The 57420-nt window shown below is 71.1% G+C and carries 45 protein-coding genes and 1 pseudogene (2 of these 46 cut by a window edge); 19 read left to right on the top strand and 27 right to left on the bottom strand.

The window, feature by feature from the left end; genetic code table 11:
* The 5 genes from WME95_RS24580 to WME95_RS24560 form a co-directional block, all read right to left on the bottom strand.
* Positions 1-52, bottom strand: the start of a protein-coding gene (locus tag WME95_RS24580; protein WP_437910837.1) for a Gldg family protein. Its footprint begins 1943 nt before the window's first position; 52 of the gene's 1995 nt are visible here — the first part of the coding sequence; its start codon is at positions 50-52; its stop codon lies off the left edge, out of view.
* On the bottom strand, positions 49-774 hold the full coding sequence (locus tag WME95_RS24575; protein WP_012237054.1) for an ABC transporter permease: 726 nt from the start codon (positions 772-774) through the stop codon (positions 49-51). The genes WME95_RS24580 and WME95_RS24575 overlap by 4 nt, the downstream gene beginning before the upstream one ends.
* Entirely contained in the window at positions 771-1835 is a 1065-nt protein-coding gene (locus WME95_RS24570) for an ABC transporter ATP-binding protein (protein ID WP_437910836.1), read from the bottom strand. The genes WME95_RS24575 and WME95_RS24570 overlap by 4 nt, the downstream gene beginning before the upstream one ends.
* Positions 1836-2113: 278 nt before the next feature.
* Positions 2114-3004: a hypothetical protein gene (locus WME95_RS24565; RefSeq protein WP_437910835.1), complete on the bottom strand. Its 891-nt coding sequence runs from the start codon at positions 3002-3004 to the stop codon at positions 2114-2116.
* Positions 3005-3181: 177 nt separating this feature from the next.
* Positions 3182-3493 (bottom strand): cupin domain-containing protein, encoded by a 312-nt coding sequence (locus WME95_RS24560; protein WP_231865009.1) that lies wholly within the window; start codon positions 3491-3493, stop codon positions 3182-3184.
* Positions 3494-3674: 181 nt separating this feature from the next.
* Between WME95_RS24560 and WME95_RS24555 the strand changes: the two genes are divergently transcribed.
* Complete coding sequence (locus WME95_RS24555) at positions 3675-4871, top strand: BMP family ABC transporter substrate-binding protein (protein ID WP_437910834.1); 1197 nt, start codon at positions 3675-3677, stop codon at positions 4869-4871.
* Positions 4872-5110: 239 nt separating this feature from the next.
* Here the strand turns inward: WME95_RS24555 and WME95_RS24550 are convergent, their stop codons facing one another.
* The 5 genes from WME95_RS24550 to WME95_RS24530 all read right to left on the bottom strand — a co-directional run bounded on the left by WME95_RS24550 (position 5111) and on the right by WME95_RS24530 (position 10235).
* On the bottom strand, positions 5111-5785 hold the full coding sequence (locus tag WME95_RS24550; protein WP_437910833.1) for a cysteine hydrolase family protein: 675 nt from the start codon (positions 5783-5785) through the stop codon (positions 5111-5113).
* A complete protein-coding gene (locus WME95_RS24545) occupies positions 5782-7371 on the bottom strand; it encodes an ABC transporter ATP-binding protein (protein ID WP_437911020.1) in 1590 nt (529 codons plus the stop codon). The genes WME95_RS24550 and WME95_RS24545 overlap by 4 nt, the downstream gene beginning before the upstream one ends.
* 2 nt (positions 7372-7373) lie before the next feature.
* Complete coding sequence (gene biuH / locus WME95_RS24540) at positions 7374-8069, bottom strand: biuret amidohydrolase (protein ID WP_437301443.1); 696 nt, start codon at positions 8067-8069, stop codon at positions 7374-7376.
* Positions 8070-8205: 136 nt separating this feature from the next.
* Positions 8206-9135, bottom strand: coding sequence for an ABC transporter permease (locus tag WME95_RS24535; RefSeq protein ID WP_437911019.1), 930 nt, complete (start codon positions 9133-9135; stop codon positions 8206-8208).
* On the bottom strand, positions 9135-10235 hold the full coding sequence (locus WME95_RS24530) for an ABC transporter permease (RefSeq protein WP_437910832.1): 1101 nt from the start codon (positions 10233-10235) through the stop codon (positions 9135-9137). Before WME95_RS24530 ends, WME95_RS24535 begins: the two co-directional genes overlap by 1 nt.
* A gap of 547 nt (positions 10236-10782) precedes the next feature.
* Between WME95_RS24530 and WME95_RS24525 the strand changes: the two genes are divergently transcribed.
* Positions 10783-11718 (top strand): hypothetical protein, encoded by a 936-nt coding sequence (locus WME95_RS24525; RefSeq protein WP_437910831.1) that lies wholly within the window; start codon positions 10783-10785, stop codon positions 11716-11718.
* A gap of 418 nt (positions 11719-12136) precedes the next feature.
* Here WME95_RS24525 and WME95_RS24520 read toward each other — a convergent pair whose 3' ends face one another.
* A complete protein-coding gene (locus WME95_RS24520) occupies positions 12137-12259 on the bottom strand; it encodes a hypothetical protein (protein ID WP_437911141.1) in 123 nt (40 codons plus the stop codon).
* Between WME95_RS24520 and WME95_RS24515 the strand changes: the two are divergent.
* From WME95_RS24515 to pbpC, 7 genes and pseudogenes are all read left to right on the top strand, one after another.
* Positions 12234-12561, top strand: a pseudogene (locus WME95_RS24515) (GH116 family glycosyl hydrolase); the annotation flags it as partial. The gene WME95_RS24520 and the pseudogene WME95_RS24515 sit on opposite strands and share 26 nt — an antisense overlap.
* A 27-nt stretch (positions 12562-12588) precedes the next feature.
* Complete coding sequence (locus WME95_RS24510) at positions 12589-12873, top strand: GH116 family glycosyl hydrolase (RefSeq protein ID WP_437911018.1); 285 nt, start codon at positions 12589-12591, stop codon at positions 12871-12873.
* A gap of 298 nt (positions 12874-13171) precedes the next feature.
* Positions 13172-14452 (top strand): sensor histidine kinase, encoded by a 1281-nt coding sequence (locus WME95_RS24505; RefSeq protein ID WP_437910830.1) that lies wholly within the window; start codon positions 13172-13174, stop codon positions 14450-14452.
* On the top strand, positions 14449-14943 hold the full coding sequence (locus WME95_RS24500) for a response regulator (protein ID WP_437719276.1): 495 nt from the start codon (positions 14449-14451) through the stop codon (positions 14941-14943). Before WME95_RS24505 ends, WME95_RS24500 begins: the two co-directional genes overlap by 4 nt.
* Positions 14909-16147: an ATP-binding protein gene (locus WME95_RS24495; RefSeq protein ID WP_437910829.1), complete on the top strand. Its 1239-nt coding sequence runs from the start codon at positions 14909-14911 to the stop codon at positions 16145-16147. Before WME95_RS24500 ends, WME95_RS24495 begins: the two co-directional genes overlap by 35 nt.
* A 141-nt stretch (positions 16148-16288) precedes the next feature.
* Positions 16289-22045 carry an MG2 domain-containing protein gene (locus WME95_RS24490; protein ID WP_437910828.1) on the top strand — a complete coding sequence of 1919 codons (5757 nt, stop codon included), beginning with the start codon at positions 16289-16291 and terminating at the stop codon, positions 22043-22045.
* Positions 22046-22048: 3 nt separating this feature from the next.
* The gene (gene pbpC, locus WME95_RS24485) at positions 22049-24652 is read left to right on the top strand and encodes a penicillin-binding protein 1C (RefSeq protein WP_437910827.1); all 2604 of its coding nucleotides are present in this window, start codon (positions 22049-22051) and stop codon (positions 24650-24652) included.
* A 109-nt stretch (positions 24653-24761) separates the two neighbouring features.
* On the opposite strand, the gene WME95_RS24480 is transcribed toward pbpC, so the two are convergent.
* Both WME95_RS24480 and WME95_RS24475 read right to left on the bottom strand, forming a co-directional pair.
* Positions 24762-26036, bottom strand: coding sequence for a DUF1501 domain-containing protein (locus tag WME95_RS24480; protein ID WP_437910826.1), 1275 nt, complete (start codon positions 26034-26036; stop codon positions 24762-24764).
* 8 nt (positions 26037-26044) lie between these two features.
* A complete protein-coding gene (locus tag WME95_RS24475) occupies positions 26045-28387 on the bottom strand; it encodes a DUF1588 domain-containing protein (protein WP_437910825.1) in 2343 nt (780 codons plus the stop codon).
* Positions 28388-28814: 427 nt separating this feature from the next.
* Here WME95_RS24475 and WME95_RS24470 point away from each other — a divergent pair, with 427 nt between their 5' ends.
* Positions 28815-30116 (top strand): sigma 54-interacting transcriptional regulator, encoded by a 1302-nt coding sequence (locus WME95_RS24470; protein WP_012237037.1) that lies wholly within the window; start codon positions 28815-28817, stop codon positions 30114-30116.
* Positions 30117-30164: 48 nt separating this feature from the next.
* Here WME95_RS24470 and WME95_RS24465 read toward each other — a convergent pair whose 3' ends face one another.
* The 3 genes from WME95_RS24465 to WME95_RS24455 all read right to left on the bottom strand — a co-directional run bounded on the left by WME95_RS24465 (position 30165) and on the right by WME95_RS24455 (position 33191).
* Positions 30165-30848, bottom strand: coding sequence for a hypothetical protein (locus tag WME95_RS24465; protein ID WP_437910824.1), 684 nt, complete (start codon positions 30846-30848; stop codon positions 30165-30167).
* Positions 30849-30916: 68 nt separating this feature from the next.
* A complete protein-coding gene (locus tag WME95_RS24460; protein WP_437555100.1) occupies positions 30917-32065 on the bottom strand; it encodes a GNAT family N-acetyltransferase in 1149 nt (382 codons plus the stop codon).
* Positions 32055-33191: a quinone-dependent dihydroorotate dehydrogenase gene (locus WME95_RS24455; protein ID WP_437910823.1), complete on the bottom strand. Its 1137-nt coding sequence runs from the start codon at positions 33189-33191 to the stop codon at positions 32055-32057. The genes WME95_RS24460 and WME95_RS24455 overlap by 11 nt, the downstream gene beginning before the upstream one ends.
* Positions 33192-33478: 287 nt before the next feature.
* On the opposite strand from WME95_RS24455, the gene WME95_RS24450 reads away from it, so the two are divergent.
* On the top strand, positions 33479-34771 hold the full coding sequence (locus WME95_RS24450) for a M18 family aminopeptidase (protein ID WP_437911017.1): 1293 nt from the start codon (positions 33479-33481) through the stop codon (positions 34769-34771).
* A 194-nt stretch (positions 34772-34965) separates the two neighbouring features.
* Here the strand turns inward: WME95_RS24450 and WME95_RS24445 are convergent, their stop codons facing one another.
* Entirely contained in the window at positions 34966-36018 is a 1053-nt protein-coding gene (locus tag WME95_RS24445) for an agmatinase family protein (RefSeq protein ID WP_437766913.1), read from the bottom strand.
* 479 nt (positions 36019-36497) lie between these two features.
* Between WME95_RS24445 and WME95_RS24440 the strand changes: the two genes are divergently transcribed.
* Positions 36498-37442, top strand: a complete 945-nt coding sequence (locus WME95_RS24440; RefSeq protein ID WP_437910822.1) for a fatty acid desaturase family protein — start codon at positions 36498-36500, stop codon at positions 37440-37442.
* Between the two features lie 238 nt (positions 37443-37680).
* Here the strand turns inward: WME95_RS24440 and WME95_RS24435 are convergent, their stop codons facing one another.
* Both WME95_RS24435 and serC read right to left on the bottom strand, forming a co-directional pair.
* A complete protein-coding gene (locus WME95_RS24435) occupies positions 37681-38001 on the bottom strand; it encodes a KGG domain-containing protein (protein ID WP_044965509.1) in 321 nt (106 codons plus the stop codon).
* A gap of 620 nt (positions 38002-38621) precedes the next feature.
* Complete coding sequence (serC, locus tag WME95_RS24430) at positions 38622-39707, bottom strand: 3-phosphoserine/phosphohydroxythreonine transaminase (RefSeq protein ID WP_437910821.1); 1086 nt, start codon at positions 39705-39707, stop codon at positions 38622-38624.
* A 193-nt stretch (positions 39708-39900) separates the two neighbouring features.
* Between serC and WME95_RS24425 the strand changes: the two genes are divergently transcribed.
* Together WME95_RS24425 and WME95_RS24420 are read left to right on the top strand one after the other, a co-directional pair.
* Entirely contained in the window at positions 39901-40875 is a 975-nt protein-coding gene (locus tag WME95_RS24425) for a ferritin-like domain-containing protein (protein WP_437910820.1), read from the top strand.
* A gap of 14 nt (positions 40876-40889) precedes the next feature.
* A complete protein-coding gene (locus WME95_RS24420; protein WP_437910819.1) occupies positions 40890-42065 on the top strand; it encodes a 1-aminocyclopropane-1-carboxylate deaminase/D-cysteine desulfhydrase in 1176 nt (391 codons plus the stop codon).
* A gap of 36 nt (positions 42066-42101) precedes the next feature.
* On the opposite strand, the gene WME95_RS24415 is transcribed toward WME95_RS24420, so the two are convergent.
* Positions 42102-42731, bottom strand: coding sequence for a hypothetical protein (locus tag WME95_RS24415; protein WP_437910818.1), 630 nt, complete (start codon positions 42729-42731; stop codon positions 42102-42104).
* A 158-nt stretch (positions 42732-42889) separates the two neighbouring features.
* Between WME95_RS24415 and WME95_RS24410 the strand changes: the two genes are divergently transcribed.
* Positions 42890-44101, top strand: coding sequence for a hypothetical protein (locus WME95_RS24410; RefSeq protein ID WP_437910817.1), 1212 nt, complete (start codon positions 42890-42892; stop codon positions 44099-44101).
* Between the two features lie 60 nt (positions 44102-44161).
* Here the strand turns inward: WME95_RS24410 and WME95_RS24405 are convergent, their stop codons facing one another.
* Positions 44162-45214, bottom strand: coding sequence for a rhomboid family intramembrane serine protease (locus WME95_RS24405; RefSeq protein ID WP_437910816.1), 1053 nt, complete (start codon positions 45212-45214; stop codon positions 44162-44164).
* 256 nt (positions 45215-45470) lie between these two features.
* Here WME95_RS24405 and apaG point away from each other — a divergent pair, with 256 nt between their 5' ends.
* Positions 45471-45854 (top strand): Co2+/Mg2+ efflux protein ApaG, encoded by a 384-nt coding sequence (gene apaG / locus WME95_RS24400; RefSeq protein ID WP_044965505.1) that lies wholly within the window; start codon positions 45471-45473, stop codon positions 45852-45854.
* A 232-nt stretch (positions 45855-46086) separates the two neighbouring features.
* On the opposite strand, the gene clpA is transcribed toward apaG, so the two are convergent.
* From clpA to WME95_RS24370, 6 genes are all read right to left on the bottom strand, one after another.
* A complete protein-coding gene (gene clpA / locus WME95_RS24395) occupies positions 46087-48402 on the bottom strand; it encodes an ATP-dependent Clp protease ATP-binding subunit ClpA (protein ID WP_437910815.1) in 2316 nt (771 codons plus the stop codon).
* A complete protein-coding gene (clpS, locus tag WME95_RS24390) occupies positions 48399-48722 on the bottom strand; it encodes an ATP-dependent Clp protease adapter ClpS (RefSeq protein ID WP_272093285.1) in 324 nt (107 codons plus the stop codon). Before clpS ends, clpA begins: the two co-directional genes overlap by 4 nt.
* Before the next feature lie 272 nt (positions 48723-48994).
* Complete coding sequence (locus WME95_RS24385; protein WP_437910814.1) at positions 48995-51571, bottom strand: glycogen/starch/alpha-glucan phosphorylase; 2577 nt, start codon at positions 51569-51571, stop codon at positions 48995-48997.
* A gap of 321 nt (positions 51572-51892) precedes the next feature.
* Complete coding sequence (locus tag WME95_RS24380) at positions 51893-52207, bottom strand: hypothetical protein (RefSeq protein ID WP_437555088.1); 315 nt, start codon at positions 52205-52207, stop codon at positions 51893-51895.
* Positions 52208-52323: 116 nt separating this feature from the next.
* Positions 52324-53106 (bottom strand): DUF899 domain-containing protein, encoded by a 783-nt coding sequence (locus WME95_RS24375; RefSeq protein WP_437910813.1) that lies wholly within the window; start codon positions 53104-53106, stop codon positions 52324-52326.
* Positions 53103-53255: a hypothetical protein gene (locus tag WME95_RS24370; RefSeq protein WP_437910812.1), complete on the bottom strand. Its 153-nt coding sequence runs from the start codon at positions 53253-53255 to the stop codon at positions 53103-53105. The genes WME95_RS24375 and WME95_RS24370 overlap by 4 nt, the downstream gene beginning before the upstream one ends.
* Positions 53256-53354: 99 nt before the next feature.
* Between WME95_RS24370 and WME95_RS24365 the strand changes: the two genes are divergently transcribed.
* The 3 genes from WME95_RS24365 to WME95_RS24355 form a co-directional block, all read left to right on the top strand.
* A complete protein-coding gene (locus WME95_RS24365; protein ID WP_437910811.1) occupies positions 53355-54668 on the top strand; it encodes a helix-turn-helix domain-containing protein in 1314 nt (437 codons plus the stop codon).
* A gap of 27 nt (positions 54669-54695) precedes the next feature.
* Positions 54696-55349 carry a Vgb family protein gene (locus WME95_RS24360; RefSeq protein ID WP_437910810.1) on the top strand — a complete coding sequence of 218 codons (654 nt, stop codon included), beginning with the start codon at positions 54696-54698 and terminating at the stop codon, positions 55347-55349.
* A 453-nt stretch (positions 55350-55802) separates the two neighbouring features.
* Positions 55803-57420 carry the 5' portion of a DUF1588 domain-containing protein gene (locus WME95_RS24355; RefSeq protein ID WP_437910809.1) on the top strand. It continues 65 nt past the right edge of the window, so the window shows 1618 of its 1683 coding nt (coding positions 1-1618); its start codon is at positions 55803-55805; its stop codon lies beyond the right edge, outside the window.

Here is a 57420-nt window from a genome sequence, read left to right as displayed (position 1 = left end):
CTCCCTCGCCGCGGATCTCGGCCTCGTCGGCCTGAGCTTGCTTGTCCTTCACCGCCACCTCCGCGCCTTCAGGGTGTGGGTCGCGGCGAGCAGGAAGAAGTACGCGACCGCGACGTAGTACACGACGTTCTCCAGCCGGAGCACGCCGTTCAGGAACGGCTTCTGGTTGAGCGGGTAGAGGTTCAGCGCGCTCACGAAGTCGTTGAGCGGCGGCTCCGTCACGCGGGCGACGAGGAACAGGAAGCCGAGCGTCCCGATGATCGCCGCCCCGAGGATGACCGCGATGACCTGGCTCGCCGCGAGCGTCGAGGCGAAGAGCCCGATCGCGAGCGACGCGGCGCCGAGCAGCAGCACCCCGGAGTAGCCGACAAGGATGTGCCCGACGGACACCTTGCCGTTCACGAAGATGAGCAGCGGCATGTAGATCGTGATCGCCGTCATCAACGAGACCAGCGCGAGCGCGGCGAGGAACTTGCCGACGATGATCTCGCCGTCGCGCACGGGCGCGGTCTTGAGCAGGATGAGCGTCCCGCTCTCGCGCTCGCCGGCGATGAGCCGCATCGAGAGGATGAGCGCCGCGACCATCGTGATGAACGCCGTGCCGTCGAAGAACTTGAGCAGCACCTCCGCCGACAGCCGCGCGCCCGAGCCGAGCGCCGCGACCTGGAAGTAGATGCCGTCGATGAGCAGCGCAGCGGCAGCGACGACGTACCCGAGCGGTGATCTCAGGTACGCGGACAGCTCCCGCCGCGCGACGAGCAATGTCCCTCTCATGTCTCGCCCTCGCCTTCCTCCGCCTGCTCCTCCGCAGGGGCCTTCCTTGCGTCGCCGCCGGCCCTCGCCCTGCCGGCCGCGGCGGACCTGTCCTTCGCCCCGGGCGCCCCACGCGAGGCGAGCCGCAGGAACACCGACTCGAGCTCGCGCTCGCTCCGCTTCACCTCGAGGATGCCGATGCCCGCCTGCACGAGCTCGGCGCACAGCGCCGCGCGCACGTCGCGGTCGGCCTCGACCGCGAAGCTCACGACGTCGCCCCCCGGCTCGGTCGTGGTGAGCTGCTCGACGGACGTGACGCCCTCCACCGCGCGCGCGAGTTCGAGCGCGCGCGCCGCCTCGCCGCGGTCCGCGCCCTCGGGGCCGCGCACCGTGAGCTCGACCCGGACGCCGTGGAGCAGCTTGGCCGAGAGCTCCTGCTCGGTCCCCTGCGCGCCGATCTCGCCGTCCCGGATCACGAGGATGCGATCGCACGTCTCGCTGATCTCGGAGAGGATGTGGCTGGAGAGCACGATGGTGTGCTTGCCGCGCAGGCTCCGGAGCAGGGCGCGCATCTCGACGATCTGCACGGGATCCAGCCCGCTGATCGGCTCGTCCAGGACGAGCAGCCGCGGCTTGTGCACGATCGCCTGCGCGATGCCGACGCGCTGCTTGAAGCCGTGGGACAGCGAGCTGATGGGATCCGCGGCCACGTCGTCGAGCTGCGTCACCGCGAGCGCCTCGGCCACCCGCGCGTCGGCCGCGCCGGCGTCGACGCCGCGCAGGCGCGCGGCGAAGTGGAGGAAGGCGCGCACGCTCATCTCGTCGTAGAGCGGCGGCCTGTCGGGGAGGTATCCGATGCGGGACCGCACCTCGTGGGGGTGGTCGACGACATCCAGTCCGTCCACGAGCACACGGCCCGCGGACGGGAGCAGATCGCAGGCGAGGATCCTGAGCGTCGTCGTCTTGCCCGCGCCGTTCAGGCCGAGCAGACCGACGATCTCTCCCGCCTCGATCGAGAACGACAGGGGCCCGATGGCCTTCCGGTCGCCGTAGTACTTGTATAGGTCGCTGATTTCGATCACGGCCGTGCACCCCTCCGCGAAGGGAAGAAGCTCTCCGCGCCGGCGATTCGGACGCCGCAGAGCGCGGCGGCCCAGGCGCCAGCGGCCCCTTACAACAGCGGGAGGCGGAAATCATTCCCGACGCGGCGCGCGCGGGGGCTTGCTCCGGCGGGGGTCTCTCTCCCTCCAGACGAATCGAGCGGGACACGCGGTAAAGCGGTGAGCGAAGCGACCAGGACGTGATGGATCTCAGCCTGCAGCGCGGCGGGGTCGGTGATCCGGCAGCGCTCGTCCCGCCGTCAGCAGTGCTCGGCGATGATCGCCCAGCAGGCGTCCGCGAACTCGCGGTACGTCGATCGGTCGAGCGTCGCCTGCGTCACGGGCATCACGTCCTGGTGCTCGGCGAGCATCGGGCGCAGCGCGCCCTCGATGTCCGCGCTCGTCTCGATCCACAGGAACTCTTCGATGCCGTCGGTGATCTGGCCGCGGATGAGCTTCGGCACCTCGCTCAAGCGGACCTTCTTCGGGCTCCGCCGCGCGATCGACGAGGCGATCTGCTCGGCGTGCGCCGGCCACCGCTTGAGCGCGTTGTGGAACGTGGAGCCGACGAGCCGGAGGATCTGCTGCGCGAGCATCGCCACGCGCGGGCGCTGCACGCGCTCCTCGTTCTCCGCCACCATCGCCAGGTAGTCGTCGCTCAGGAGCTTGCGCAGGTCGCACGAGAGGATCTGCTGCGACTCCGGCGTCATCCGCAGATCCGCGACGTGCGCGAGGAAGATGTCCCGCAGCATGGTCAGCCGCGCCGTCACCGAGCCGGTCGGCGTCGTGTCGAGGATCTCGGCGAGCGGGTCGATCAGCCGGCGCCCGAAGGTGGTGAGGATGTGATCGAGGATCCGCTTCTGGTGCTGCTTGTGGCCGAGCACGGACAGCGCGCGCGCGATGTGCGCCTTGCTCGGCGCGTCGACGAGGATCTCCAGCGGCTGGTCCTGCGGCTTCCCCTCGTACATGCGCAGCGACGCGAACATCTCGCGGAACGCGTCCGCCGCGGCCGCCCCCTCGCCCGGCTCGCCGTAGACCCGGATGACGAGCCCCGAGTCGGGACCGGCGTCGAACAGCCGCCGGAGCTCTTCCCGGATGTCCTCGTCCGTGACGAGCGGCCCCGGAGGGAGCGATTTCCCGCGTGAATCCATGAGCGCCCAGCCTACGGCAAAGCGCAGCGCACCTGAACCTCTGTGCCCCGAGAAAGCGAGCGCCGGGTGCACGCTCGCGGTCCGGTGAGGACGTGCCTGCGGCGGATGTCGTACCCCGGACCCAGGTCAGGCCGGCGTGGCCTCGGGCGGCGCGCTTACATCAGATAGGAAGAGGAATCAGATGAAGACGACGGGCTGCTCCCAGATCGCGAGGACGATGCAGCCCTCGGCGCTCGAGACGCTGTGGCGGCTGCCCGGGGCGTTCATCACGAGCGTGCCGGCGCGGTGGTGCCCGCGCTCGTCCGACTGCGAGCCTGTGAGCACGAAGATGTGTTCATGGCCGCGATGGACGTGCTGCGGCACGGATGCCCCCGGCGCGTAGCGCAGGAGCGCGGCGGAGGCGCCTGCGTCGCTGCTGCCGTAGAGGCGGTGAATCTCGACGCCTTCCCGGAGGCGCCGCCAGGGGACCGACTCCGGATGAGCGGCCATCGTTGCCACATTCGCAATGATGAATGGCAACTGCACAGGCACGAAATCCCGCGTCGCTGCTGGAAGTGTAGCTGTCATCGCGAATCTCCAGTCTTGATGGAACCATGCCACAGCGCGCGGTGCGCGCTCAACGGCAATCACGCGAAACGCGCAAAATTCATGCGTGGGAAAAGTTCCAGAAATGAGGAGTCGGTTACACATCCATGGCGTGAAGAGCACACCGAGAACTCCTCTGTTCGCCGTGTTCCCCGCGGCCGGCGTGGCACGGGGGCAGCGCTTCCTCGCCATCCTCCGTCCACTGCTCCTCTCGCTCTCGCTCCTGCCGTCGGCCGGCTGCAGCAAGGAGGGGTCGAGCGATCAGCCGCTCACGGTGGGCTTCATCTACGTCGGCCCCAGGGACGACTACGGCTACAACCAGGCGCACGCCGAGGGGGCCGCAGCGCTCGCCAAGCTGGCCGGCGTGAAGACCCGTGAAGAGGAGAACGTCCCCGAGACGGTCGCCGTGCAGAAGACGCTCGAGAGCATGATCAACCTCGATGGCGCGACGGTGATCTTCCCGACGTCCTTCGGCTACTTCGATCCGCACATCCTCAAGGTGGCGGAGAAGTTCCCGGACAAGACCTTCCTCCATTGTGGCGGCCTCTACGACGGGTCGAAGCACCCGAGCAATGTCGGCAGCTATTTCGGTTACATCGACGAAGCCGAGTACGTGTCCGGCGTCGTCGCGGGGATGACGACGAAGAGCGGCAAGCTCGGGTTCATCGCGGCGAAGCCGATTCCACAGGTGCTCCGCAACATCAACGCCTTCACGCTCGGCGCCCGGAGCGTGAACCCGAGCGTGACGACGGCCGTGATCTTCACCGGCGACTGGTCGATGCCCGTCAAGGAGGCGGAGGCGGCCAACAGCCTCATCGATCAGGGCGTCGACGTCCTGACCGGCCACGTGGACTCGCCCAAGGTGATCATCGAGCTCGCGGAGCGGCGCGGCGCGTTCAGCACCGGCTACCACACGAACCAGGCGACGCTCGCCCCGAAGGGGTACCTGACCGGCGCCGAGTGGAACTGGTCCAAGGTCTACACCGACTACATGACGTTCATCCGTGAGGGGAAGCCGTATCCGCACCTCCTGCGCGGCGGTTTCAAGGAGGGGTACATCAAGATGTCACCGTATGGCCCCGCCGTCTCCGAGGAGGCGAAGAAGAAGGCCGATGAGGCGAAGGCGAAGCTCACGGAGGGAACGCTCACCATCTTCCAGGGGCCCATCATGAACAATGAGGGCAAGGTGGTGATCGCCGATTCCGTCGCGCAGCAGCAAACCGACATCGCGCTCGAGAGCATGGACTATCTCGTAGCCGGCGCTCTCGGCTCCACCCACTAGAGCGGTGGCCACCCGCTTCGGATACGGGCCCATCTCGACGTTTTCGGTGCTCAGCGCACGGGAGTGCGCTTCCGCGCCGAAAACGCCGATCTGGGCCCGTCTCCTGTGCGGGTGACCACCGCTCTGGAAGCGGTATCGAGCAGCCGCTCTGGAAGCGGTATCGAGCAGCCGCTCTGGAAGCGGTATCGAGCAGCCGCTCTGGAAGCGGTATCGAGCAGCCGCTCTGGAAGGGGCGTCGATCAGAGCGCTTCGAGGACGGCGGCGGCGGGGGCGGTCCAGCCGATGATCGCGCCCTGGGCACGGACCATCTCCAACGTCGCCGCCTTGAACTCGGGGAAATAGCTCTCGGTGGCGTCCTCGATCAACAGGCACTCGTAGCCGCGATCGTTCGCCTCACGCATCGTGGTCTGGACGCAGACCTCGGTCGTCACGCCGGCGATGAGCAGGTGGGAGACGCCGAGCGCCGCCAGCCTGGCGTCGAGGCCCGTCCGGTAGAATGCGCCTTTTCCGGGCTTCGGTACGACCAGCTCCCCGGGCGCCGGCGCGAGCTCGGGCACGAAGTCGTTGCCCGGCTCGCCGAGGACCAGGATGCGCCCCATCGGCCCGACATCGCCGATCCGCATCCCAGGAGCGCCCCGGCTCCGCTTCGCAGGGGGGCAGTCCGAGAGATCCAGCCTGTGACCCTCCTTCGTGTGAATGATGGGCAGGCCGTGGTCGCGGAACGCGTCGAGGACGCGCCGGACCGTCGGCACGATGCGCTGGAGCCGCTTGACGTCGTTGCCGAGCGCCGCGCCGAAGCCGCCGGGCTCGAGGAAGTCGCGCTGCATGTCGATGACGAGCAACGCCACGGCGTCCCGATCGGCGACGCGGAAGGGGTACGGCCTCGCCGCGATCTCGAGGGGCCGCGCCGTCATCGGTGCCCCGCCATCGCGCGGCCGATCTCCGCGACGTCGGCCGAGGCGATCGGCGACTCGTGGACGACGCGCCCTTCGCTCATCACGAGGACGCGGTCGGCCATGGCGAAGATCTCGTCGAGATCCGCGCTCACGAGGAGGACGGCGGTCCCGCGGTTGCGCGCCTTCAGGATGCGGGAGCGGATCTCGGCCACGGCGGCGAAATCGAGCCCGAAGCAGGGGTTTGCGGCGACGAGGAGCGCGATGTCCTCGTCCATGCCGAGCTCGCGCGCGAGGACGGCGCGCTGCACGTTGCCGCCGGAGAGCTTGCCTATCGGGGCGTCGACCGAGGGCGCCTTGATGGCGTACTCCGCGGCGAGGCGCTCGGCCGACCGCCTCAGGGCCGCCCGGCTCACGCCCCAGCGGAGCCTCGTGAAGGGCGGCCTGTCGAAGACGCGGAACCCGATGTTCTCGGCGACCGACATCGCGGGGACGCAGGCGTTGCGCAGCGGCTCCTCGGGCAGGCAACGCACCCGGTGCTGATGGATCTGCGCGCGCGCGGCGCCGTACGGCTCGCCATGGACGAGCACGCTGCCACCCCGCGCGGCGCGCTGCCCGGCGAGGACCTCGACGAGCTCCTCCTGCCCGTTGCCGGAGACACCGGCAATCCCGACGATCTCGCCGCGATGGACCGTGAGCGTCACGCCGTCGAGCGCCGGCCGCCCGCGATCGTCGCTCGCGGCGAGCCCCTCGATGCGCAGGATCGGCTCCCCGGCGGGCGCGTCGCCGCGCGCCGCGGAGACCTGCGCCGGCTGCGCGCCGACCATCATCTCGGCCATGGCCGCGGGCGTGAGGTCCTTGACCTTGCCCCGGCCGGCGACCCGGCCGCGCCGCAGCACCGTGACCTCGTCGGCGAACGCCGTCACCTCGCGGAACTTGTGCGAGATCATGAGCACGCTGATCCGCTGCTCATCGGCCATGCACCGGAGCATCCCGAGCACCTCGTCGGCCTCACCGGGCGTGAGGACCGAGGTCGGCTCGTCGAGGATGACGATCCTGCTGCCGAGGTAGAGCTGCTTCAGGATCTCGAGCTTCTGCTTCTCACCCGCGGCGAGCGCGCGGACGGTCCGCTCCGGATCGAGCCGGAAGGGCATGCGATCCATGAACGCGCGGATCGACTCGCGCTCCTTGCGCCAGTCGATCACGAGGGGGAGCGACGCGCGCGCGAGCACGAGGTTCTCGGCGACCGTCATGTTCATCACGAGGGTGAAGTGCTGGTAGACCATGCCGATCCCCAGCGCCTGCGCGTCACGCGGGCTCCTGATGGACAGGGCCGCGTCGCCGACCCTCACCTCGCCGGCGTCGGCCTGGTGATAGCCCATGATGCACTTGACCAGCGTGCTCTTGCCGGCGCCGTTCTCGCCGAGGAGCGCGTGGAAGCTCCCGGGCGCGAGGCGCAGCGAGACGTCGTCGAGCGCGAGCAGCGGCCCGAACCGCTTCGTGATCCCCGCGGCGGAGAGCGCCGGCGGCGGCGTGGGAGGGCTGGGCTCCCGGGCGGCGGCGCGGGGCGGCCTCGCCGCGGGGCTCGAGGAGACGCGCGGGTCCATGGTCACGGGAGCGCCTCCAGCAGCGCGGCGGAGGTCGAGACCGCGCCGAACACGCCGTTCTGCATCTTGATCATCTTCAGCGCGGCGGCGTGGTTGCCAGGATCCGTGGCCGCGCAGCAGTCGGAGAGCAGCAGGCACTCGTACCCGCGGTCGTTCGCCTCGCGCATGGTGGTGTGCACGCAGACGTCCGTCGTGATCCCCGTGAGGATCAGGTTCTCGATGCGGCGCTGGCGGAGGATGAGATCGAGATCCGTCGCGCAGAACGAGCCCTTGCCCGGCTTGTCGATGATCGGCTCGCCGGGCAGGGGCGCGAGTTCCGGGATGATCTCCCACCCAGGCTCTCCGCGGACGAGCACGCGCCCGCACGGCCCGGGATCGCCGATGCCCACGCCCGTGCCGCGCCCGCCGTCCGTCCGGCGGGAGCGCCACCGCTTGTTCGCCGGGAGATCGGAGAGGTCCGGCCGGTGCCCCTCGCGCGTGTGCAGGACGTGATAGCCGCGGCGGCGCAGCTCCGCGAGCGCGCGCTGGATCGGCGCGATGCACGCCCGCGTCAGGGAGATGTCGTAGCCGAGCAGGTCGATGTACCCACCCTTCCCGCAGAAGTCGGTCTGCATGTCGATGACGATCAGGGCCGTCGTCTCGGGGCGGAGCGCGCCGTTGTAAGGCCAGGCGTAGGGATCAGCGGCCACGTAGGGCATCGGTCGAGTCCTCCTGTCATTCAGCGTTTCGCTCGTCTCGTACGGTTCGCTCGTCTCGCGGGGCTCGCTCCTTTCGTTCGTCTCGTCCGTTTCGTACGGTTCACGCGGTTCGTCCGGCGCGCGTCGCGTCGCGCGATCAACGCGCGAGCGTCAGCTCGGCGGGCTGATCGCGCAGGGTCTGGGTCGCGGAGCTCGCGGCGACCATGATGGCGAGCGTCACGATGTACGGCGCGGCGTTGAAGAGGTGGTATCCCCAGGTGATCCCCACGGACTGGAGCGCCGGCCCGAGGGCGCTCGCGCCGCCGAAGAGCAGCGAAGCGAGGAGGCAGCGCACCGGGTTCCAGCGCGCGAAGATGACGAGGGCGACGGCCATGAGCCCCTGTCCGCTCGAGAGCCCCTCGTTCCAGCTGCCAGGGTAAAAGAGCGAGAGGAACGAGCCGCCGACGCCGGCGAGGAAGCCGCCGGCCATGGTCGCGCGCCGCCGGACCAGGTTCACGTCGACCCCCATCGCGCGGGCGCTGTCGGCGCTCTCGCCCACGGTGCGGAGCACGAGCCCGAAGCGGGTGCGGTTCAGCGCCCAGAGCAGGAGCGGGGCGAGCGCGGCCCCGATGAGGAAGAGCGCGTTCACCTGGAGCGCGGAGCGGACCTGGGGGAGATCGCTGAAGAAGCCGAGCGAGATTGCGGGCAGGCGGGGCGCCGTCGGCTGGATGAGCGGCTTGCCGAGGAAGAAGGCGAGGCCAACGCCGAAGAGCATGAGCGCGATGCCGACGGCGATGTCGTTGACGCGCGGCTTCGAGCACAGCCACGCGTGCAGCGCGCCGAGCGCGGCGCCGATGGCGCCGGCGGCGAGCACGCCGAGCCAGGCAGATCCGGTGAGGTAAGAGACGCCATAACCTCCCATCGCGCCCATGACGAGCGTGCCCTCCAGGCCGAGGTTCACGCGGCCGCTCTTCTCGGTGAGGCACTCGCCGAGGCTCACGAAGAGGAATGGCGTGCTGATGCGGATGGCCCCGGCGGCGACCGCGAGGGGGATGCCCCAGAGACCGAGCGCAGCTGCGTCGCTCATCATGCCACCGACGGCGCCGGAGCCGGCTGACGGACCTTGGGCTCGCGGGCAGAGAGGGAACGGCCATAAAGCGTCTCGCTGGCGAGGATCGCGATGAACAGGATCCCCTGGAGCACGCTCACCGTCGCGTCGGGGAGCCGCGCCGTCCGCTGCAGCAGGCCGCCGCTCGCGCCGATGCCGCCGAGCAGGAGGGCGACCGGCATGATCGCGAGCGGGTTGTGGCGCGCGATGAACGCGACGAGGATGCCGGTGTAGCCATAGCCGCTGACCAGCGACGCGTTGGCCCGGCCGTGGACCGCCGCGACCTCCACCATGCCGGCGAGCCCGGCGCACGCTCCGGCGAGCGTGCAGGTGAGCACGACGAGGCGCTTGACCGGCAGTCCGGCGAGGAGCGCCGCGCGGACGTTGCCGCCGCTCATCGCCGCGCCGAAGCCGAACGTCGTCCGGTGCATCAGCACATAACAGAGCGCGCAGGCGAGCACCCCGTAGGCGAGGCCCCAGTGGACCTCGAGGCCGGGCAGGCTCCCGAGCGCGTTCTCGGCGCCGATGGAGGCGGTCGAGGGCTTGTTGAGGCTCGCCGGGTCGCGCAGCGCGCCCTCGACGAGGTGGTTCAGGATCGCGATCCCGATGTAGTTGAGGAGGAGGCTGCTGATCGTCTCGCTCACGCCGCGGTAGACGCGCAGCGCGCCGGCGAGGCCGATCCAGAGCGCCCCGGCGGCGAGCCCGGAGACGAGCATCGCGGCGAGCACGGCGGCGGGCGGCGCGCCCCACGCCCGTGCGGCCAGCGCCGCCGACGCGGCCGAGAGCCCGCCCATGGCGAGCGCGCCCTCGCCGCCGATGACGATCAGGCCGAGCCGGGCCGGCAGCGCCGTGCAGAGCGCGGTCAGCATGAGCGGCGCGGCCCGAAGGAGGGTGTTCTGGAGCGAGAACCACGTGCCGAAGGCGCCGCGGACCATGTCGTGATAGACGCTCAAGGGGTTCACCCCCTGGGCTGCCACGAACGCGCCGAACACGAGGAGCGAGGCCGCGAGGGCCCCGAGGGGGATGGCGATCGCTTCGGTCGTCTCACGCCCGAGCAGCCCGTGCGAGATGACTTTCACGCTGCCGAGGATAAGGCCTCCATTATTTCCACACGTTTTCGGGGAGCTTGCTTGTCGTGACAGGACGGACAGGACGGGCGCCTCGCGCCGGGACAACCCGCTCCGGCCGGCGAGCGACGCGCCGTTGTCATGACGTGCGACACCCCGGGGGCTCACCGGGTCGAGTGACGCTGTGGTGGGGTGGCCGCGCTGCGATGTGGCGGTAACGCGGCGATGTGGTGGCCGCGGCGACCGCGAACGGTTCGCACAGCGCGGCGGTCTCCGCCTTGCACTCGCCGTCGCGTGCCGGTGAGTTTGCTTGGCGTTCATTGCGTGGACGGCGAAGAGAGCGGCGAGCGCTCGCGCGCCTGAAAGATCTGGGAATGCCGAGGTCCGCGCCGTGCGGCCCCGGCGAGCCTCGTTCCTGTGCCCACGTGCGCCGCGCGCCGCGCGCCGCGCGCCGCGTAGAGGACCGCCGATCGATCCCACCCGCAAACCCCTGACTGGAGGTAACGCTGTCATGCGGTTCGAACGAACGATTCTGTTCCTGCTAGGCGCCGGTGTCCTCATGGCGTCTCGCCCGGCGGTGTCGGCGGACCTGACCTGCTCGTCGAGCGCGACCCTGGAGGCGCTCGTGACGTGCATTCGCGATCAGATGCCCGGCAGGGACTCAGGCATCTTCGTCACCCCGAGCGCGACGCAGCTGACCGCGTGGCGGAGCGTCGTTCGCACCATGATGGGCGGCAGCTGCACTATCGTGCTGCCGTCCAGCCTGTCGTCGTCCGCGCGGATCCGGCTCCTCCGCGACGTCAACAATGGACGAAGGTACTGTGTGCTCATGGAGGTCGGCGATCGGAACAGCGACGGGACCGTCGATATCGGGCTGGGCACGTTCATCGTGGACGCGGCCGCGGAGCGAGAGCTCGCTCATTCGGCGCCGCATGCGACAGCGGACCTGGAGACGGAGATCCAGGCCGTCAGCATCTTCAAGGCGACGAGATCCCGCAGCTTCCTGATGGCCGGCGCTCACCGCGATGCGAGCTTCACCGACAGCGTTTGCCAGAGCTCGACCATGGTCTCGGACGTGGCCCACAACGTGACGAATGCGTTTCACGCGACCTACCTGGAGCTCGCGGCCTTTTATGGATCGAATCCCTGGTGGGGCGTTCAGTGGCATGGCATGGCGAGAGACACCTGCGCGGAGGACGTGTTCGCCTCGCACGGCATGGATGTCGCCCCCGTCTCGGGTGACAAGATACTGGAGCTCAAGCGCAACTTGCTGGCGAGCAAGCCCACCTGGCGGGTCGGCGTTCCCGGCAGCAGCGATTGTTCGCTGAACGCGACGACCAACGTTCAAGGCAGGCTCCTCAACTTCGTTTCGGCGAGCCAGGTCTGTGGCCGCTCCGCCACGAGCTACAGCGGGCGCTTCGTTCACATCGAGCAAGATCCGGCCTTTCGCCTCGCGGACTACTGGATCAATGCGGTCAAGGCCACCTGGCCATGAGGGCCGCTCCTCGGCCGCGCGCTGCGGAGCGAGCCTGGCGATGAAGTGAGGAACGTATAGGTCTCGCTCGCGCGCTCGAGTCGTGCGCGTCGTGGAAGGCGCCCTGGAGATTTCGCGTCGCGCGGAAGGCCGCCCGGGTGAACAGCGACGCGCGAATTCAGGTTTGCCTCGGAAACGATGGAATCTTTCAGCGATAACGAAGTGAATGCGGTTCGACGGCAGGTTCTACAAGGGGCGCCTCGATATCGGGAGCAATGACCAGAACGTCGACAACAACGCGGGCTTCTTCATGTACCAGAAGGCCGAAGGGGGCGACGCGCAGACGAAGCGCCTCGACAAGGACGGCCTGGGCCAGGGGCAGGCGACGTACTCCTCGCACTTTCCGCGCTCGAGGCGCTCTGTTCAACGAGCTCTACTACTACGCCATCGCGGGCACGTACTGGGAGGCCGGCGCGGCGTCCGGCCAGCCGGACGACCCGGACGACCCGGACGACCCGGACGACCCGGACGAGGACATGTTCACCAGCCTCGAGTCGTACATCTACCCGTTCTACGGGACGTCGGACGTGCGCTTTTACGGCTCATGGGCGCTGTTCGCGCCCTGGCCGGACATCGACAAGCAGGAGGTGCGGCAGTTCTGCGACAGCGTGACGACCACGGCGCTCCGACAGGCCGCGCGCAATCGGGACGACCGCGCACGATTTCGGAGACACCGACAGCCTCTTCCGCAAGTGGAACGCGTACACGTACCGCGACTCGACCAACTGGAAGGACCTCAACTCCAAGCTGGCCCTGATGGTCTATCGCGACTGGGCGCTCACCGGGAAGACCGATACGGAGTTCCTCAGCTACTGCTGGCCCGCCGTGAAGATGGCGATGCAGAAGGTGAAGAGCCAGGACGACGGGACGAGCAACCAGACGCGGGAGTGCTGGGTGGGCACGTCCTGGGGCGTGGTGGCCGGCATGATCCAGGAGGGGCTCGCCCAGCAGGCCGGTGAGATCGGCGCTAGCCTGGTCGACACCATCTGGAACACCGACGGCCTGTGGTTCCGCACGCCGGAGGCCTGGGAGGCGAACGGTAACATCCGCGCTCCCTACTACATGCGAGCCACCTCCGCGTGGGCGGCGAAGCACGCGTACGACCTCAGCCCCTAGACGTCGCCACGAGCGCGCTCCGAGGGCCTCGAGAGAGAGGTATGGCGAGGTCCTCCGCGTGCTGGCTCCTGCCGCGCGGGGCGACACGAGAGACGTCGTGCCGCCACGGCATCCCAACCGGTAAGCCGCCGAGGCCGGCCGCCGCGCGCGGACGCTGAGTAAAGCCCCGCTCGCCCGGCGCACCGCATGCGCGCGCGCGGCAGGATCTGCGTGCCGCGACTTGGCGCATGTCCGCATGGTCGAGCTCCAGGATGTGGCACTGTTCGTGCTATGATTGTCAGCTCCCATGGATAGGACGATGTCAGATGAGCTCATCGCCTCCAGCGCGGAGCGCGACATCGATGTACCCCTCGCCAAGCTGCTGGAGGCGGCGCCCGACGCGATGATCGTGGTCGATGAGCGTGGAACGATCGTCTACGTCAACGGCGAGGCCGAGCAGATCTTCGGCTACGCGCGCGAGGAGCTCTTCGGCCGGTCGGTGGACGTGCTCACGCCGGTAGAGATCCGCGACCGGCACAAGGGCCAGCGGGACCGGTACGCCCGGAACCCACACGGCCGGCCCATGGGACAGGCGCTGAACATCATGGCCCGGCGCAAGGATGGGACAGAGTTCCCGGCCGACATCAAGCTGAGCCCGCTCACCACGCCGCGCGGCCTCCTGGTGACGGCCGCCCTGCGCGACATCTCGCTGCAGAGGCAGACCGAGGAGCGGCTCCGCACCTACGCGCGTCACCTCGAGGTGCTCCAGGCCGACATCGGGAGGAAGAACGTGGAGCTCGAGCAGCGCAACCGGGAGCTCGAGCAGTTCGCCTATGTCTCATCGCACGATCTCCAGGAGCCGCTCCGGAAGATCGTGGCCTTCGGCGATCGCCTCAAGGAGCGGTGCAGCGAGGCGCTGGACGATCGCGGCCGCGATTACCTCGAGCGGATGCAGAGCGCCGCGCGGCGGATGCAGCTCCTCGTCAGCGATCTCCTGGAGTTCTCCCGCCTGACGACGAGGGGCAAGCCGTTCGAGGTCGTGAAGCTCGACCAGGTCGTCCAGGCGGCGCTCTCGGATCTGGAGGTGGCCATCGAGCGGAGCGGGGGGAAGATCGACGTGGGCGAGCTGGCGACGATCGACGGCGACTCGGTGCAGATGCGTCAGCTCTTTCAGAACTTGCTCGGCAATGCGCTGAAGTTCCATGGCAAGGGCGTCCCGCCCCGGGTGAAGATCTGGGGACGCGTGGAAGACGCGGGCGAGGCGGGCGCTCCGGCGATCTACGAGCTCCATGTGGAGGACAATGGGATCGGCATCGATCCGAAGTATTCCGAGCGCATCTTCACGGTCTTCGAGCGGCTGAATCCGCGCGCCGAGTACGAGGGGACGGGGATCGGCCTGGCGATCTGCAAGAAGATCGCGGAGCGCCATCACGGCAGCATTCAGGTGAAGAGCGAGCCAGGGCGCGGCAGCGACTTCGTCATCCGGCTCCCCATGACCCACCCGAGCCGGACCGACGGTGCAGGCAAGAACATGAAGCCACAGCAGGCCGAGGCGGCGCCCGCACGGGCGAGCACGGGGCGCCACGCGGGGGAGACATGACCCTGAGCAAGCGATCCATCACCATCCTCTACGCCGACGATGATCTCGACGACCAGCTCCTCGTCCAGGAGGCGCTCGACGAGGCGCGGCTCCTGAACAATCTGCACTTCGTCAACGACGGCGAGGAGCTCATGGACTACCTCCGCCGGCACGGGCGCTTCGCGGATCCGGAGGTGTCGCCCCGCCCGGGGCTCATCCTGCTCGACCTGAACATGCCGCGGAAGAACGGCCGCGAGGCGCTCGCCGAGATCAAGCACGATCCGGATCTCCGGAGGATCCCCATCATCGTGCTCACCACCTCGAAGGCGGAGGAGGATATCTATCGATCTTACGATCTCGGGGTCAACTCGTTCATCTCGAAGCCGGTCACGTTCGCGGGGATGACCGCGGTCATGAAGGCGCTAGGGAACTACTGGTTCGAGATCGTCGAGCTCCCGCCGGACGTCGAGCACGCGCATGAATACGGGAACGATCAAGGTTCTTCTGGTTGACAACGACGAGGAAGACTGTCTCCTCGTCAAAGACATCCTCGCCGAGGTCCGAGCCACACGCTACGACGTCACGTGGGTGAGCACCTGTGAGGCCGCGCTCGTCGCGCTCAAGGAAGGACGACACGATGTCTGCCTCCTCGATTACCGCCTCGACGGCTGCACCGGCATCGAGATCCTGGAGGCGGTCCACCCGCCGGGCTGTGCGATCCCGATCATCATGCTGACCGGCGCGAGCGATCGCGAGATCGACGTCGCCGCGATGAGCGCCGGTGCCACAGACTACCTCGTCAAGGGGCGTATCGACGCGCAGCTCCTGGAGCGCACCATCCGGTACGCGATCGGCCACAAGGCGGGCGAGATCGAGCTCAAGCGGAAGAACCGGCAGCTCGTCCGGATGCACGAGGAGCTCGCCCAAAAGAACGCCGAGCTCCAGCGGCTCAACGAGGAGAAGAACGCGTTCGTGGGGATCGCCGCGCACGACCTCCGGAACCCGCTCGGGGTGATCATGGGGTACAGCGACTTCTTGCTGTTCACCCAGCGTCAGCGGATGAACAAGGAAGAGCTCGAGATCGTCGACAAGATCCGATCGTCGAGCCGCTTCATGCTCTCGCTCCTCAACGATCTCCTCGAGATCTCGACCATCGAGTCCGGCAAGCTGAACCTGGACAAGCGGAGCGCCGATCTCGTCCAGCTGGTGGAGGCAAACGTCGGCCTCAACACGGTGCTCGCGAGCCGCAAGAACATGGAGCTCCGCTTCGAGAGCCCGAGCGAGGTGCAGCGGGTGGAGGTGGACACGCTGAAGGTGGAGCAGGTGCTCAACAACCTGATCAGCAACGCCATCCATTACTCCCCGCACGGCACGGTGATCCGGGTCATCGTGCGGTGCGAGGGCGCCGAGGTCCTCATCGCGGTCAAGGACGAGGGGCCCGGCATTGCGCCCGAGGACGTTGGCAACCTGTTCCGGCCGTTCGGCCGCGCGAGCACGATGAGCACCGGCGGTGAGCTCTCGACGGGCCTCGGGCTCGCCATCGCGCGCAGGATCGTCGAGGGGCACGGCGGGCGGATCTGGGTCGAGACCGAGCTCGGCCGCGGGGCGACGTTCTTCGTCTCATTCCCCGTCCCGGCTCCTGTCCCGGAAGCGACCGAGTCGAGCGTGACGGGCAGCGGCGGATCCGCGGCCGCGGGGAGCGCGACCGCAGCGTAGCCGTCGTGCCGCGGCTCCGGCCGCGCGTGGCGCGCGTCACCGGCGCTCGTCGGGTGTGTCTCGCCTGCCACATCACCCGCCCGGATTCCGCCGTGGACTCGCCTCTTGCGCCCGCGGCATCCCCATTGCTGAGTCGCGGCCATGTCCGTCGCTCCGCGCCTCCGATCTGCGCCCGCCGTTCTCGCGGTCATCGCCCTCAGCCTGGCGTGCGTTCAGGGCGCGCGCGCCCCCAACGTCCCGCCTCGAGGGACGCTCGCGCCCGGCGCGCTCGAACCGGGCGGAAAGGCCGCGGCAGGGCCGTTCGCGGTGGTGTTCGGCGCGCCCCGCGGGCAGACCACGAGCCCCGCCGAGATCAGCCTCGTCTTCAACCGGCCGATGCGATCGCTCGATCTCGCGGGCAGCGAGGCCGCGGCGCCCGCGGTCCTGAAGCCGTCCGCGCCTGGACGCTGGCGCTGGGTCGGCACGAGCGGCCTCACGTTCGTCCCCGAAGGCCGCCTGCCGCGCGGCACGGAGTTCACCGTCGAGGTCCCGGCGGGCACCCGCGCGCTCGACGGCAGCGCGCTCGCCGAGCCGTACTCCTTCACCTTCCGAACCGAGCTGCCCGCGGTCGCGCGCGTCGAGCCCTGGTCGGGCAAGGACGACCTCAAGCCGGAGGCGAGGTTCGAGCTGCGGTTCAACCAGCCGGTCGACACCGCCGAGATCGCGCGGCGCGCGTCCCTCACGGTGGGCGATCGAAAAGACAAGGTGGCGTTCGAGGTGCGGCGCCCCGACGCGAAGAACGAGATGCTCGCCGAGCTCGTCCCCCGCGCGCCGCTGCCGCGCGACAGCGAGATCGAGATCGCCGTGGCCGAGGGCCTCCGCGGCCGCGAAGGGCCGCTGCCGGCCGGCGAGGAGCAGCGGTTCACGTACCGCACCTACGGGCCGCTCCGGGCGCTGCGCCCCCAGTGCGATCGCGACTCGCCGCAGGGGCGCTGCGCGGCCGACGGCGGGTTCACGCTCGCCTTCTCGAACCCCATCAAGTTCGCGGACGCGAAGCGGGCGATCTCGGTGGAGCCCGCCGTCAAGCTGCTGTGGCCGTCGTGGATCGAGGACGACGAGCCCACGAGCCACATCCCCCTCGGCGGCGCCTTCGCCCCGGGCCGCAGCTACCGGGTGCGCGTGGCCGCCGGGCTGCGCGACGTGCACGGGCAGGCGCTCGCCGGCGTCGTCACCGAGGAGATCGCGTTCGACGATCGCTGGCCCGAGGCGCAGATCGGCCTCGTCGGGAGCGTGTTCGAGCCGGCCCAGCGTCGCGAGATCCCGGTCGTGTCCGTGAACGTGCGCGAGCTCTCGCTCGCGGTCGGCGCGATGACCGAGGAGATGATCCTCGCGCTCCAGGGTGATCCGCACAGCCCGGGGCGCAGCCCGAAGATGGGCGAGATCGCGGCGCTGCCCTCCGGCAAGCAGACGGTCCTGCGGCCGGCCGCCGCGACCAACACGCCGGCGACGCACCTCGTGCGCGCCGCCGAGGTGCTGGGCGGCGAGGGCAAGCGCGGGCCGCTCGCGATCGGGATCAGCTACACAGCCCGGCCCGGGACGCGGCACGCGCGCACCACCTCCGAGGCGGTGATCGCGCAGGTGACCGACCTCGGGATCAGCGCGAAGGTCTCGCCGAGCGGCTCGCTCGTGTGGGTGACGCGCCTGTCGACGGGGGCGCCGGTGCCCGGGGCGCGCGTGTGGATCCGGGCACCGGGCGCGCCCGCGCCCGCGGCGGTGTCGACCGACGCCGAGGGGTTCGCGGTCGTCCCAGCGACGGCGCACGGTCCGGAGGCCTCGACGACGCTCGGGCGCAGCGTGGTCTTCGCGCGCGCGGGCGACGACTGGACGTACCGCACGGTCGCCGACTCGCTCAACGGGTGGCGCTTCGGCGCGGCGTCGGACTTCAGCGAGGCGCGCCCGTTCGGGATGATGTTCTCCGATCGCGGCATCTACCGGCCGGGCGACACGGTGCGCGTGAAGGGGATCTTCCGCGAGGAGGGCGCGCGCGGGGCGAGGACGCCGGCCGGCAAGAGCGTCGCGCTCAAGGTCGAGGGGCCCGACGGCGAGGCGCTCGTCTCGCTCTCCCCGACGCTCGGCGCCTTCGGCACGTTCTCGGCCGACGTGAAGATCCCCGAGAGCGCGCGGCTCGGCACGTACAGCCTCGCCGCCACGGTCCAGGGCGGCGAGGCGGGGTGGCCGGACGTGATGGGCAGCGTCGAGGTCGCCGAGTACCGCCCCGCCGAGTTCAAGGTCGGCGTCGAGAGCGACAGGCCGAGCTACGTCCGCGGCGACAAGGCGCGCTGGACCGCGCGCGGCGATTACCTGTTCGGGGCGCCGATGACGAACGCGGAGGCATCGCTCTCCGTGACGCGCGCGCCGGCGTCGTTCTCGCCGCCGGGGATCGAGGGGTTCACGGTCCGCGAGGACGAGCTCACCGACGCGCTGCGGGACCAGGCGCCGCGCGGGTTCGAGGTGCAGAGCGCGCGCGAGAAGCTGGACGCGGCCGGGCAGGCGTCGATCGGCGCGGCGCTCTCGATGCCGGGGCAGCGCGGCACGGAGCTCGTCACGTGCGAGGCGTCGGTCACCGACGTGTCGCGGCAGACGATCGCCGGGAGCTCGACGGCGCTCGTGCACCCGGCCGAGTTTTACGTCGCCCTCAAGGAGCCCGAGCTCTTCGCGAAGGCGGGCGACGTGCTGCGGCCGGAGATCCTCGCGGTCGATCCGAAGGGGGCGCGCGTCGCGCAGGTCGCGGTCCGGGTCGAGCTCGTGCACCGGACGTGGACGCTCGCGCGGGAGGAGAGCGGCAGCGCGTACCGCAGCGTGAGCGCGCCGGTCGACAAGGTCGTCGCGCGGTGCGGCGTCACGACGGCGGCGGCGCCGCGGAGCTGCGAGCTCACGGTCCCGTCGGGGGGCTATTACCTCCTGCACGCGACGGCCAGGGACCGCCGCGGCAACCCCGTCGGCGCCGCCGCCGGGGTCTACGCGCTCGGCGAGGGCGGCGGGGGCTTCGGCGACAGCGACGAGCTCAAGGTCGACCTCGTTCCCGACCGCGACAGCTACGAGATCGGCCAGACGGCGCGCATCATCGTGAAGTCGCCGTTCGCCTCCGCCGACGCGCTGGTCACGGTCGAGCGCGCCGGGATCTCGACGCACCGGAAGGTGACGCTGTCGGGCGCCATGCCCGTGATCGACGTCCCGATCACGGAGGACCTCCGGCCGAACGCCTTCGTCTCGGTGCTGCTGCTGCGCGGGCGGACGAAGCCGCAGCCCGCGCCGGGGAAGGGCGGGGCGCCTGGGCCCGACGTCGGGGCGCCGGCGTTCCGCCTCGGCTACGCGCCGCTCCGCGTGAACCCGGAGGCGCAGCGGCTCGCGGTGCGCGTCCGCGCCGACAAGGCGGACGCGCGCCCCGGCGATCCGATCCGCGTGGACGTCGACGTCCGCGATCGCGCCGGCCAGCCCGCCCGCGCGGAGGTCACGCTCTACGCCGTGGACGAGGGCGTGCTGTCGCTGACGGGGTACACGACGCCGGATCCGATCCCCGTGTTCGGCGCGCCGCGCCCCCTGAAGGTGGCGACGATCGAGACGCGCGAGGCGCTCGCCCGCGTGCGCAACCCGTTCGCCGACCTCGGCGCCGACAAGGGGCGCGCGGGCGGCGGCGGCGCCGAGGGCGGCACGGGCGTGCGCCGCGATTTTCGCCAGAGCGCCTACTACAACCCCGCGCTCGTGACCGACGCCTCCGGGCAGGTGCACGCGAGCTTCAAGCTGCCGGACTCGCTCACGACGTACCGGGTCATGGCGGTCGTGGCCGCCGAGGACGATCGCTTCGGCTACGGCGAGTCCCGGGTGACGACGAGCCGCCCGCTCATGGCCCGGCCCGCGCTGCCGCGCTTCCTCCGCGCGGGCGACGCGATCGACGCGGGGGTGGTCGTGACCTCGAAGGGGCTCGCGAAGCCGGCGACGGTCGAGGTGGAGGTCACCGCCTCGGGGCTGACGCTCGCGGGCGGCGCCAAGCGCTCGGTCGAGCTCGCGCCGGGCGGGTCGGCCGAGGTCCGCTTCGCGCTCTCGGCGCCGCGGGCCGGCCCCGCGACGCTGCGCTTCCGCGCCACCGGCGGCGGCGCGTCGGACGTTGTCGAGGTGAACCGCGAGATCAAGGCGCCCATGGCGCCGGAGGCCGTCGCGCTCTACGGCGACACCACCACGGCGAGCGCGGAGCGGCTCGGGGACCTGTCGGCGATCCGCGACGACACGGGCGGGCTCACGGTGAGCCTCGCGCCGACAGCGCTCGTGGGCCTCGGCGGCGGCGTGGAGCAGCTCCTCGAGTACCCGTACGGCTGCACCGAGCAGCTGACGAGCCGGATGGTCCCGCTCCTGTCGCTGCGCGACCTCGCGAAGGCGTACGGGATCGCGCTGCCGAAGGACCTCACGGCCGTCATCGGCAAGACGGTCCGGGAGATCCTCTCGCACCAGCGCGGGGACGGGGGCTTCGGCTTCTTCGCCGAGTCGGACAGCGCGGACCTGTGGACCACGGCGTACGCGCTGTGGGGCCTCACCGAGGCCAGGCGCTACGGGGTCGCGGTGCCGCCCGACGCGGCGGAGCGCGCGACGTCGTACCTGCGCCAGGAGCTCAACCGGATCGGCGCCGACCCGCTCCTCCGGGCGACGGCGCCGTTCCTCGTCGACGTCCTCGCGGCGAGCGGCGCCCCCGACCCCGGGCGCGCGAGCCAGCTGTTCGACGAGCGCGACAAGCTGCCGCTCTTCTCGAAGGCGCTCCTCGCGCACGCGATGGTGATCGGCAAGAGCGACAGGGCGTCCGTGGATCAGCTCGTCCGCGAGCTCGAGGGCGCGCTGCGCCTCGACGGGCCGGTCGCGCGGGCCGTCCACAACCACGGCGACGCCTACGCGGTCCTCATGGACTCCGAGGCCCGCACCTCGGCGCTCGTGCTGCGCGCGCTGCTCGCGGCGCGGCCGGCGCACCCGCTCGCGCCGCGGCTCGCGGCGGGGCTGCTCGCGGATCGCCGCGGCGGTACGTGGCGCAGCACGCAGGAGACGGCCTGGGCATTGCTCGCGCTCGATCAGTACCGGAAGGCGCAGGAGAAGACGGCGCCGGACTTCGACGCGCGGGTGTTCCTGGGGCAGGCGGAGCTGTTCTCCGCGCCGTTCCACGGCCCCACGACGGAGCAGGTCAAGACGTCGATCCCCGCGGCGAGGCTCGCGAGCGCCGCGGGCGCGCCGCTCGCGTTCGCGGTCGACGGGCGCGGCCGCCTGTTCTACGAGGCGCGGCTCCGCTACGCGCGCAAGCAGCTCCCGACGGAGGCGCTCGACCGCGGCTTCTTCATCGAGAAGTCGCTCCGCGCGCTCGCGCCCGAGGACCTCTCCGCCGTCGTCGGCGGCGCGGCCGGCGCGGCCCCGCCGTCGGTCGCGTTCGCCGGCGGCGACCTCGTGCTCGGCGAGATCGTCGTGGTGACGCCGTCTCCGCGCGACTTCGTGGTCATCGACGATCCGCTGCCGGCGGGCCTCGAGGCGGTCGACGCGCGGCTCGCGACGTCCGCGCGCTCGCTCGACGTCGACGCGGCGGAGGCCCAGGCCGAGGCGGACGACGCCGACGCCGATCAGGACGACCTGCGCGCGACCGGCCGCGTCTACGACCCGAGCCGCTTCGTCCGAGAGATCCGCGACGATCGCGTCCTCTTCTTCGTCGATCACATGGCCGCCGGGATGTACCGGTACCGGTACCTCGCGCGCGCCACGACGCTCGGCTCGTTCGTGGTCCCGCCCGCGCGCGCGGAGGAGATGTACAGCCCCGAGGTCTTCGGCCGGACGGGCTCCGTCACGGTCCAGGTCGGGAGCCGAGGGCCGGACGCGGCGCCGCGTCCGCGCTGAGCCGTGCGCGCGCCCTCCCCGGAAGGACCCGGCCGCGCAGGGCGGTGGCTCGCGCGCCTCGGCCCGCGCGCGCGGCGGATCCTGCGCCGCGCGGCGCAGATCGCGGTCGCCCTCGCCGTCGCGCCGTGGCTCCTGCTGGCCGCCCTCGCGGCGCTCACGCCGCTCCCGCCGGAGCTCGGAGCGCCGGAGGATCACGCCGTGTCCACGGTCCTGCTCGACCGCCACGGCACGGTGCTCCGCGAGCTCCGCGCTGGCGACGGCGCGCGCGCGCGCTGGCTTCCGCTCTCCGAGGCCGGCGATCGCATCCAGCGCGCGCTCCTCGCCGCGGAGGACAAGCGGTTCGCGCGCCACCCCGGCGTCGATCCGATCGCCATCGCGCGCGCCGTCGGCCAGCTCGCGGCGGAGCGGCGCGTCGTCTCGGGCGGGTCTACGATCACGCAGCAGCTCGCGCGCACGCTCGTCCCGCGCCCCCGCACCGCGCGCGGCAAGCTCGGCGAGGCGGCGCTCGCGGTGCGCATCGAGGCGTCGCTCTCGAAGCGCGAGATCCTCGAGCAGTACCTGAACCGCGTCGCGTTCGGCCCGGGCCTGCGCGGGGTCGAGGCGGCGAGCCGCTTCTACTTCGACAAGCCCACGCGCGACCTGTCGCTCGCCGAGGCCGCCGCGCTCGCCAGCATGCCGCGCGGCCCGGCGCTGTACGATCCGCGTCGCGGCACCGGGCCGCTCGAGCGCCGCAGGAACCGCGTCCTCGATCGCATGCTCGCGGCCGGCCTCGCCGGCGAGGCCGAGGTGGCCCGCGCCCGCGCGGAGCCCATCGCGCTCGCCCCCAAGGGGGGCGGGCTCGGCGCGCCGCACCTCGTCCGCGCCGTGCTCGGCGGCGCGCTCGGCCCGGGCGCGGGCCTCCCCGCCGAGGGCCCCGGCGCCGCGTCGCGGATCGTAGAGCGCCGGGCGACCTCGATCACGCTGACGATCGACCGCGGCCTCCAGCGCGAGATCGAGGTCCTCGCGCAGCAGACCGTCCGCGGCCTCTCGGATCGCGACGTCGGCGCGGCGGCGGTGGTGGTGATCGAGAACGCGACCGGTGAGATCCTCGCGTACGTCGGCTCGCACGACATCGACGACGCCGCCGGGCTCGGCCACAACGACGGCGTCCTCGCGCTGCGCCAGCCCGGCTCTGCGCTGAAGCCGTTCGTCTACGAGCTCGCCATGGAGAAGCTCGGGTTCACCGCCGCGACCGTCCTTCCCGACGTCGAGCTCTCGTTCCCGACGGCGGACGGCAACTACGCGCCGCGGAACTACGACGGCCGCTTCCACGGCCCCGTCCGCCTGCGGGACGCGCTCGCCAACTCGTACAACGTCCCTGCGGTCTGGGCGGCGGCCGCGCTCGGCCCCGAGCGCGTCCTCGCGCGGCTCCGGGAGCTCGGCCTCCGCTCGCTCGATCGCGAGCCGTCGCGCTACGGCGTCGCCATCGCGCTCGGCGACGGTGAGGTCCGCCTTGTCGACCTCGCGAACGCTTACGCCACGCTCGCGCGGGGAGGCTTGTACCTGCCGGTGCGCGCGGTGCGCTCGTTCGCCCCCTCGTCGCCTCCGCCCCCCTCATCACAAGCGGCCTCTCCCGTGTCACCCGCGTCCAGCGGTAGCGGCACGCCCGCCGAGCCGCCCGCGGTGCTTCCCGAGCGCGGCGCGCGCGTCCTCGACGCCGCGCGCGCCCGGGTGGTCGTCGACATCCTCGCCGACGACCGGGCGCGGCTCGCGTCGTTCGGCGAGGGCAACGCGCTCGATCTCCCGTTCCCTGTGGCCGCGAAGACGGGCACGTCCAAGGGCTTCCGCGACAACATCGCGGTCGGCTTCACGCCCGACGTCACCGTCGCCGTCTGGGTCGGTAACTTCGATGGCTCGCCCATGGGCGGCGTCAGCGGCATCACCGGCGCGGGCCCGCTGTTCCGCGACGCCATGCTCGCCGCCGCGCGCGTCCGGCCGCCGCGCCCCTTCGATCCGCCCGATCCCGAGCAGCTCGCCGAGGTCGAGGTCTGCGCCCTGTCCGGCATGAGGCCGACCGCCGCGTGCCCGCACCACCGCCGCGAGCTCCTCCCGCGCGGCGACGCCGCGGCGCTCTCGCCGTGCGACATGCACGAGACCGTGCGCATCGATCGCCGCAACGGCCTGCGCGCCGGGGCCTGCCCCGACGCGACGGTCGAGGAGCGCGTCTTCGAGCGCTACGACGCGGAGCTCACCGCATGGGCGCGCGCCGCCGGCCGCCCCCTCGCGCCCGATGCGGCGTCGCCCCTCTGCGGCGCGCTAGCCGGGCTCGACGGCGCACCCGGCGCTCCTCCTGCCGGCGCCGGCGCCGGCGCGCGCGTCCGCGTCGCGTACCCGCCCGACGGCGCCCGGTTCGTCCTCGACCCGTCGATCAACTCGCTGCAGGCGATCCGGCTGCGCGCCGACGTCCCTCCGGGCGTGCCCCGCGTGCGCTTCGTGCTCGACGGGCGCCCCATCGAGGTCGGCCCGCCGTTCGCGCTCGACTGGCCGCTCGTCGCCGGCGCGCACCGGCTCCGCGTCGACGCGGACGGAGCGACCGCCAGCGAGGAGATCGCGTTCTCGGTGGAGTGAGCGGCGGGCGAGGCGACACCCCGTCTCCTCGCCCGCCGGCTCCGATGACGTCACCCGCGCTGCAGTCGATGGCGTCGATGGCGGGGCGGCGCGCCGCCCGCGGGCCCCATCACCCGAAGATGGGCAGATCTTCTTCCTCGGAGAGCGGGAATCGCTCCACGAGCGGATCGTCCGCGATCCCCGCCAGCTTGCGGAGCGCCTTGTGGATGTGCCCCGGCTTGAGCCGGACGCCGCCCTCCTTGGGCGCGAGCGTGACCGGATCGACGTCGAGCGGGTTGTGCCGGTCGTCCGTCGCGCCGATCACCCGGTTCCCCGCGATGCCCGCGCCGGCCAGGATCATGCTGGTGATGTTCCAGTGGTCCTTGCCGTTGCCCTCGTTGTAGCCCGGAGTCCGCCCGAAGTCCGAGCCCACGACGAGGACGATCCGGTCCGCGATGCCCTGCTCCTCCGCGGCGGTCAGGAGGAAGTCGATCCCGTCGCAGATCTGGTCGAGCCGCGGGATGTGGTTGTCGTCGTGGTTCCCGTGCGTGTCGAACCCGCCCACCGACAGGTTGGCGCTCACGCAGATGCCGGCGCGGTAGGCCGCGAGCGCGACCTGCGCCTGCCGCCGCAGCGAGGCGCTCTCGAACTCCGCGGGCAGGTACTGGATGAGCTGCTTGAGCTCGTTCTGCCCGACGCGCGACGTGAACAGCGTGCTCATCGCCTGCTTGACGTGGGGCAGCCGCTGCTGATCGAGCTTCGCCGCGTGCCGCGCCTGCCGCGCCTCCAGGAGCCGCGTCATCGTGGCGTCGGTGTGGTACTGCTCGCGGTTCTCTTCGTTCCCCGGATCGATCCTGTTCGGATAGGCGAGCCGCTGCAGGAGGCCGGTGTCGGGTATGCGGGTGACGGCCACGACGTTCGCCGTCGTGTCGTAGCCGCCGTTGCTGATGAACCCCATCGGCAGCGCGCCGCCGTGGACGCCGGCCACGAGCGCCGCGAAGGCGGGTTTGCCCTCGCGGAGCGTGCCGCACCACGTGTTGCGGACGCCGGCGTCGTGGCTGTTCGTCCCTGTGTCGATGCCGTTGATGACGAGCAGCTTGCTGTAATGCTTCTTGAAGAACGCGTCGTTGCCGCCGACCGGCGCGTACTTGAGATTGCCGGCGGTCCCGATCGCCGCGCTCAGGTAGCTGCGGTTCATCGCTTCCCGCGTCTTCTGCTCCTCTTCGTCCCGCGCGCCCTTGGGATCGCAGAGGCTCGTCGGGTCCCAGCCGCCGCTCGCGTGGATGTGGACCCAGAGCGGGCCCGCGTAGGGGCCGGCCGCGGCGGCGTCCCTCGACAGCACGCCCGCTGCGACGACGCCGAGGCCCGCCATAGATGCCAGTTTGAGGAAATCTCGACGTTCCATGGCTGCTCCTACTGGTAAAGAAACCTGAAGTCCGAAAGGAGATAGGTCATGACGCTCATCCAGGCGCGGACCGTGTAGTTCTCGTCGCGCGTGAGCTTCTCTTCGTCGGGGAGCCCCTCTCGAGTCCAGTAGTCGTTGTGCACCTGGCAGGGGCCGGGCAGCGACCTCGAGAGCCTGCCCTCCTCGCCCTCCGGCTTCGCCATGCCCGCCTTGCCCTCCTCCCACGTCTCGAGGAAGACCTTGTATGTCCGCTCGATCTCGGGATCGCCGAGCTCGAGCGACTCGCCGAGCACCCGCTTGTGCAGGTACTGGATGTTCTGCTTGATCCCCTCGACGGCCGGCAGCACGTCGAAATCGTTCGTGTCGCGCGGCTCGAACGTCGTCTCGACGTACGGGAAGAGGAGCCGCTCCTCCTGCGGGAGGTAGAGGTCGCGCGGCACCGCGACGCACGCCATCTCGTTCGCCATCCGGTCGGCGATGTTGGCCATGATCCCGTTCGGCTCCGTGATCCGCTGGATCACGTCCTGCGAGTCGATGCCGCCGTACAGCATGCGGTAGGCGTCGCGCCGGAGCAGGAAGTCGTAGCGACTGCCGTCGTCCTCGAACGCCCGCGGGCGCCACGGATACCCCGTCACCGCCCAGATCTTCCGGTGCAGCTGCTCGGGCCCGAGGAACCGCGTGCCGCCGAGCTGCGTGAGCGCCTCGCCCCGAGACGCCTGCGCCACGTTGCGCGCCCGGAAATAGGGGCTCTTGACGATGGCCTTGACGACCGTCTTCAGGTTGTAGCCGCCGTCGGCGAAGTCGTGCGCCATCGTGTTGAACGCGTGGTACTGGGCGAGGTACGCCCGGAACTTGGCATTGAACTCCGGATCGTCGTTGCTCGGCGCGGCGAGCGGCTGTTGCCCGGTGAGGCCGGTGTACATCGTATAGACCGCCGAGAGCGCGAAGCGGGGGTCGTCGGCGACGCGCTTCGCCACCCACGAGAGCGCGGTCGGGAACTCGCTGAAAGGCACCGACTCGGCGCCGAAGCCCGGCGGCCGCATGTCCTCGTACCAGGTGTCGTCCTCCCTGTACCGGCCCGCGGAGTCGAAGCTGTGGAACCCGCCTGACAGCGGGTCCAGGGCGGCGTGGCAGACGGTGCACGCCGCGTTGTTCATCGTCGGGTTGAAGTCGGTGATCTTCGTCTGATCGAGCGGCTGCTCGGCCGTCTTCAGGATGTCGGTGCCGAGGAAGAACTGATAGACCATCCTCGCTCGGTGGCGGTTCCTGTTGGTGTTCGTCGTCGGGTGCCTGGACAGGAAGACGGGGGAGGTGAGCACGCCGGCGAGCGGGATCGGATCGCGCTTCGCCGGGACGAACTCGTCCGGATCCGCGTCGTTCTTGAACTCGGCCGTCACGCCGTACGCCTTGGCGGAGAAGGGGCTCACGACCGTGTAGTCGGCGGTGAGGACCTCCTTGAAGGACCTGTCGTTCCGCACGATGTAAGCGATGAGCTCGAGCGGCTCCCTCCCGACGGCCCGGTTCGTCCAGCTCTTCAGCTTGTTGGCGACGTCCTCAAGGTCCCGCGCGCCGTACCTCGCGACCAGCGCCGGATCCTGCGGGAGGCTGTTGTACCACTTCGGATCGTACGCGTCGCTCCGCAGCAGATCGACGGCCTCCTCGCCGTTCAGGTAACGGTCGGTGAGGAAGAGATCGTTGTAGATCTCCTTCAGCCGCACATAGAACGTCTCCTCCGTGAGCAACTGGTCCAGGATCGGATCCAGCGCGGCCATGCCGCTCTCTGCGACGGCCTCCTCCTCGGCCTCGGTCGGCAGGCGCCCGGCGAGCTCGAGGCTCGCCGTGCGGAGCGTCTCCTCGGGCCCGCTCATCACCACGCCGGCGAAGGAGGCGTTGACGTCCGTCTCGCAGGACGACGGCTCCTTCGTCCGCTCCACCATCGCCCGGAGCGCCTCGACCTCGGCGCTGTCCGAGGCGAGGACCTGGCCGCCGCCGTGCTCGATGGCCTTCGTCGGCTTGAGGAGGACGTACGACTCGCCGCCGAGCTCGAGCCCGGCGAGCGACTTGAACGTCGCGAGGTTCTTGTCGAGGAACCCCGCCTCGCTGCTCCCGGCGAGGATCAGCTTGGACTCCGCCGCCTGCCCCTGCGGGTTATGGCAGCCGATGCACTTCGTCGAGAGGATGGGGACCCACACCTTCTCGGCGAAGAATTGCTCGTCGGAGATGCACGGGCCGTCGGCCTCGCTGCTGCAACCGGCGGACACGGACGCGAGCGCGCTCGCGCCCGCGGAGAGCCCCAGGAGCCCCAGGGCCGTCGCGGCGCGCTTCCGGAGTAACCATCCTATTCTCGGCATAAGCATCCTCGCCGGGAGCGCTCGCGCGACTCCCACGTTGAGGGGACCGGGAGAGCGGAGCCCCGAATCGCGTTGAAAGAACACACACCGACAGCCCCTATCGCAGGGCGCATCCACCCCGCGATGGCCGGGTCCTCGTTCATCGACCATCGACACCCGATGAGGCGAGCTGGACGAACGCCCGCTTCATCGCTTGCGTAGACCACGTACTCTACCCTCTCGAGGGCCTCTCCCGCTATGCGCTCAGCACATTGCTTGATCAGAATTTCTGGTTGTTACCTCTAGTGGTTGTGAAGTTTTTCGACGGGAGGCTGCGGCTCCTCCGGAAGCCACGTACCCGGTGCGCCCAGGTGGGCGCTCCCGCCCGTGGGCGCGCGGGGCGTGCGTGGATGTGGTCAAGACCAGGGAAATCGAATAACCGTTGGATATGAGCTCGACGAGGGATGCGACCCGCGCTCGCGCGGTTCAGTGGTTTGTTCGCGGCGGCACGCTGCGCTCGGCGGGCCGGGATCCCGTCAAGATCGGCATCGCGCCGATCGTGGTGGGGCGCGATCCGAGCTGCGGTGTGGTGGTCGACGATCCGGAGGTCAGCTCGACGCATTGCGATCTTCGCGCGGAGGGGCCGGGCGTGCTCGTCCGCGATCTCGGCAGCAAGAATGGGACGTTCGTGTCGACGGTCCGCATCCGCGAGGCGATCTTGACGGCCGCGTGCGCCATCCAGGTCGGCGGCTCGGTGCTGAGCTTCGAGCCGCTCGACAAGGAGCGCGTCGACGTCGGCTTCGACGAGAGCTTCGGCCCGCTGATCGGCGCCTCGCCGCGGATGCGCCACCTGTTCCGCCTGCTGCGCGAGGTGGCCTCGACGGAGCTCTCGCTGCTGATCACCGGGGAGACGGGCACGGGCAAGGAGCTCGCGGCGCAGGCCATCCATGACGTCTCGAGCCGGCGCGGCGGCCCGTTCGTCGTCGTCGACTGCGCCTCGCTGCCGGGCGCGCTCGCCGAGAGCTTCCTCTTCGGGCACGAGCGCGGCGCCTTCCCCGGGGCGAACGAGCGGAGGAGCGGCGCCTTCCACGAGGCGAACGGCGGGACGATCTTCCTCGACGAGCTGGGCGAGCTGCCGCCCGATCTCCAGCCGAAGCTGCTGCGCGCGCTCACCGAGCAGAAGGTGAAGCGCGTCGGGTCACGGATCTACGAGCCCGTCGACGTGCGGATCATCGCGGCGACGCGCCGCGATCTCGGCCGCAGCATGAACACCGGGCGCTTCCGGAGCGATCTCTTCTTCCGGATCGCCCAGATGCGCATCGAGCTGCCGCCGCTCCGCGAGCGGCGGGAGGACATCCCGCTGCTCGTCGAGCGCGTCTGCGAGCGCCTGGGGTGCCCCGAGCGCGCCGTGGAGATGGTCAATCTCATCACCACGACGCTCGGCCAGCACGATTTCCCTGGCAACGTCCGGGAGCTCATGAACGTCACCAGCGTGGCCGCGAGCCTGCCGCCCGGGGCCGAGGCGATCGCCTCGATCCTGCCGCTGGAGGGCGGCGGCGACGTGGTCGTCCCGACGTCGGCGTTCGGCGAGGCGAAGCGGAGCGCCGTCGCGGCGTTCGAGCAGCGTTACTTCAGCGAGCTGATCCGGGCGACGGGCGGCAACGTCAGCGAGATGGCGCGCCGCGCGGGCATGGAGCGCCACCACGTGCGGATGTTCTTGAGGAAGCACGGGCTCACCGCGAAGCAGTGAGGGCCCCGAGCGGCGAGGGCGCGGATCGGCGAGGGCGCCGAGCGTGTCCTAGGCGCCGCCCGCGCCGCCGCCGCCGCCCGCGCCGCCGCTGCCGGTCGGGTCGCCGCCCGCGCCGCCGTTGCCGGTCGGGTCGCCGCCCGCGCCGCCGCCGCCGGTCGGGTCGCCGCCCGCGCCGCTGCTCGTCGTGGCCGCTGCCGTGGTCGTGGCCGGGTTCCCGCCGCAGCGCTCCACGCCGCTGCAATCCGCGCAGGAGCACCCCTCGAAGTACTCCGCGCACGAGCCGTTGTCCGTGCAGTGATCCGTGCACCGCGGGGTGCTCGTGCAGTCGGGGCAGGTGCAATCCTCGTTGGCGTTGCACCCCTCGTTGTCGTTGCACCCGCGCCTCGGGCTGCACTCCGCGACGGTGCCCGCGCAGTCCTGGCAGGTGCAATCCTCGCCGTCGGGGGCGTCTGGCCGCATGTCGCAGGCGCCGTCGTCGTTGCAGCGGCCGAGGCAGCTCGCCGTGTCGGAGCAGTCGGGGCAGCTGCAGCTCTCGGGGACCTGGGCGAGGATCGTACACCGCCCATCCGGGCTGCCGCCGAAGCAGCCGAAGCCGAGCGAGCCGCCGGCGCCGGCGACCGTGGCTGCCGCCGTGGTCGAGGTCGTGTCGGTCGCTTCATTGCTCGAGCAGCCGCCGCTCGCGGCGAGCCCGAAGACGATGGAGGAGGCGAGGAGTGCAAGAAAGGCGCGCATGTCTGGCAGCATCCCTCTCCAGCGCGCGCCACGTCAACACCGCACGTCGCGCTGCGCCAGGAAGGCGCTCAGCGGAATGCCACGCTCCTGTCCGCCGTCTTCGCGCGGACGGCCGCGCGCTCGCGCGCGAGGAACTCGCGCACAGCGGCGTCCAGGCGTGGATGCGCGATGTGGTGCGCGCTGTGGGTGACGCTCGGTGCGAAGCCGCGAACGAGCTTGTGCGACCCTCCTGCGCCCGGCTCGAAGCGGCGCAGTCCCCGGGCGATGCAGTCCTCGACCGGGTGATAATAGCAGACGTTGAAATGCAGGAACGGGCGCTCCTCCGACGCGCCCCAGTAACGGCCGTAGAGCGTCGTGGGCCCGGCCAGATTGAGCGCGCCCGCGATGGGGCGTTTGCCTTCCCGCGCCAGGACGATCTCGACGCCTCCCTGCGCCCCGCCGCCGCGCAGCCGGGCCGCGATCTCCTCGAAGAAGGCGCGGTTCAGGTACTGCCGGCCCCAGGCGAACTTCTCCACGGTGGAGACGTAGAAGCCGAACATGGCATCGACGATCTCCGGCGTGATCTCGGCGCCGCGCAGCGTGTCGATCGACAGCCCCTGCCTCGTGGACTCGCGCATTTCGCGCCGGATCTGGTGCCGCCGCTTCGCGTTGAAGCGCGCGAGGAAGTCGTCGAGCGTTTGATACCCCTCGTTCTCGAACTGGAACTGGACGCCGCAGCGGTGCGCCATGGCGGCGTCGGAGAGGGCGGCGGCCTCGTCCTCGGTCGGGAACAGGACGTGAGCGCTCGAGATGCGGCTCCGCGCCACCAGCTTGCGGAGCGTCTCGGCGAGGACGGGCAGCAGCGCCGGGCGGTCCTCCGGCCGCCGCACGAGCAGCCGCGGCGTCGTCGCGGGCGTGAACGGCACCGCGACGACGAGCTTCGGGTAGTACGGCGCGCCGATCTGGTGGGACGCAGAGGCCCAGCCGTGGTCGAAGACAAACTCTCCCTCGCTGTTGTCCTTGAGGTAGGCGGGCGCCGCGGCGAGCAGCGCCCCCTCGGCCCGGAGCGTGATGTGGTGGGGCAGCCAGCCCGCCGCCTCGCCCACGCACCCCGTCCGCTCGAGCGCGTCGAACCACGCCCAGGTGAGGAACGGCGCCTCACTCACCCCGTCGAGCGCGTTCCACTCGCTCTCCGGGATGTCGCGGATCGTGTCGTGGACGTGCGCTTCAAGCTCCATGGCCGATCATAGCAGCGCGCGTCGCGCCGCCTGGTCGGCTCACGAGGTCCTGGATCGACCGCGCGCCGGAGCGGGCCACGAGGTCCGAGAGCCCGCGCGCGATCGCGGCGGGGAGCAGCGGGCCGCCGTAGATGAAGCCGGTATAGATCTGCACGAGGTCGGCGCCCGCCTGGAGCTGGTCCATCGCGTGCTCCGCCGACTCGATGCCCCCGGCGCCGATCACCGTGACGTTGCTCCCGAGGCGCGCGCGGATGCGCCGCACCATCGCGAGCGAGCGCTGCCGGAGGGGCGGCCCGCTCAGCCCGCCCGCGCCCATCGCCTCGACGGCCTCCGGGCTCGTCGCGAGCCCGTCGCGCCGCACGGTCGTGTTGGTCGCGATGACGCCGGCGAGGCCGACCTCCTCGACCACGGCGAGCAGCGCCTCGAGCTCCTCGTCGCCGAGGTCCGGGGCGACCTTGATGAGCAGCGGCAGCGGCGCCCCGGCGGCGCGGTTCTCACGCGCGATCGCGGAGAGCAGCGCCCGCGCGATCGCCGGGCCCTGCATCGCGCGGAGGTCCTTCGTGTTCGGCGACGACACGTTGATCACGACGAAGTCGGCCGCGCGCCGCGCCTCCCGGAAGCTCGCGAGGTAGTCGTCGATCGCGGGCTCGATGGGATCGAGCGGCGCGACCCTGGACTTGCCGATCGAGATGCCCACCGGCACGCCCACGGCCGCCGCGCCGCCGCGGCCGAGCAGGCGCTCCGTGACGCGGGCCGCGCCCTGGTTCGGGAACCCGAGCCGGTTGATGAGCGCCCGGTCGGCCGGCAGCCGGAAGAGGTTCGGCGACGGGTTCGCGGCCTGGGGCTGCGCCGTGACGGTGCCGAGCTCGACGAAGCCGAACCCGAGGGCGGCGAGCGCGCGGGCCCGGCGGGCGTCCTTGTCGAAGCCGCCCGCCACGCCGAGCGGGGAGGGGAAGTCGAGCCCCATGGCGCGCACCGCGATGCGCCCATCCCGGGGCGCGAGGCGGGCGTGCACGAGGGCGCGGAGCGGCGCTGCGTGCTCGATCGGGGCGAGCGCGAGCATGCCGAGCTCGTGCGCAAGGCTGGGCGGCAGCGCGAAGAGGAGCGGTCGGACGAGGCGGTACATCGGGGCGCGTCTCCGTTGCGGGTTGCGGCGCGCGGCGTCGGAGGAGGTCCTGCGAGCGGCGCGGTGGTGGCGGATACCATGGCGCACCGGCCGCGTGGGCCGCCATCTCGGCGTTGGCGAGCGCGCGCCTCCGCGCGCACGGAGGCGCGCGCCGGCGCGCCGGGCGAGGCTCGGCGGCTCTGCTAGACTCCGCGCCCTCCATGACGCCCCCCGAGATCCTCGATCGCGCAGGCGATCCCAGGCCACTGACCGACCTTGGCGAGCGCTTCGCGAGGAGCGCGGACGAGATGGCGGCGCTGCGCGAGCGCGGCGTCGCGGCCGCCCGCGACCTCTGCGCCTTCATCGATCGCTCGCCGACGCCGTACCACGCCGTGCGCGAGGTCGCCTCGCGGCTCGTGGCCGCCGGCTTCTCGGAGCTCGGGGAGCGCGACGCGTGGGCTGTCGCGCCGGGCGATCGCCGCTTCGTCATCCGGGGCGGGTCGACGATCGTCGCGTTCGTGGCCGGGGCCGAGCACCCGGCGCTCGGCGGCTTTCGCGTCATCGGCGCGCACACCGACTCGCCGAACTTCCGGGTGAAGCCGAGCGCCGAGCTCTCGCGGAGCGGCTACCAGCAGCTCGGGGTCGAGGTCTACGGCGGCGTCCTGTACTCGACCTGGCTCGACCGCGATCTCAGCGTGGCCGGCCGCGTCCACGTGCGCAGGGACGGGCGGATCGAGCGCCTCCTCGTCGACCTGGGCCGCCCGGTCGCCCGCGTCCCGAACCTCGCGATCCACCTGAACCGCGGGGTCAACTCCGAGGGGCTCGTGCTGAACGCGCAGAAGCACCTCGCCCCCGTGATCGGTCTCGGCAAGGAGGCCGATCTCAACGCCCTGCTCGCGCGCGCGGTCGACGCGCCGCGCGACGCCATCCTCGGCTTCGATCTCTGCCTGTACGACACGCTCAAGGCGTCGCTCGGCGGCCTCTCCGACGAGTTCATCTTCGCGTCCCGCCTGGACAACCTCGCGAGCTGTCACGCCGCGACGGCCGCGCTGATCGGCGCCGCTCCTTCCGCGGCGACGCGGGTCATCGCGCTCTACGACCACGAGGAGTGCGGCAGCCGGAGCGCCGTGGGGGCGGCGGGGAGCGTGCTCCGCGACGTGCTCGCGCGGATCGTCGACGTCTTCCCGGGGCGCGAGCCGCAGGCGTTCGCCCGCGCGATGGCCGGGTCGCTGCTCGTCTCGGCGGACATGGCCCACGCGGTGCACCCGAACTATGCCGATCAGCACGAGCCGCGCCACGCCCCGCAGATCAACCGCGGGCTCGTGATCAAGTCGAACGTGAACCAGTCCTATGCGACCGACGGCGCGACGGCCGCCGCGCTCGAGGCGCTCTGTCACGACGTGGGCTACGCCCCCCAGCGCTTCGTCGTGCGCAGCGATCTCCCCTGCGGCAGCACGATCGGCCCGATCACGGCGGCCTCGCTCGGCATCGCCACGGTCGACGTCGGCGCGCCGATGCTCAGCATGCACTCCTGCCGCGAGATGGCCGGCACGCTCGACGTCCACCTCTCGATCGAGACCTACCGCCGCGCGCTTTCTTGAGGCGGGCACCCGCGGCGGATACGGGCCCACCTCGGCGTTTTCGGTGCTCAGCGTACGAGAGTACGCTTCCGCGCCGAAAACGCCGATCTGGGCCCGTCTCCTGTGCGGGTGCCCGCCGCGATCGCCTCGTTGGGGGAGAGTGCGCGCGTGCGCGCGGAAGAGGGCGGGATGGAAGGGGCGACGCGCTCGCTTCGTTAACGGGTGCGGGTGTCGTGGGAGAGGAGGGTGAAGCCGATGAGCTTGTACAGGAGGCGGGCGCCGACGTTGCCGTCCCAGTCGTCGGCGTCGTCCTTGGGCGCGACCTCGTTCAGGTCGAAGCCGACGATGCGCCGGCCGCTCTTCTGGATGCGGCCGATCAGGGCGACGGCTTGCTGGAACGTCAGCCCGCCGGGGACAGGCGTGCCGGTGCTCGGACACAGCGTCGGATCGAGGCCGTCGATATCGAAGCTCACATAGACGTCGTCGGGGAGATCCTCCACGATCGAGTCGGCGATCAGGTGGAACGGCTCCCCCTCGAAGAGCCGATCGGCGATCGAGGCGTCGATGTGGGCGACGATGCGCCCGTTCGACTCGCGGATGAACCGGAGCTCGTCTTCGCTCATGTCGCGCAGCCCAACCTGGACGATCCGCGGGATCTTCGGGTGGTTCGTCGCGACGTTGTGCATGATCGAAGCGTGGGAGTCGGTGAATCCCTCGTACGCGTTGCGGAGATCGGCGTGCGCGTCGATGTGCAGGATCCCCATTCCCGGGTAACGCGCGGCGTGCGCCGCGATCGCGCCGTAGGGGGCGGAGTGATCTCCGCCGATGACGCCGACGAGCTTGCCCCGCTCCATCCATCGCATGGCGATCTCCGTGACGCGCTCGTTCAGCCGCCGGGAGAGCGCGTTGACCGCCGCGAGGCGCGCCTCCAGGTCCCGGTCGCCAGCGACCTCCCCGTGCGCCGCGATCACCGGCTCGGCCGCGGCGCACGCCTCCGCGTTCCAGCGCACGATGTCCGGATCGACGTCGAGCATCGCGATGCCCTGCTCGTACGGTCTGCCCGTGTGCAGGTCGAAGAGGTCGACCTGCCGGCTGGCCCGCAGGATCGCCCCCGGGCCCTTGGCGGCGCCGCGGCGGTAGGACACCGTCGGCTCCCACGGCACCGGGACGAGGACCACCCGGGCGTCCTCGGCAGTGTGTGGCAGCCCGTAAATCCCGTTTCCGATGGCGGGACCGTTCGGATCGAAGCCGAGAGGGGATGAGCTCACGCGGCCACGTTGGCGGTTCGCGACCAGGTCGTCAAGCGCGAGCCGCCTCCGGCCCAGCGCACGCCGGAGCGCGCCAGCGCACGCCGGAGCGCGCCGGAGTGCTCCGCCGCACGCGCCGCCGAGCACCGGCGGAGCGGCTCCCTCACCGGCACACCGGCGCAGCGGCTCCCTCACCGGCACACCGGCGGAGCGGCTTCCTCACCGGCACACCGGCGGAGCGGCTCCCACGCCTGAATACCGGCGCGAGGTGCGTAGAGACGATCGCACCGAGCGCGAGACATCGGCGTGAAACACGGATGTCGGGTGGGGATGGCGCGGAGCGCTCGTCGGAATGCAACTTCGGGCTTCCAGCTGCGACGAAATGCGCTAGGAAGAGCGCCGAGAAGATGGGCCGCTGCGCCCGTCCGGGCCGGCCTGCGCTGCTCGGCGCTGCCGGTCGGTTCGGCGCGTGGTCCTGGTAGTAGCAGCGAAGAACAGCCATGCTCCGGTACCGCGCCGATATCAAGACACTCCTCTTCGTCGCGACGTATTTCGTGCTCGTGGCGGTGCAATGGGTCTACGCGCCGCGCGCGCTATGGCTCGCGATTCCGCTCCTCGTCACGACGTGCGTGTTCTCGTTCCTCGGAGCGGTCGCGACCCACAACGCGGTCCATTGCCCCGTGTTCCGGCGGCGATGGATGAACCGCGCGTTCCAGGTCGTGCTGACGCTCACCTACGGGCACCCCGTCAGCGCCTACGTCCCGGGCCACAACCTCAGCCATCACAAGTACACGCAGTCCCGGCGTGACGTGATGCGGACGACGAAGGTGCGCTATCGGTGGAACCTGCTGAACGGCCTCTTCTTCATGAGCCGCGTGGTCCGGGACATCCTGCCCGCCGACATGCGCTACTTCAAGGCGATGTACCGGCGGAACCCGCCGTGGTTCCGTCAGATGCTCCTCGAGTCGGCGGTGTTCCTCGGCGCGATGGGGGCCCTGCTCGCGCTCGACTGGCAGAAGTTCCTCCTCTACGTCCTGATCCCGCACCAGTACGCCGCGTGGGGGATCGTGACCATGAACTACCTCCAGCACGACGGCTGCGACGAGGACAGCGAGTACAACCACTCGCGCAACTTCGTCGGCCGGCTGGTCAACTGGTGGACGTACAACAACGGCTTCCACTCCATCCATCACATGGAGCCCGGCCTCCACTGGAGCCTCCTGCCGGCCGCGCACGCGAGGCGCGTGGCGCCCTTCATCCACCCGGGCCTCGACCAGCCTTCGCTCCTCGCCTACCTCTTCCGCAGCTTCGTCTGGCCTGGCAAGCGCCTGCGCTACGACGGCGCCCCGGTCGTGCTCCCGCCGGAGCAGCCCGACGAGGAATGGATCCCTGGCCCGAAGGAGACGCCCAGCGACGTCTCGCTGGGCGCGATCGCGCCCGGCTGACCCGCCAGCTCCTGCCTCGCGCTGGAGGCTCGGCGCCGCCCTCCTGGGGCGGCGCGCCGAGCGTCTGACCGAGATGTGCGGGGGCGGCCACGCCGGCGCGGCGCGCGCGGTCCTGTGGCGCCTGGAGACCTCCCGAGAGGCACCTTGCGGCGACGACCGGGAGGCCAGGGTCGTGGCCGTCGCGTGGGGTAGGGGGCTGGCCCGGCGCCGGGGGCGCCGGGCCCTGCGCGTCCCCCGGTCAGCGCGGCTGATTCTCCCGCGGCTGGTCTCCCCGCGACTCGCCGCCACGACGGCCAATCTCGGCCATGTGCTGGCGATCGCCGCTCACGGCCTCGCCGCCTTTGCGGCCGATCTCGGCCATGTGGGCCCGGTCCTGGCTCACGCGCTCGCCGCCACGGCGCCCGATCTCGGCCATGTGCTTGCGGTTCTGACTGACGACCTCGCCGCCCTTCTTGCCGGCGGCGCGCGCCTCGTCGCGCGTGAACTCGTGCGCCGTGCCCTTCTCGTGGGCTGCCTTCCCGCCCTTGCTGGCGATCTTGCGCTGACGGTCCTCGTCCATGGCGGCGAAGCCACGCTGCTGCCGCTCGTTGGCAGCCCGCTGCGACGCTGACGAAGGCGGGGGTTCGCTCGGCGAGGCCCCTCTCTCCTCCTGGCCCTCCTCACTCCTGGAAATCATACGATCATCCATGCTCGCCATCATCCTCTCCTTACGGTTGGCTCGCTCGATTCAGGTCTCCGAACGGGGCCTGCGAGCCGGTAAAGGACGGCGTTCCCCCCGTCCCCTCCCGGGCCGGTCGAGACCGGCGATGGCCGCTCTCTCCCGGTGCTGGTCAGGGAGCGGCGTTCGCCGTCCCCTTCCGGCGTTGGTCGGGGAACGGCGTTCGCCGTCCCCTCCCGGCGCTGGTCGGGGAGCGGCGTTCGCCGTCCTCTTCCAGCGCTGGTCGGGGAACGGCGTTCGCCGTCCCCTCCCGGTGCTGGTCGGGGAGCGGCGTTCACCGCCTCCCTCCCAGCTGCGGAAAGGCCGACAGACCCTTTCCGCGAAGGCCTGTTGTGCCGGGCGGAACAACGTCAAGCGGGCTGAAGGTTGGGACGCGACGAATTAGGGGGAGGTTCACCGAGCGTGTTTTGGAAACAGCGGCGAACCTGGAAATACCGAGAACGTCGTGCTCCCGCCGCGAGTCAACCCCTCTTGGCGAAATCCCGCATGAACGCCGTGAGGCGCTCTACCGATGCAACGGGTACTGCGTTGTAGATCGAAACCCGGATACCCCCGGTCGACCTGTGTCCGGCGAGCCCCACCATACCCTCCTTTGCGGCCTCGGCGACGAAGCGTTTTTCCATCTCCTCGCTGGCCAGCCGGAACACCACGTTCATGAACGAGCGGCTCTCCTTCTCGACAGGCGCCCGGAACACGTCCGGGTGCGCGTCGATGGTTTCGTACAGCAGCTCACCCTTCTTGCGATTCCGTCGCTCGACCTCCTCGAGCCCACCGATCTCAAGCGTATACGCGAGCACGTTGCGCATGAGGTAGATTGCGAATGTCGGAGGTGTGTTGTAGAGCGAGTTGTTGGCAGCGTAAGTGGCATAACGGAAAATGACGGGAATGTCTTTTCGCGCGCTGTCAACGAGATCCTTGCGAACGAGCACGACCGTGATCCCGCTCGGCCCGATGTTCTTCTGGGCACCGGCGTAAACCAGGGCAAACCTGGAGATATCCATCTTCCGCCACAGGATGTCGGACGACATATCCGCGACGAGCGGCACATCGCCCGTATCGGGCAGCCAGTGCCACTGCGTGCCGAACAGCGTGTTGTTCGTCGTCATGTGGACGTAGGCGGCGTTCGGATCGAGCGAGAGCTCTCCCTGGTGGGGGATGCGGGTGTACCGCTTGTCGACGGCGGTGCTCCCGGCCACGCGCACCGTCCCGACGCGCTTCGCCTCCTCCAGGGCCTTCTCCGACCAGCCGCCGGTCAGGATGTAGTCGGCGCTCCTGCCGGCCGGCAGGAGGTTCATCGGCACGACCGCGAACTGCATGGCCGCGCCGCCCTGCATGAACAGCACGTGGTAGTCGTCCGACAGGCCGAGCAGCTGCCGGAGCAGCGAGATCGCCTCGTTGTGCACCGCCTCGAACGCCTTGCCGCGGTGGCTGTGCTCCATGATCGACATGCCCGTCCCCTCGAAATCGAGGAGCTCGCGCTGCGCGCGCTCGAGGGCGGGGAGGGGGAGCCCGGCAGGGCCGGCGTTGAAGTTGTGGACACGCGCCATGGTGCTTCTCCTGAGGTTCAAGTCGGCGGTTCCTGATGCCGCCGTGTCGGCCGTATACCACGGGGGGCGCCGCCTCCGCCGGACGGGCCGAGCAGGAGCGCCGCCGCGGCGGATCGCGCCGCGCCGGGCCCTTCGCCTCGGACCTGCCGGCGGCCGCGATCTGGGCTAAATTCACCGCTCCGGAGGGCGAGTGATGCTGGTGACCCGCGAAGAGATGGCGTTCGATTTCCAGGGCGCCAAGCTCGATCCCGTCAAGGACAAGGACGTGATCGTCTGGGCCGTGCAGCAGTTCCTCTACGGGGAGATCACCGGCGTCCAGATAGGGCACTGGCTGTACAACGCCCCCGACCTGGAGTCCGCGCGCTTCCTCGCGCGCCAGGCCGTCGAGGAGTTCCAGCACGTCGGCAACTTCCTCCGCATCCTCGAGATCCTGGGCGCGCCGCCGGACAAGGCCGCCTGGAGCGTGCGCTTCCTCGCGACCGGGCTGATGGGCGGGGACTGGGCCGAGCACGTCGCCCTCGAGATGGCCCTGGGCGAGGGCCTCGTCCTCCAGGCCTTCTACGCGATGATCGAGACCGTGGATGAGCCGGAGATCGTCGCCATCCTGAAGCGCGGCGTGCGGCAGGAAGAGCGGCACGTCGACTTCGGCGAGCAGCAGACGAGGAAGGCCATCGCGGGCAGGCCGGCGCTCCGGAGGCGGCTGCTCGGCCTCGCGCTGGTGTCGCTCTGGGGCGTGTCGCGGCTCGAGGCGTTCATGAAGAAGCGCCTGCCGATGGACCACCCGGCGCTCAAGCGCCTGCCCGATCTGGTGCGCCACACGGTGCGGATCGCGGAGCTCCGGCTCATGCGGATCGGCCTGACCGAGGCGCCGATCTCGTCGATGTCGGCCGGCCGCAAGCTCGCGCTGGTGGCGGAAGCGTACGGGGGCAAGCTCGCGCTCGGCCTCGCGTCGTGGGTGCTCTCGGTGCTGCTCTTCCCGCTCCGGCTGCTCGGCCTCGCGGGGCCGAAGCGGCTGACGGACACCTACCTGCGCGATCCCCTGGTCGCGCGCGGCGGCCGCCTCGGCGCTGGCGCGGAAGCCGGCACGGAAGACGACCCCGGCGACGCCGGTGAGCAGGCGGGCCCGGGCGGCAGGCAGGCGGGGCACGGCGCGGCGGCGCGCGCCTGAACGCGAGGTGGAGCGTGGCTGACGGCGAGGACGAGGAGCGAGCCACCCGCGCCGGGGCGGCGGGCGCGGCGGGGCCTCCCGGAGCGCGCCCTGCCGCGTTGCCCGCGTTGCCCGCGTTGCCCGCGTCGCGGGAGCTTCCGCTCTTCGCCGAGCTGCCCGAGCTCTCGGGGCAGGTCCCGTGGCGCCCCCTCGCGCACGCGCCGACGCCGGTCGTCCCGTGCGCCGCGATCGAGGGGTACCTCGGGCGCGGCGGCGTGTGGGTGAAGCGCGACGATCTGATCTCGCCGCTCTACGGCGGCAACAAGGTGCGTCGCTTCGAGTTCCTGCTCGCCGACGCGGAGCGGCGCGGGGCGAGGACGCTCGTCACCGTCGGCGGGCTGGCGTCGACGCAGGTCACCGCCACGGCCCTCTTCGGCCGCGCGCTCGGCTTCGCCGTCACCGCGGTCCTGTTCGATCAGCCGATCACCCGGTTCGGCCGCGGCGCGCTCCTCGCCGACGCGGCCAGCGGCGCCGAGCTCGTCCATGGCGGCGGGTACGCGACCACCGCGGTCCGGGCGATCCGGGCGCTGCGGCGGGCCGACCGGCCGTATTTCATCCTGCCAGGCGCCTCGTCCGCCCTCCCGTGCCTCGGCTACGTCGACGCGATGCTCGAGCTCGCGGAGCAGGTCCAGCGCGGCGAGGCCCCCCGGCCCGATCGCATCGTCGTCCCCTCGGGGACGGGCGGCACGCTGGCGGGGCTCACGCTGGGCGCCGCGGTGCTCGGCTGGCCGACCACGATCGTCGGCGTTCGCATCACCGAGCGCATCGCGTCGAACCGCGCCGTCGTCCGGTACGAGATCGGCAGCATGAAGCGCCTGCTCGCCCGGCGCGCGCCGCGCTTCACCCGGCGCCGGCTCCCGCCGGTCCGCTTCGAGATAGATCACCGCGCGATCGGCCCCGGCTACGGCATGCCGACCCCCGCCTCCATCGCCGCGATCCCCGAGGTCGAGCGGCTGATCGGCGTGCCGGGGGAGGTCACGTACAGCGCCAAGGCGCTCGCCGCGCTGCGCGGGATCGCGCAGGAGCGCCCGCGGGAGACGATCCTGCTCTGGCAGACGCTCTCGAGCGCGCGACCGCCGCTCGCGGAGGGCGGCGCGGCGGCGCTCCCGCCGGCGTTCGCGCGGTTCTTCGACGGGGAGATCGCGTACTGAGGGCGCGGCGCGCGGTCGACGCGCCGCGCGGTGGCGTCACTTCACGCGCAGGCTGTTCACGAGCTTGTCGAAGTCGGCGCGCGCCCCGGTGACCGTCTTCTCGGGGCCGGTCATCTTGAAGAACCAGGGATCGCCGGAGGGCGTCTCGACGATCGCGCCGAGGAGGGCGTAGTTCGGCTTCGGATCCGAGGCGGGCATGCCGGGCATCCCGGAGCCGGCGAACGTCCCCTTCACCTCGACGATGGTGACCTTGAGATCGCCGGCCTTGAGGTCGGTGCGCTTGGGCGAATCGTCGCTCTTCTGGGAGAACTGGCCGGCCCAGCGCGTGATGTTCGCGTCCACGCTGCCGCCCGCCTGGCTGACGCTGAGCTCGGCGTCCTCGGCGTCACCGGCGGCGCGCTTGATCTTGTACGTGGCCTTGCGCATCGAGTTGGGGTTCGGCGCGCTCTCGAAGCTCGCCGGGGCGTCCCATGCGAGCGCGCCGCCCGCCTGCTGGCCGCTGGCCGGCGCCGGCTTCGGAGCAGGCGCCGCCTCGGCGGGCGCGGCGGGCTTGCTGGTCGCCGGCGCCTCGGGCGCGGATGTGGCTGTCGGCTCGGGGGTCTTCGAGCACGCCGCGGTGAGCGCGGCGACGAGCGGCAAAACCATGGCGGAGCGGAGCTTGATCATCGTGGAGGCCTCAGCGGGGTTCGCGGCGACTGTAGTCGCCGTGTCCGCGGCCTCAAGCCGGATCGGACCGCAGGGAGCCCCCGGCGCGCTCTTGCTGGAGGCGTCCGGCGGGTCGTTCAGCCGCGCGCGTTGCCGTGATACCACCAAAATACAAATACATGGACCCCACCTTCCGGCGCGCGTTCAACGCTGCCTTCGGGCCGTCGACCTACGCGGACTACCTCGGCCGGCTCGAGCGGCGGCTCGGGTGCGCGATCCCGTTCCGCGTCGCCGAGACGCCGCTGTTCCTGCCGCACAGGCTGCGCGACGACCTCGAGCGCTCCGCGACGGAGATCGTGCGACAGATCTCGAGCCCCGCGCTCATCGCGCAGATGAAGCGCGCCATCCCTGCGCACCTCGACGTCCCGGGCATGGATCCGCTCCCCAACTGCGTGCAGGTCGACTTCGCGATCGTGCGCGGCCCGGACGGCGAGCTCACGGGCAAGGTGGTCGAGCTGCAGGCGTTCCCGTCGCTCTACGCGCTCATGCTCGTCCAGGTCGAGATCATGGCCGAGGTGCTCGCCGGGATGCCGGGGCTCGACCGGCGCTGGTCGTGCTGCTTCGGGGGCCGGAGCACCGCCGACGTCCTCGCGCAGCTCCGCCGCGCGATCCTCGCGGGAGAGCCCGAAGAGTCGGTGGTCCTGCTCGACCTCGCGCCGGAGAAGCAGAAGACGTACCCCGACTTCGTGGCGACGAAGCTCCTCGTCGGGGTCGACGCCGTCTGTCCGACGGCGCTCGTCCGGGAGGGGGACCGGCTGTTCCGCCGGGTGGGCGGGCGGCTCGTCCAGGTCCGCCGGCTGTACAACCGCGTCGTGTTCGACGAGCTCCAGTCGAAGCGGGTCGAGCTCCCGTTCCGGTACGGCGATCCGCTCGACGTCACGTGGTGCTCGCACCCGAACTGGTACTGGACCTGGTCGAAGTACACGCTGCCCTACATCGATCACCCCGCGCTCCCGCGCGCGCGGACGCTGAGCGCGCTGGACGGCGCGCCGCTGGATCTCGAGCGTTACGTGCTCAAGCCGCTGTTCTCCTTCGCGGGCTCCGGGGTGAAGGTGGATGTCACGCCCGAGGACATCGCCGCGATCCCGGAGGGGGAGCGCTCGGGCTGGCTGCTCCAGGAGAAGGTCGCGTACGAGCCGGCGCTCGCGATGCCTGACGGGAACGGGGTGAAGGCCGAGGTGCGGATGATGTTCCTGCGCGCGCCGGACGAGCCCGAGCTCTCGCTCGTCCTCAACCTGGTGCGGCTCTCGCGCGGGAGGATGCTCGGCGTCGATCAGAACCGCGACCTGACCTGGGTCGGCGGCACCGTGGGGATCTGGCCTGTCGACTGAGGTCGCGCTCAGGCGATGAGCGCGCGTCATGCGCCGAGGACGAGCGCCGCGGTCGTGCGCTCAGGTGATGAGCGCGATCTGCCACGCGCCGAGGACGAGCGCCGCCGCGGTCGCGCCCAGCGCGACCTGGACGACGGGGCGCCGCGGCGCGGGCCGGTTGCGCAGCGACAGGCCGGCGACGACCCCGATCGCGGCGCCGCTGAGCAACCCGAAGGCGTGCGCGCCGAGGTCGGAGCGTGGGCTCGCGCCGAGGGCGCCGAGGAGGGCGAGGCCTCCCACGAGCGGCGCGACGAGGTGGAGGAGGTGGCGCTTCTCGCCGCTCTCCTTGTCGTGCGCGCGGTCGAGCATCAGCTGCGTGGCGGCGAGCAGCCCGATCGCGCCGAACACCGCGGTGGAGGCGCCGATCGAGGCGTGGTGCTGGCCCATGCTCTGGTGCCAGAGCGCGTTCGCGAAGTTCCCGATCGCGCCCGAGGCGACCACGGCGAGCGCGGCGCCGCCCGGCCCGAGGCGGCGCTGCACGGCGGACGCGAAGACCGTCCCGGAGATGACGTTGCCGATCACGTGGGCCGAGTCGGCGTGCAGCGTGAGCGCGGTGATGGCGCGCCACGGCTCCGGTCCCACGACGAGGTCGGCGACGGAGGCGCCGCGCTGGAACCAGCGTCCGCCGCCGCTCGCGGGCCCGGTGACGAGGAAGAAGAAGAGGGCGAGCGCGGCGAACGCGACGCCGGCGACCATGGACGGAGGGTGGCGCAGCCGCTCGCGCGGGCGGAGCGGGGGCCAGTTGCGGTTCTCCGCTTCGTACCGATCGATCGAGCCTGCGGCGAGGGCGTAGTCCTCGTCGCGCACGAGGAGCACCCAGCCCGCCGGCGTGTACCGCACGGCGTGCCAAAGCTCGCTCGACTGGAGGACGAGGGCCCACTCGCGGATCTTGCGCTCCGGCATGACGGGGCCGATGGCCGTGAGCCCGAGGCCCTGATTTTCCGCCTCTCCGGAGGTGGGATCGCCGTTCTGGATCATCGCCGCCCTCTCGCCGCGCCTCGGCGGCAGGATCGCGATCGGGACGAACGGCTCGCCAACTGCATCTCGAACACAGATACGGTTCTGTTCGCCCACGGCGGGTCCTCCACGGTTCGTCGACCCAAGGTTCACCGAAACGTGCGGATGAGGCCGGAAGCTGTCAACGCCGGGTCTCCGGGAGCCCGGCCGTCTCGTCGTCACACCGAGCCGCGGCGCTCCGAGCCGGTTGCCGCCTCATGTGCGCGCGCTGCGCGGCCGGGCCCTTGTGCGCGCGCTGTGCGGCCGGGCCCTTGTGCGCGCGCTGCGCGGCCGGGCCCTTGTGCGCGCGCCGCAGCGGTGGCAGTGCGTGGTTGTGTCGACGGCCATCACGCAGGGCATCCGGGTCACCGTCTCGACGGTCTACGTCCCCACGCAGTCATCCCCGACGGAGCACCGCTACGTCTTTGCTTACACCGTGCGGATCGCGAACGAAGGCACCGAGCCCGCCCAGCTGAGGACGCGGCACTGGATCATCACGCACGGCAGCGGGAAGGTGGAGGAGGTGCGTGGCCCTGGCGTCGTCGGCCAGCAGCCCTCGCTCAAGCCTGGCGAGCACTTCGAGTACACGAGCGGCTGTGTGCTCGAGACCCCGCGCGGCACGATGCGCGGCACCTACCAGATGCACCGCCCTGACGGCCGCGTCTTCGACGCCGAGATCGCGTCGTTCACCCTGGCGATGCCGCACTCCCTCAACTGACCCCGCCCCCCAACCCCCCTTGGAAGAGCCAGCAGGGAGGGTGCCCGTGCGCGCGGGCGGTGGGGTAGGGCCCCACGAACCCGAGCGCCGGCCCGCCTCGCAGCCTACCGCTCCCGACCCACCTCTCCCGCACCCACGGCAATCGCCCCCCAAAAGGCGCGAGTTCGTGGGAGGGGCCCCCGCCGCCCGCGCGCACGGGCACCCCCACCCTGCTGGCTCCGTTGCTGCCGTCCTAGCCGACGGCCTCCGGCTCGACCGCCGTCCCGTTCACCTTCGCCTTCTCCGCGCCCCCCCCGTTCGCCGCCGAGAACTTGAACGTGAACTCCCCGCCTTCGAAGTCGACCGCGACGTTCCCCCCGTTCTCGAGGGCCCCGAAGAGCAGCTCGTCCCCGAGCCGCCGCTTGATGTCGTTCTCGATGACGCGCCCGAGCGGCCGCGCCCCGTTCGCCGGATCGAACCCTCGCGTCGCGAGCTCCGCCCGCGCCCGGTCCGTCACCTCGACCGTCACCGATCGATCCGCCAGCATCGCCGCGAGCTCGCCGACGAACTTGTCCACGATGCTGCCCATCACCGACGGATCCAGCGCCCGGAACATGATGCGCGCGTCCAGCCGGTTCCTGAACTCCGGGCTGAACGTGTTCTTGTAGGCCTTGTCGTCGTCGCCCGCCGTCCCTCGCTCGCCGAAGCCGACGCGCGCCTGCGCGAGCTCCCGCGCGCCCACGTTGCTCGTCATGATCAGCACCATGTGGCGGAAGTCGCTCTTCTTGCCGTTGTTGTCGGTCAGCGTGCCGTGGTCCATCACCTGGAGCAGGACCTGGAACACGTCCGGGTGCGCCTTCTCGATCTCGTCGAGCAGCAGCACCGCGTGCGGCGTCTTCGCCGCCGCCTCCGTGAGCAGGCCGCCGCGGTCGAAGCCGACGTAGCCGGGCGGCGCGCCGATGAGCCGCGAGACGGTGTGGCGCTCCTGGTACTCGCTCATGTCGAACCGCAGGAACCCGATGCCGAGCGCCTTGGCGAGCTGCTTCGCGAGCTCGGTCTTGCCGACGCCGGTCGGCCCCGAGAAGAGGAACGAGCCGATCGGCTTCTCCGGCGCGCGCAGCCCCGCGCGCGACAGCTTGATCGCCGACGCGAGCTGCTTCACCGCCTCGTCCTGGCCGAAGATCACCGAGCGCAGCGACTGCTCGAGATCCTTGAGCTGCGCCTTGTCCGACGTCGACACCTGGCGCGGCGGGATCTGCGCCATCTTCGCGACGACGAGCTCGATGTCCGCCGCGTCGACAGTGTACCCGTCGCCGTGGCGGAGGCGCGCCGCCGCGCCCGCCTCGTCGAGCAGATCGATCGCCTTGTCGGGCAGCCGGCGATCTTGCAGGTACCGCGCCGACAGCTTGGCCGCGGCGTCGATCGCCTCGGCCGTGTACGTGATCTTGTGGAACTCCTCGTAGCGCTTCTGCAGGCCCTTCAGGATCTGCGCGGTCTCGTCGACCGAGGGCTCCGACACCTCGATGCGCTGGAAGCGCCGCGCGAGCGCGCTGTCGCGCTCGAGGTGGCCGCGGTACTCCTGGAACGTCGTCGCGCCGATGCAGCGCAGGCGGCCCGAGGCCAGCGCGGGCTTGAGCAGGTTCGACGCGTCCATCGTCCCGCCGCTCGCGGCGCCGGCGCCGATGATCGTGTGGATCTCGTCGATGAAGAGGACGGATCCCGGCTGCTTCTCGAGCGCGCGCAGCACCGCCTTGAGGCGGTTCTCGAAGTCGCCGCGGTACTTCGTGCCGGCGAGGAGCGCGCCCATGTCGAGCGCGTAGACGGTCGCGTCCTTGAGCGGCGCGGGCACGTCCTTCTTCTCGATCCGCTGCGCGAGCCCCTCCACGATCGCCGTCTTGCCGACGCCGGCGTCGCCGATGAGCAGGGGGTTGTTCTTGCGCCGCCGCGCGAGCACCTGGATCGTGCGGGCGACCTCGTTCTCGCGGCCGACCAGCGGGTCGATGCGGCCCTCGGCCGCCTCCTTGTTGAGGTTCATCGTGAACGCCGCGAGCGGATCCTTGATCGGCTGCGCGGCGCCGGGCTCGCCGCCCTCCTCCGGCGGCTCCTCCCGGAGGCCGTCGTCCTGGCCCGTCTTCGAGATGCCGTGCGAGATGTAGTTCACGACGTCGAAGCGGCTGATGCCCTGCTCGCCGAGGAGCGTCACGGCCGGGCAGTCGCGTTCGGCGAACATCGCCACCAGCACGTTCGCCCCCTTGAGCTCCTTCTTGCCCGAGGACTGCACGTGCATCGCGGCGCGGCCGACCACGCGCTGGAACCCGAGCGAGAGCGTCGGGCTCGTGTCCGCGTCCTCCGGCAGCACCTCGATCTCCTCGTCGAGGAAGCGCTCGAGCTTCTTCTTGAGCAGCGGGGTGTCGCCCCCCGCGTGCCGGAGGACCTCGGCCGTCTCCTCGTCGAAGAGCAGCGCGTAGAGCAGGTGCTCGATGGTCACGAACTCGTGCCGGCGGCGCGAGGCCTCCCGGGTGGCGAGCGAAAAGGCGATCTCAACTTCGGGGCTGATGCGCATGGTCATTCCGGCTCGGCGGTCAACCGAAGGGGCATCGCGTGCTCCTTGGCGAAGTCCTGGACTTGGGCGACCTTGGTCTCGGCGACATCCTTCGTGTACACGCCGGCGACCCCGTGGCCGCGATGGTGCACGCTCAGCATGATGTGCGTGGCCTCCGTCTCGGTGCGGTGGAAGAACTTCATGAGGACGAGCACGACGAACTCCATCGTCGTGTAGTCGTCGTTGTGGAACACGACCTTGTAGCGGCGGGCCTTCTCGACCTTCCGTTCCCGCTCGGTCGCGAGGTCGCCCTGTTTGTCTTCTCTTTCCTCAGGATCGTTCGGCATAAATCCGTCGGGAAGGATAGCAAGAGCCCCGCCCCGGCGAGCGGCCGACGAAGAGGGCTCACGCCCCGGAAGCATGCTCCGCCGCGGCGCCCTTCGCCACGCGCGGGCCTGGATTTTCCGTCCGCCGTGGCGCCCGGCTCATGGAACCGGGCCGAGGGTGCTGCTGGGTTCGTTCGCGGGCGCCGGCCTTGTCCGGCTGGCTCCGTCCGGCGGGCGCGGCCGCCCCGCCGCAGGCGCGCGAGCGGCCCGCGGCGGAGGGCGCGCCGGCGCCGTCACACGAGCGACATGGCCGCGCCGAGGTCGATCTCGACGGGCGTGAGGCCCCAGATGTCGCGCGCGTACTCGCGCACCGTGCGGTCCGAGGAGAACTCGCCCACGCGCGCGATGTTGAGCGCGGACTTGCGCAGCCAGCTCTGCCGGTCGGCGTAGGCCGCCTCCACCTCGCGCTGACAGGCGGAGTAGGCCTTGAAGTCGGCGAGCATCATGTACTCGTCGCGGCCGAGGAGCCGGTCGAGCAGGGGCTGGAAGAGCTCGCGGTACTCCGGGGAGAAGAAGCCCGACGAGATGAGCTCGATCACCTCGCGGAGCTCCGGGTCGGCGGCCACCGCGGTGCGCCCCTCGAAGTGCTCGCTGCGGCGGGCGATCACCTCGTCGGCGGTCAGCCCGAACAGGAAGAAGTTCTCCGGGCCCACCGCGTCGCGGATCTCGATGTTCGCGCCGTCGAGCGTGCCGACGGTGAGCGCGCCGTTCAGCGCGAGCTTCATGTTCCCGGTGCCCGACGCCTCCATGCCCGCTGTCGAGATCTGCTCGGAGACGTCGGCGGCGGGGATGATGCGCTCGGCCAGCGAGACGCGGTAGTTCGGCATGAACGCGACCCGGAGCCCGGTGTGGCGCCGGTCGCCGTTCACGACGTAGGCGACGGCGTGGATGAACTTGATGATGAGCTTCGCCTGCCGGTAGCCGGGCGCCGCCTTGGCGCCGAAGATGAAGGTCCGCGGCACCACCGGCTCGCCGCGCTTCTGGCGCAGGTAGAGCGCGACGATGTGGAGCGCGTTGAGCAGCTGGCGCTTGTACTCGTGGAGGCGCTTGATCTGGACGTCGAAGATCGACGAGGGGTCGACGTGGATGTCGAGCTCCTGCGCGATGACCTTCGCGAGCGCCACCTTGTTCGCGCGCTTCACCGCGGCGATCCGCTCGATGAACTCCGGGTCGTCGAGGTGGCGCTCGAGCTCGCGCAGCCGCTCGAACTCCGTCACCCACTTCGGGCCGACCTTCTCGGTGACCAGCGCGGCGAGCGCGGGGTTGCAGGCGAGCAGCCACCGCCTGAACGTGACGCCGTTCGTCTTGTTGTTGAACCGCTCGGGCCAGAGGTCGTAGAAGTCGCGGAGCAGGTCGCGCTTGACGAGCTCGGAGTGGAGCTTGGCCACGCCGTTCACCGAGTGCGAGCCGACGACCGCGAGGTGGGCCATGCGCACGTGGCGCTCGTGGCCTTCCTCGATGAGGGACATCCGCGCCACGCGGTCCTGGTCCTGCGGGTGGGCGTCCATGACCTCGCGCAAGAACCGCCGGTTGATCTCGTAGATGATCTCGAGGTGCCGCGGCAGGAGCCGCTCGAAGAGCGCGACGGGCCAGCGCTCGAGCGCCTCGGGCAGCAGGGTGTGGTTCGTGTACCCGAAGGCCCTGACCGTCTGCTTCCACGCGTCCTCCCAGGCGAGCAGGTGGTCGTCGATGAGGACGCGCATCAGCTCGGCGATCGCGATGGCGGGGTGCGTGTCGTTCAGCTGGATCGCGTTCTTCTCGGCGAAGCGCGAGAAGTCCGGGTGGACGCGGTTGTAGCGGTTCACGATGTCGGCGATCGAGCAGGCGACGAAGAAGTACTCCTGCCGGAGGCGCAGCTCCTTGCCCTTGTCGAAGTTGTCGTTCGGGTAGAGGACCTTCGAGATGACCTCCGACTGGTTCTTCTCGTGGACGGCGTGCACGTAGTCGCCGGCGTTGAAGAGCTCGAAGTCGAACTCCTCGCCCGCGCGGGCCGACCAGAGGCGGAGGGTGTTGACGGTGTTCGACTGGTAGCCCGCGATGGGCGTGTCGAAGGGGACGCCGATGACCTGCTCGGACGGGCGCCAGACCACGCGGAAGCCGCCGCGCTTGTCGGGGACGCGCTCGGTGTAGCCGCCGAACGAGACCGGGACGGCGTGCTCGGGGCGCTCGACCTCCCAGGGGTTGCCGAAGCGGAGCCACTCGTCGGCGCGCTCGACCTGGTAGCCGTCGCGGATGACCTGCTCGAAGATGCCGAACTCGTACCGGATGCCGTACCCGTAGGTGGGCAGGCCGATCGTGGCCATTGAGTCGAGGAAGCAGGCGGCGAGCCGCCCGAGGCCGCCGTTGCCGAGCCCGGCGTCGGGCTCCTGCTCGACGAGCTCATCGAGGTCGAGGCCGAGCTCGCCGAGCACGGTCTTGAAGCTGTCGTAGATGTCGAGCGCCTGCAGGTTGGCGACGAGCGCCCGGCCGAGGAGGAACTCTGCGGAGAGGTAGTAGCCGCGCTTGACGTCCTGCTCGTAGTAGGTGTGCTGCGTCTTCGTCCACCGGTCGACGAGGCGGTCGCGCGCCGCGAGGGCGATGGCGACGTACCGATCGAACGGCGTGGCGGACAGCGATTCCCGGGCGCGCGAGTAGTGCAGGTGATCGGCGAAGGCGCGGCGCAGCGCGGCCGGGTGCATGCCGGTGCGGGCGTCCGGCGCCGAGTTGCCGCGGAAAAATGCGGCGGGGGTGTCGCGCTGCTGGGTGGTGTTGTCTCGCTGGGCGGGGGTTTCTCTCTGACGGTTGGGGTCGGCGTCGATCGGGTTGGCCATGGCGGCGCACTTTAGACGGATCTGGCCCGCGCTGGTTGGCTGCGCGACGTGCTCGGATGAGGTTCCGTGTGGGCGGGGGTTGCCGATGGTCCCCGGGCCAAAGTGCGGTGAGAGCGGAATCCAGCCCGGCGACCTGGTAGGGGGGAGCGCGGTCAACCGGTGCCGCGGGAGAGCGGTGGGATGGCCGACGGCTGGCGGGGCGCGGCGGCGTGAGCAGCGGCGGGCTCACGATCGCTGACGCGGGCGGCGGCCAGGTGCGTCGACCCGGTCCGGCGGTGGAGTTGGGCGCGCTCGCGTCGTCTCAGCGCGGGCAGCCGCCGATCAGCGCGGGCAGCCGCCGAGCAGCGGCGCCCCGAGCAGATCGAGCTGCTCGACCGCGCGCTGCGGCCGGCGCGCACGCAGACCCGCGCCCGTCCCCGGGGCGGCGCTCCAGGAGCTCGCCCGCAGGACGAGCTCCTCGCGGAGCGCCACGAGCTCGCGCGACGGCAGGGTGCTCGTGTCCGTCACGAGCCGCGCTCCGTCACGGTAGCCGGTCCACACGGTGTAGCCGTCCCGTGTGACCTCGATCCCGAACCTGGGGCCATAATCCGTGATCTCGTAGCTGCGCCCCAGGGCCAGGAAGCTCCACTTCTTCATCGCGACCGTCTCGCCAGTGTCCGTCGAGGCGGCCGGACCGGCCAAAAAACCGGGGGGCGGCCCCGCGCAGCGCGGCCCGCGGGCGTGATCCCCGCGGAATCCGCGAGGAGTCCGGGTCACCCGGGCCCGCGCGTCGGAGCGGCGCACCCACACGAGCCGCCTTCCCCAGCCGCTTCGTTTCGCGAGGTGCCTGACGTCGTGGGGTACCTGTCGTGATGGCGGACCCACGCCATCGTGTAAGGGAGCGCGGCCTCGTCCCGGCCGAGGGGCGTGAGATCCAGGTAGTTGTAGGTGCCGATCAGGACGTCGAGCCCGCGCGCATAGGTCGAATAGGTGTGGAAGACCTCGTCGCCTTCGCGGGCGAAGACGCTCAGCCCAGGGGCCTCGGGGAAGGGGGAGCTCGCCTTCTTGAAGTTGTACTCCATATCTCCTCGAGCGCGCTCCTCCTCACGGAACGAGACGTGATAGTCATAGTTGAAGTCCGTCTCACCCGAGGAGACCCACGGGAACGTCCAGCCCATTCGCCCCTTGAACGCCTCGATTCTGGCGAGCGGCGCGCGGGAGACGGCGCAATACGCCGTGTCGCGGGCGGCCAGGTGGACGTGGCCACCCTGGATGTTGTCGGCCACGTACGAGCAGCTCTTGCAGCCTTCGTCCCAGCTCGGCGCGAACATGAAATGGTAGACGAGGAGCTGCCGGCGCTCGCCGAAGAGCTCGCGCAGCGTCAGCTTGCCTGAAGGGGCGTCGAACACATAGGCCTTGTCGACCCTCACCCACGGCAGCTCCCGGCGCGCGGCGCTCAGCGCGTCGCGCCGCCGATCGTGCTCTTTCTCTCTCTCCAGCAGCGCCAGGCGGGCCGCCAGCCACTCTTCCCTCGAAGCGATCTTGGCGCGGCTCATCGGCGCTCTCCCTTCGACGCGGGGGCGCTGGCGGCGCTCCTGCTCTGGCTCCGGTTCCGGAGCTTCTTGACGGCGATGGCGGTCACGGCGCCGGCGGAGGCCGCCTGGGCGAGGACCCATCCGATGGACGCGAGGCACGCAGGGCACATGGGGATCTCCTCCTGTGGGCGGCGCGCGCGGCGCCTCGCCGCGCCGGCCGCTGACCCGTGGAAATGACCACGGCGCCTCTGGCCGCGACAGCAACATCGATGTCGCGATCCGTTGGCGCGCGCCGCCGGGCGTGCGACGCTGCCGCGATGGATGCGACGGCCGAGGTCCCCGCCGAGCTCGGCGCGCTGGCGGCCCGCTCGCTCGCCGCGGGCGACGCGCTCGACGCGCTGAAGGTGGTCGGCCCCTTCGGAGGTCCACACGCGCTCGCGCTCCGCGGGATCGCGCTCGCGCAGATGGGCGCCTATCCGGAGGCGAAGGCCGCGCTTGGCCGCGCCGCGCGGGCGTTCGCTGCGGCGGGCGCCGAGCGCGCCCGGGCGCGCGCGAGCGCGGCCCTCGCGGAGATCGCGCTCGCGCAGCGGGAGATCGGCGAGGCGTGGCAGGGGCTCGTCGAGGCGGGTGACGCCCTCGAGCGCGCCGGCGATCCCACGAACGCGGCGTGGGCTCGCCTGGGCGCGGCGCGGGCCGCGCTCCTCGAAGGCCGCGTCGCCGAGGCGGAGCGGGCGCTCGCGGCCGCCGAGGCCACGGTCACGAGCGACGCGCCGGTGTTCACCAGGGCCGCGCTGGCGCTCGTGCGCGCCGAGGTGCACGCGCGGCTCGTGCGCGCGTCCTCGGCGCGGCTCGCGGCCGAGCAGGCCGCGGCGTGGGCGCGGGCGAGCGGACATCCGCTGCTCATCACCGAGGCCGAGCGCTTCCTCCGCGCGCACGACGAGCCGGTGGCGCGCCTCGTCCAGGGCGGCAGCGACGAGCCCGTGCGCCTCGCCGACGTCGAGGCCCTTGTCGCCGCGCCCGCGGGGTGGGTCGTCGTGGACGCGCTCCGCCGCCGCGTGCTCGACGGCGGCGAGGTGCGGGCCGACCTCGCGCGCCGGCCGGTCCTGTTCGCCCTGCTCGAGGCGCTCGCCCGGGCTCACCCTGCGGCGATCGCGAGCGACGACCTCGCGCGCGCCGCGTTCGGCGTCCGCGCGGTCAACGAGTCCCACCGGCGGCGGCTGCGCGTCGAGGTGGGGCGCCTGCGCGCCGAGCTCGGCGGCGTCGGGGTCGTGCGCGCGCTCGGGAACGCGTACCGCTGGGAGCTCGGCGCGGGCGTGGAGGTGGTCGTCCTCGCGCCGCTCGAGCCGGGCGACGCGGGCGCCATCCGCGCGCTCCTCTCGGACGGCGCCGCGTGGAGCGCCTCGGCCATCGGCGCCGCGCTCGGCAAGAGCGCGCGCACGGTGCAGCGCGCGCTCGCGGAGCTCTCGCTCGCGCGCGCCGTCGAGGTCACCGGCAGCGGCCCCTCGCGGCGCTACGCGAGGCCCAGAGCGGCGCTGTCGATCGCGTCACAAATGTTGCTCCTCGGGCTCGCGCTCCCTGGTTGAGTGCGCGGGGCGAGGAAGGAGTGGACCGTGAAAGCCCGACAGGCCGAGATCATCGCGGAGCGCACGTTCGAAGGGGTGGAGTCGATCCACGGGGTCGCGTTCGACGGACAGGCGGTGTGGTTCGCGCACGGCGATCGAGGAGACCTCGTGTCCGCCGAGCCCGAGAGCGGCCGCGTGCTGCGTCGCCTGAAGGCGCCCGCCAGCGCGGGGGTGGCGTTCGACGGGCGCCACCTGTGGGTCGTCGGGGGCGGAAGGATCCGGAAGATCGATCCCGCGAGCGGGGCCGCGGTCGGCGAGGTGCCGGGCTTCGACGCGACGCCCGTGAGCGGGCTCGCGTGGGCCGACGGCGCGCTTTATGCGGGCATCTACCGCGAGCGGAAGATCCTCAAGATCGATCCCGAGCGCGGGGCCGTCCTCCGCACGCTCGTCTCCGATCGGCTCGTCACCGGCGTCACGTGGACCGACGGCGATCTCTGGCACGGCGTGATGTGCGAGGAGGAGGGCGCGCCGTCGGAGCTCCGCCGCGTCGATCCCCGGAGCGGCGAGGTCCTGGACCGGCTCGCGCTGCCGGAGAGCGTGCGCCTCTCCGGCGTCGAGGCGGACGCGAGCGGCCGCCTGTGGTGCGGCGACCCGGCGACAGGCAGGCTCCGCGCGGTGAAGAAGCCGCGAAAGGCGGTCTGATTCACCCTGGGTTCGACCTGCCGGCTGCAGCGGGCCAGGGGGTTCGAGACAAACTTACAGCGTGAGTGGCACCGCGCCGACCGGAAACGGCTGGGCCGCTGCGCGCGGCGATGATCAAAACCGAAACCTTCGGGAATGTGAAGGCGCGCAAGGTGCGCGCAGATTTCTACGTCGATACGATGCCTCCAGGAGAGGCGGTTCGAGAATGCGACGACACCGGGCGCCGCGAGCCGCCCGCCCGGGGCACGGCGGCCCCGCCGAGAGCAAAGTCAAAGAAGGTGCCGCTGGCGAGGGGAGCGGGGCCGCAGCGGGACCTTCGCCATCCACTGCAGCGCAACAATAACGCTGTATGGGCGGCTTCGGGCGGTTTGACTCACGGACAGCGTTTGGACTCCCAGCCTCCTCGACGGGAGCGGTTTCGATCGGCGCCGCGTACCCATGTGGAGATCCGATATGCATCTTCGATCGTTTGGCTGGATCTTCGTTCTGGGTTCTCTGGCGCCCGCCTGCACCGGGCAGCTCGGCGATCCGTCCTCGGGCGCGGCTGGCGGCGAGATCGGCAGCGACGTTCCCCCGCCGCAGGCCGACGGGAGCTTGCCGTACGCGGCGCCCACGCCCGCCTCCGCGGCGCTGCGCGCCCGCACATGGCTGCTCACCCCGGAGGAGTACGGTCGCTCCGTCCAGGGCTTGCTCGGCGTGTCGATCGACATTTCGGACATGGAGCCCGTGCCGGACAACGGCATCTATCCGAACATGTCCACCAGCGGGCTCGTCCGCGTGACCCTGGCCGAGCAGTACGCGGCCAAGGCCGAGGCCGCGGTGCTCGCGCTCGGCGACCGGCAGCTCAGCGCATTGATTCCGTGCGGCAAGGTCGACGCGACGTGCAAGGCGGACTTCGTGCGCGCGGCGGTCAGCGAGGCGTTCCGGCGGCCCGCGACGGCGGAGGACCTGACCAATTATGGCGAAGTGTTCGATCTCGCCGCCGAGTCCGGGGATCCGGCGCTGCCGTTCCGCTGGGTGTTGAAGGGCGTGCTGAACTCGCCCTATTTCTTGTACCGGACCGAGATCGGCGCGCCGAGCGACGAGGCGAAAGCGGCGTTCCGGCTGACTGACCACGAGATCGCGACCTTCCTTTCGTACAGCGTGCTCGGCGAGCCGCCCTCTGCGACGCTGGCCGCCGCCGCCGATCGCGGCGAGCTGGCCGATCCCGCGCTGCTTTCCGGGCACATCGACCAGCTGCTCTCGACGCCGGGCGCCGCCGACCAGCTCGGTCACTTCCTCGTCCAGTGGTTGCGGTTGCACACGTTCGAGGCCGAGGTGGAGAAGTTCGAGGACGTGTTCCCCGGCTTCGCCGATGTGAAGGGGGCGATGTCCGCCGAGACGCAGCGCTTTCTCCGCGCGAACGGAGGCATGGAGGGCTCGATCGCGAGCCTGCTCACGGCGCCTGTACCCGAGGCCGATCCAGCGCTCTCCGCGTTTTACCGCAGCGACGCCTCGGGCGCGACGGACACCGCGCGGAGCGGCCTGCTCTCCCTCGGCTCCGTGCTCTCCAAGACAGCCAAGCAGTACCTCACGTCCCCGACGCTCCGCGGCCTGTTCATCCGCGATCAGCTGCTGTGCCAGCACATCACGTTGCCCGAGAACTTCACCCCGCCGCCGATCGAAGAGAGCGAGCTGCGCATGACCCCGAAGACCACGCGCGAGCTGTACGAGACGCACGACGCGCAGGCGGTCTGCAAGAGCTGCCACGCGCTGATCGACAACGTCGGCTTCATGCTCGAGAATTTCGACGGCGCGGGCCGCTATCGGACGCTCGAGCAGTACAGGAGCCCGTCGCTCACCGCGCCCATGGCCGCGCCGCAGCCGATCGACGCCGCGGGCCGGCTGCTCAACACCGACGTGGACGGCGAGTACGACAGCGCCGCGGGGCTGGGAGAAGCGCTGTCGCGCAGCACCTGGGTCCGCGAGTGCGTGGCGCGGCAGGCCTTCCGCTTCTATTTCGGCCAGGTCGAGTCTGCGCGCGGTATTCCGCCGGTCGTCCAGGGCACGGCGGCGCTGGATCGCACCGGTC

The organism is Sorangium sp. So ce327, from assembly GCF_051530205.1.
Classification (GTDB): Bacteria; Myxococcota_A; Polyangia; order Polyangiales; family Polyangiaceae; genus Sorangium; species Sorangium cellulosum_B.
Note: the sequence above shows the minus strand (reverse complement) of the source record. Positions and strands in the feature narration are given on the sequence as shown.

Bases quoted from the DNA above. Each gene is read 5' to 3' on its own strand.
- WME95_RS24575 (WP_012237054.1), bottom strand. From the start codon at position 774: ATGAGAGGGACATTGCTCGTCGCGCGGCGGGAGCTGTCCGCGTACCTG.
- WME95_RS24565 (WP_437910835.1), bottom strand. From the start codon at position 3,004: ATGGATTCACGCGGGAAATCGCTCCCTCCGGGGCCGCTCGTCACGGAC.
- WME95_RS24560 (WP_231865009.1), bottom strand. From the start codon at position 3,493: ATGGCCGCTCATCCGGAGTCGGTCCCCTGGCGGCGCCTCCGGGAAGGC.
- WME95_RS24555 (WP_437910834.1), top strand. From the start codon at position 3,675: ATGAGGAGTCGGTTACACATCCATGGCGTGAAGAGCACACCGAGAACT.
- WME95_RS24550 (WP_437910833.1), bottom strand. From the start codon at position 5,785: ATGACGGCGCGGCCCCTCGAGATCGCGGCGAGGCCGTACCCCTTCCGC.
- WME95_RS24545 (WP_437911020.1), bottom strand. From the start codon at position 7,371: ATGGACCCGCGCGTCTCCTCGAGCCCCGCGGCGAGGCCGCCCCGCGCC.
- biuH (WP_437301443.1), bottom strand. From the start codon at position 8,069: ATGCCCTACGTGGCCGCTGATCCCTACGCCTGGCCTTACAACGGCGCG.
- WME95_RS24535 (WP_437911019.1), bottom strand. From the start codon at position 9,135: ATGAGCGACGCAGCTGCGCTCGGTCTCTGGGGCATCCCCCTCGCGGTC.
- WME95_RS24525 (WP_437910831.1), top strand. From the start codon at position 10,783: ATGGCGTCTCGCCCGGCGGTGTCGGCGGACCTGACCTGCTCGTCGAGC.
- WME95_RS24520 (WP_437911141.1), bottom strand. From the start codon at position 12,259: ATGTACGACTCGAGGCTGGTGAACATGTCCTCGTCCGGGTCGTCCGGG.
- WME95_RS24510 (WP_437911018.1), top strand. From the start codon at position 12,589: ATGGCGATGCAGAAGGTGAAGAGCCAGGACGACGGGACGAGCAACCAG.
- WME95_RS24505 (WP_437910830.1), top strand. From the start codon at position 13,172: ATGTCAGATGAGCTCATCGCCTCCAGCGCGGAGCGCGACATCGATGTA.
- WME95_RS24500 (WP_437719276.1), top strand. From the start codon at position 14,449: ATGACCCTGAGCAAGCGATCCATCACCATCCTCTACGCCGACGATGAT.
- WME95_RS24495 (WP_437910829.1), top strand. From the start codon at position 14,909: ATGAATACGGGAACGATCAAGGTTCTTCTGGTTGACAACGACGAGGAA.
- WME95_RS24490 (WP_437910828.1), top strand. From the start codon at position 16,289: ATGTCCGTCGCTCCGCGCCTCCGATCTGCGCCCGCCGTTCTCGCGGTC.
- WME95_RS24480 (WP_437910826.1), bottom strand. From the start codon at position 26,036: ATGGAACGTCGAGATTTCCTCAAACTGGCATCTATGGCGGGCCTCGGC.
- WME95_RS24475 (WP_437910825.1), bottom strand. From the start codon at position 28,387: ATGCCGAGAATAGGATGGTTACTCCGGAAGCGCGCCGCGACGGCCCTG.
- WME95_RS24470 (WP_012237037.1), top strand. From the start codon at position 28,815: ATGAGCTCGACGAGGGATGCGACCCGCGCTCGCGCGGTTCAGTGGTTT.
- WME95_RS24465 (WP_437910824.1), bottom strand. From the start codon at position 30,848: ATGCGCGCCTTTCTTGCACTCCTCGCCTCCTCCATCGTCTTCGGGCTC.
- WME95_RS24460 (WP_437555100.1), bottom strand. From the start codon at position 32,065: ATGGAGCTTGAAGCGCACGTCCACGACACGATCCGCGACATCCCGGAG.
- WME95_RS24455 (WP_437910823.1), bottom strand. From the start codon at position 33,191: ATGTACCGCCTCGTCCGACCGCTCCTCTTCGCGCTGCCGCCCAGCCTT.
- WME95_RS24450 (WP_437911017.1), top strand. From the start codon at position 33,479: ATGGCGGCGCTGCGCGAGCGCGGCGTCGCGGCCGCCCGCGACCTCTGC.
- WME95_RS24440 (WP_437910822.1), top strand. From the start codon at position 36,498: ATGCTCCGGTACCGCGCCGATATCAAGACACTCCTCTTCGTCGCGACG.
- WME95_RS24435 (WP_044965509.1), bottom strand. From the start codon at position 38,001: ATGGACGAGGACCGTCAGCGCAAGATCGCCAGCAAGGGCGGGAAGGCA.
- serC (WP_437910821.1), bottom strand. From the start codon at position 39,707: ATGGCGCGTGTCCACAACTTCAACGCCGGCCCTGCCGGGCTCCCCCTC.
- WME95_RS24425 (WP_437910820.1), top strand. From the start codon at position 39,901: ATGCTGGTGACCCGCGAAGAGATGGCGTTCGATTTCCAGGGCGCCAAG.
- WME95_RS24415 (WP_437910818.1), bottom strand. From the start codon at position 42,731: ATGATCAAGCTCCGCTCCGCCATGGTTTTGCCGCTCGTCGCCGCGCTC.
- WME95_RS24410 (WP_437910817.1), top strand. From the start codon at position 42,890: ATGGACCCCACCTTCCGGCGCGCGTTCAACGCTGCCTTCGGGCCGTCG.
- clpA (WP_437910815.1), bottom strand. From the start codon at position 48,402: ATGACCATGCGCATCAGCCCCGAAGTTGAGATCGCCTTTTCGCTCGCC.
- clpS (WP_272093285.1), bottom strand. From the start codon at position 48,722: ATGCCGAACGATCCTGAGGAAAGAGAAGACAAACAGGGCGACCTCGCG.
- WME95_RS24385 (WP_437910814.1), bottom strand. From the start codon at position 51,571: ATGGCCAACCCGATCGACGCCGACCCCAACCGTCAGAGAGAAACCCCC.
- WME95_RS24380 (WP_437555088.1), bottom strand. From the start codon at position 52,207: ATGAAGAAGTGGAGCTTCCTGGCCCTGGGGCGCAGCTACGAGATCACG.
- WME95_RS24375 (WP_437910813.1), bottom strand. From the start codon at position 53,106: ATGAGCCGCGCCAAGATCGCTTCGAGGGAAGAGTGGCTGGCGGCCCGC.
- WME95_RS24370 (WP_437910812.1), bottom strand. From the start codon at position 53,255: ATGTGCCCTGCGTGCCTCGCGTCCATCGGATGGGTCCTCGCCCAGGCG.
- WME95_RS24365 (WP_437910811.1), top strand. From the start codon at position 53,355: ATGTCGCGATCCGTTGGCGCGCGCCGCCGGGCGTGCGACGCTGCCGCG.